This window comes from Undibacterium sp. Jales W-56 (genome assembly GCF_025548535.1).
In the GTDB taxonomy this organism is placed as follows: Bacteria; Pseudomonadota; Gammaproteobacteria; order Burkholderiales; family Burkholderiaceae_D; genus Undibacterium.
In genome coordinates this window covers 403700-461370 of sequence record NZ_JAJLQW010000003.1, presented here as the reverse complement: position 1 = coordinate 461370, position 57671 = coordinate 403700, and the positions used below count along the sequence as shown (strand labels likewise).

56 protein-coding genes (2 of these 56 running past the window's edge) are annotated in these 57671 nt (G+C 54.7%); 28 read left to right on the top strand and 28 right to left on the bottom strand.

Annotated elements, in window-relative coordinates; translation table 11 throughout:
* The 6 genes from LPB67_RS11245 to LPB67_RS11220 all read right to left on the bottom strand — a co-directional run.
* On the bottom strand, nt 1-1189 hold the 5' portion of the coding sequence (locus LPB67_RS11245; RefSeq protein ID WP_262837273.1) for an ABC transporter substrate-binding protein. 23 nt of this gene lie to the left of the window's left edge; only the first 1189 of its 1212 coding nucleotides appear in the window; it begins with the start codon at nt 1187-1189; its stop codon lies off the left edge, out of view.
* A gap of 102 nt (nt 1190-1291) precedes the next feature.
* Nucleotides 1292-2083: an ABC transporter ATP-binding protein gene (locus tag LPB67_RS11240; RefSeq protein ID WP_262837272.1), complete on the bottom strand. Its 792-nt coding sequence runs from the start codon at nt 2081-2083 to the stop codon at nt 1292-1294.
* Nucleotides 2080-2853, bottom strand: a complete 774-nt coding sequence (locus LPB67_RS11235) for an ABC transporter ATP-binding protein (RefSeq protein ID WP_262837271.1) — start codon at nt 2851-2853, stop codon at nt 2080-2082. The genes LPB67_RS11240 and LPB67_RS11235 overlap by 4 nt, the downstream gene beginning before the upstream one ends.
* 269 nt (nt 2854-3122) lie before the next feature.
* A complete protein-coding gene (locus LPB67_RS11230; protein ID WP_262837270.1) occupies nt 3123-4748 on the bottom strand; it encodes a GMC family oxidoreductase in 1626 nt (541 codons plus the stop codon).
* A gap of 6 nt (nt 4749-4754) precedes the next feature.
* A complete protein-coding gene (locus LPB67_RS11225; protein ID WP_262837269.1) occupies nt 4755-5822 on the bottom strand; it encodes an NAD(P)H-dependent flavin oxidoreductase in 1068 nt (355 codons plus the stop codon).
* Between the two features lie 131 nt (nt 5823-5953).
* Nucleotides 5954-7468, bottom strand: a complete 1515-nt coding sequence (locus tag LPB67_RS11220) for a CoA-acylating methylmalonate-semialdehyde dehydrogenase (RefSeq protein WP_262837268.1) — start codon at nt 7466-7468, stop codon at nt 5954-5956.
* A 150-nt stretch (nt 7469-7618) separates the two neighbouring features.
* Here LPB67_RS11220 and LPB67_RS11215 point away from each other — a divergent pair, with 150 nt between their 5' ends.
* From LPB67_RS11215 to LPB67_RS11200, 4 genes are all read left to right on the top strand, one after another.
* Entirely contained in the window at nt 7619-8509 is an 891-nt protein-coding gene (locus LPB67_RS11215) for a LysR family transcriptional regulator (RefSeq protein ID WP_262837267.1), read from the top strand.
* 182 nt (nt 8510-8691) lie between these two features.
* Nucleotides 8692-8958 (top strand): hypothetical protein, encoded by a 267-nt coding sequence (locus LPB67_RS11210; RefSeq protein ID WP_262837266.1) that lies wholly within the window; start codon nt 8692-8694, stop codon nt 8956-8958.
* Between the two features lie 43 nt (nt 8959-9001).
* Nucleotides 9002-9451, top strand: coding sequence for an FKBP-type peptidyl-prolyl cis-trans isomerase (locus tag LPB67_RS11205; protein ID WP_262837265.1), 450 nt, complete (start codon nt 9002-9004; stop codon nt 9449-9451).
* Between the two features lie 25 nt (nt 9452-9476).
* Nucleotides 9477-9992: a M48 family metallopeptidase gene (locus LPB67_RS11200; protein ID WP_262837264.1), complete on the top strand. Its 516-nt coding sequence runs from the start codon at nt 9477-9479 to the stop codon at nt 9990-9992.
* A gap of 17 nt (nt 9993-10009) precedes the next feature.
* On the opposite strand, the gene LPB67_RS11195 is transcribed toward LPB67_RS11200, so the two are convergent.
* Nucleotides 10010-10270, bottom strand: a complete 261-nt coding sequence (locus LPB67_RS11195; protein ID WP_262837263.1) for a hypothetical protein — start codon at nt 10268-10270, stop codon at nt 10010-10012.
* Between the two features lie 249 nt (nt 10271-10519).
* On the opposite strand from LPB67_RS11195, the gene glpK reads away from it, so the two are divergent.
* On the top strand, nt 10520-11989 hold the full coding sequence (gene glpK / locus LPB67_RS11190) for a glycerol kinase GlpK (RefSeq protein ID WP_262837262.1): 1470 nt from the start codon (nt 10520-10522) through the stop codon (nt 11987-11989).
* Between the two features lie 49 nt (nt 11990-12038).
* On the opposite strand, the gene LPB67_RS11185 is transcribed toward glpK, so the two are convergent.
* Nucleotides 12039-12713 carry a glycine zipper 2TM domain-containing protein gene (locus tag LPB67_RS11185; RefSeq protein ID WP_262837261.1) on the bottom strand — a complete coding sequence of 225 codons (675 nt, stop codon included), beginning with the start codon at nt 12711-12713 and terminating at the stop codon, nt 12039-12041.
* Between the two features lie 198 nt (nt 12714-12911).
* Between LPB67_RS11185 and LPB67_RS11180 the strand changes: the two genes are divergently transcribed.
* Complete coding sequence (locus LPB67_RS11180) at nt 12912-13436, top strand: SRPBCC family protein (RefSeq protein ID WP_262837260.1); 525 nt, start codon at nt 12912-12914, stop codon at nt 13434-13436.
* 296 nt (nt 13437-13732) lie between these two features.
* Nucleotides 13733-14845: a GNAT family N-acetyltransferase gene (locus tag LPB67_RS11175; protein ID WP_262837258.1), complete on the top strand. Its 1113-nt coding sequence runs from the start codon at nt 13733-13735 to the stop codon at nt 14843-14845.
* 3 nt (nt 14846-14848) lie between these two features.
* On the opposite strand, the gene LPB67_RS11170 is transcribed toward LPB67_RS11175, so the two are convergent.
* Nucleotides 14849-15391 carry a DUF2867 domain-containing protein gene (locus LPB67_RS11170; protein ID WP_262837257.1) on the bottom strand — a complete coding sequence of 181 codons (543 nt, stop codon included), beginning with the start codon at nt 15389-15391 and terminating at the stop codon, nt 14849-14851.
* A gap of 110 nt (nt 15392-15501) precedes the next feature.
* On the opposite strand from LPB67_RS11170, the gene LPB67_RS11165 reads away from it, so the two are divergent.
* Nucleotides 15502-16716 carry a DUF3419 family protein gene (locus tag LPB67_RS11165; RefSeq protein ID WP_262837256.1) on the top strand — a complete coding sequence of 405 codons (1215 nt, stop codon included), beginning with the start codon at nt 15502-15504 and terminating at the stop codon, nt 16714-16716.
* Nucleotides 16717-16859: 143 nt separating this feature from the next.
* Nucleotides 16860-17978 (top strand): GNAT family N-acetyltransferase, encoded by a 1119-nt coding sequence (locus tag LPB67_RS11160; RefSeq protein WP_262837255.1) that lies wholly within the window; start codon nt 16860-16862, stop codon nt 17976-17978.
* 1102 nt (nt 17979-19080) lie between these two features.
* On the opposite strand, the gene putA is transcribed toward LPB67_RS11160, so the two are convergent.
* Nucleotides 19081-22722, bottom strand: a complete 3642-nt coding sequence (gene putA / locus LPB67_RS11155) for a trifunctional transcriptional regulator/proline dehydrogenase/L-glutamate gamma-semialdehyde dehydrogenase (RefSeq protein WP_262837254.1) — start codon at nt 22720-22722, stop codon at nt 19081-19083.
* 161 nt (nt 22723-22883) lie between these two features.
* Here putA and LPB67_RS11150 point away from each other — a divergent pair, with 161 nt between their 5' ends.
* The 4 genes from LPB67_RS11150 to LPB67_RS11135 all read left to right on the top strand — a co-directional run bounded on the left by LPB67_RS11150 (nt 22884) and on the right by LPB67_RS11135 (nt 27302).
* Nucleotides 22884-23342 (top strand): Lrp/AsnC ligand binding domain-containing protein, encoded by a 459-nt coding sequence (locus LPB67_RS11150; RefSeq protein ID WP_262837253.1) that lies wholly within the window; start codon nt 22884-22886, stop codon nt 23340-23342.
* Nucleotides 23343-23559: 217 nt separating this feature from the next.
* A complete protein-coding gene (locus LPB67_RS11145; RefSeq protein WP_262837251.1) occupies nt 23560-25008 on the top strand; it encodes an alkaline phosphatase in 1449 nt (482 codons plus the stop codon).
* Nucleotides 25009-25041: 33 nt separating this feature from the next.
* The gene (locus LPB67_RS11140; RefSeq protein ID WP_262837250.1) at nt 25042-26457 is read left to right on the top strand and encodes an alkaline phosphatase; all 1416 of its coding nucleotides are present in this window, start codon (nt 25042-25044) and stop codon (nt 26455-26457) included.
* A 95-nt stretch (nt 26458-26552) separates the two neighbouring features.
* Nucleotides 26553-27302 carry a hypothetical protein gene (locus LPB67_RS11135; RefSeq protein ID WP_262837249.1) on the top strand — a complete coding sequence of 250 codons (750 nt, stop codon included), beginning with the start codon at nt 26553-26555 and terminating at the stop codon, nt 27300-27302.
* Nucleotides 27303-27332: 30 nt separating this feature from the next.
* Here LPB67_RS11135 and LPB67_RS11130 read toward each other — a convergent pair whose 3' ends face one another.
* On the bottom strand, nt 27333-28169 hold the full coding sequence (locus LPB67_RS11130) for a branched-chain amino acid aminotransferase (protein ID WP_262837248.1): 837 nt from the start codon (nt 28167-28169) through the stop codon (nt 27333-27335).
* A 68-nt stretch (nt 28170-28237) separates the two neighbouring features.
* On the opposite strand from LPB67_RS11130, the gene LPB67_RS11125 reads away from it, so the two are divergent.
* Nucleotides 28238-28471: a hypothetical protein gene (locus LPB67_RS11125; protein ID WP_262837247.1), complete on the top strand. Its 234-nt coding sequence runs from the start codon at nt 28238-28240 to the stop codon at nt 28469-28471.
* A 12-nt stretch (nt 28472-28483) separates the two neighbouring features.
* Complete coding sequence (locus tag LPB67_RS11120) at nt 28484-29056, top strand: SAM-dependent methyltransferase (RefSeq protein WP_262837246.1); 573 nt, start codon at nt 28484-28486, stop codon at nt 29054-29056.
* Nucleotides 29057-29138: 82 nt separating this feature from the next.
* Here LPB67_RS11120 and LPB67_RS11115 read toward each other — a convergent pair whose 3' ends face one another.
* Both LPB67_RS11115 and LPB67_RS11110 read right to left on the bottom strand, forming a co-directional pair.
* On the bottom strand, nt 29139-29708 hold the full coding sequence (locus LPB67_RS11115; protein ID WP_262837245.1) for an outer membrane beta-barrel protein: 570 nt from the start codon (nt 29706-29708) through the stop codon (nt 29139-29141).
* Between the two features lie 168 nt (nt 29709-29876).
* Entirely contained in the window at nt 29877-30878 is a 1002-nt protein-coding gene (locus tag LPB67_RS11110; RefSeq protein WP_262837244.1) for a GlxA family transcriptional regulator, read from the bottom strand.
* Nucleotides 30879-30977: 99 nt separating this feature from the next.
* Here LPB67_RS11110 and LPB67_RS11105 point away from each other — a divergent pair, with 99 nt between their 5' ends.
* From LPB67_RS11105 to LPB67_RS11090, 4 genes are all read left to right on the top strand, one after another.
* Entirely contained in the window at nt 30978-31226 is a 249-nt protein-coding gene (locus LPB67_RS11105; RefSeq protein ID WP_262837243.1) for a tautomerase family protein, read from the top strand.
* A gap of 38 nt (nt 31227-31264) precedes the next feature.
* Complete coding sequence (locus tag LPB67_RS11100) at nt 31265-31696, top strand: MAPEG family protein (RefSeq protein WP_262837242.1); 432 nt, start codon at nt 31265-31267, stop codon at nt 31694-31696.
* 101 nt (nt 31697-31797) lie between these two features.
* Nucleotides 31798-32193 (top strand): 4-carboxymuconolactone decarboxylase, encoded by a 396-nt coding sequence (gene pcaC, locus LPB67_RS11095; protein WP_262837241.1) that lies wholly within the window; start codon nt 31798-31800, stop codon nt 32191-32193.
* Entirely contained in the window at nt 32190-32330 is a 141-nt protein-coding gene (locus LPB67_RS11090; protein WP_262837240.1) for a hypothetical protein, read from the top strand. The genes pcaC and LPB67_RS11090 overlap by 4 nt, the downstream gene beginning before the upstream one ends.
* A gap of 159 nt (nt 32331-32489) precedes the next feature.
* On the opposite strand, the gene LPB67_RS11085 is transcribed toward LPB67_RS11090, so the two are convergent.
* Genes LPB67_RS11085 through LPB67_RS11070 form a run of 4 tightly spaced genes read right to left on the bottom strand, consistent with a single transcriptional unit; the run spans nt 32490 to nt 35283 of the window.
* Nucleotides 32490-32939: a PEP-CTERM sorting domain-containing protein gene (locus LPB67_RS11085; protein WP_262837239.1), complete on the bottom strand. Its 450-nt coding sequence runs from the start codon at nt 32937-32939 to the stop codon at nt 32490-32492.
* Nucleotides 32940-32999: 60 nt separating this feature from the next.
* Entirely contained in the window at nt 33000-33710 is a 711-nt protein-coding gene (locus tag LPB67_RS11080; protein WP_262837238.1) for a riboflavin synthase subunit alpha, read from the bottom strand.
* 55 nt (nt 33711-33765) lie between these two features.
* The gene (locus tag LPB67_RS11075) at nt 33766-34278 is read right to left on the bottom strand and encodes a DinB family protein (RefSeq protein WP_262837237.1); all 513 of its coding nucleotides are present in this window, start codon (nt 34276-34278) and stop codon (nt 33766-33768) included.
* A gap of 30 nt (nt 34279-34308) precedes the next feature.
* Entirely contained in the window at nt 34309-35283 is a 975-nt protein-coding gene (locus tag LPB67_RS11070) for a LysR family transcriptional regulator (RefSeq protein WP_262837236.1), read from the bottom strand.
* A 158-nt stretch (nt 35284-35441) separates the two neighbouring features.
* On the opposite strand from LPB67_RS11070, the gene LPB67_RS11065 reads away from it, so the two are divergent.
* From LPB67_RS11065 to LPB67_RS11045, 5 genes are all read left to right on the top strand, one after another.
* Nucleotides 35442-35759 carry a hypothetical protein gene (locus LPB67_RS11065; RefSeq protein WP_262837235.1) on the top strand — a complete coding sequence of 106 codons (318 nt, stop codon included), beginning with the start codon at nt 35442-35444 and terminating at the stop codon, nt 35757-35759.
* 66 nt (nt 35760-35825) lie between these two features.
* A complete protein-coding gene (locus LPB67_RS11060; protein WP_262837234.1) occupies nt 35826-36239 on the top strand; it encodes a DUF2798 domain-containing protein in 414 nt (137 codons plus the stop codon).
* Nucleotides 36240-36638: 399 nt separating this feature from the next.
* Nucleotides 36639-37244, top strand: a complete 606-nt coding sequence (locus LPB67_RS11055) for a TetR/AcrR family transcriptional regulator (protein WP_262837233.1) — start codon at nt 36639-36641, stop codon at nt 37242-37244.
* Between the two features lie 114 nt (nt 37245-37358).
* On the top strand, nt 37359-38360 hold the full coding sequence (locus LPB67_RS11050) for an NADP-dependent oxidoreductase (protein ID WP_262837232.1): 1002 nt from the start codon (nt 37359-37361) through the stop codon (nt 38358-38360).
* A gap of 100 nt (nt 38361-38460) precedes the next feature.
* Entirely contained in the window at nt 38461-39165 is a 705-nt protein-coding gene (locus LPB67_RS11045) for an SDR family oxidoreductase (protein WP_262837231.1), read from the top strand.
* Nucleotides 39166-39345: 180 nt separating this feature from the next.
* On the opposite strand, the gene LPB67_RS11040 is transcribed toward LPB67_RS11045, so the two are convergent.
* On the bottom strand, nt 39346-41211 hold the full coding sequence (locus LPB67_RS11040) for a phosphoenolpyruvate carboxykinase (GTP) (protein WP_262837230.1): 1866 nt from the start codon (nt 41209-41211) through the stop codon (nt 39346-39348).
* A gap of 409 nt (nt 41212-41620) precedes the next feature.
* Here LPB67_RS11040 and LPB67_RS11035 point away from each other — a divergent pair, with 409 nt between their 5' ends.
* A complete protein-coding gene (locus LPB67_RS11035) occupies nt 41621-42601 on the top strand; it encodes a D-2-hydroxyacid dehydrogenase family protein (protein ID WP_262837229.1) in 981 nt (326 codons plus the stop codon).
* Between the two features lie 6 nt (nt 42602-42607).
* Here LPB67_RS11035 and LPB67_RS11030 read toward each other — a convergent pair whose 3' ends face one another.
* The 4 genes from LPB67_RS11030 to LPB67_RS11015 all read right to left on the bottom strand — a co-directional run bounded on the left by LPB67_RS11030 (nt 42608) and on the right by LPB67_RS11015 (nt 46442).
* Complete coding sequence (locus tag LPB67_RS11030) at nt 42608-43426, bottom strand: substrate-binding periplasmic protein (RefSeq protein ID WP_262837228.1); 819 nt, start codon at nt 43424-43426, stop codon at nt 42608-42610.
* A 181-nt stretch (nt 43427-43607) separates the two neighbouring features.
* A complete protein-coding gene (locus LPB67_RS11025; protein WP_262837227.1) occupies nt 43608-44051 on the bottom strand; it encodes a GNAT family N-acetyltransferase in 444 nt (147 codons plus the stop codon).
* Between the two features lie 98 nt (nt 44052-44149).
* Nucleotides 44150-45571 (bottom strand): M28 family metallopeptidase, encoded by a 1422-nt coding sequence (locus tag LPB67_RS11020; protein ID WP_262837226.1) that lies wholly within the window; start codon nt 45569-45571, stop codon nt 44150-44152.
* Between the two features lie 94 nt (nt 45572-45665).
* Entirely contained in the window at nt 45666-46442 is a 777-nt protein-coding gene (locus LPB67_RS11015) for an L-asparaginase (RefSeq protein WP_262837225.1), read from the bottom strand.
* 164 nt (nt 46443-46606) lie between these two features.
* On the opposite strand from LPB67_RS11015, the gene LPB67_RS11010 reads away from it, so the two are divergent.
* Genes LPB67_RS11010 through LPB67_RS11000 form a run of 3 tightly spaced genes read left to right on the top strand, consistent with a single transcriptional unit; the run spans nt 46607 to nt 49018 of the window.
* Complete coding sequence (locus LPB67_RS11010) at nt 46607-47098, top strand: asparaginase (protein ID WP_262837224.1); 492 nt, start codon at nt 46607-46609, stop codon at nt 47096-47098.
* A gap of 39 nt (nt 47099-47137) precedes the next feature.
* Nucleotides 47138-47677, top strand: a complete 540-nt coding sequence (locus LPB67_RS11005) for a hypothetical protein (RefSeq protein ID WP_262837223.1) — start codon at nt 47138-47140, stop codon at nt 47675-47677.
* A gap of 6 nt (nt 47678-47683) precedes the next feature.
* Nucleotides 47684-49018, top strand: coding sequence for a GNAT family N-acetyltransferase (locus tag LPB67_RS11000; RefSeq protein WP_262837222.1), 1335 nt, complete (start codon nt 47684-47686; stop codon nt 49016-49018).
* On the opposite strand, the gene LPB67_RS10995 is transcribed toward LPB67_RS11000, so the two are convergent.
* The 6 genes from LPB67_RS10995 to LPB67_RS10970 form a co-directional block, all read right to left on the bottom strand.
* A complete protein-coding gene (locus tag LPB67_RS10995; RefSeq protein WP_262837428.1) occupies nt 49015-50067 on the bottom strand; it encodes an HDOD domain-containing protein in 1053 nt (350 codons plus the stop codon). The two genes, LPB67_RS11000 and LPB67_RS10995, sit on opposite strands and share 4 nt — an antisense overlap.
* 16 nt (nt 50068-50083) lie before the next feature.
* On the bottom strand, nt 50084-53053 hold the full coding sequence (locus tag LPB67_RS10990; protein WP_262837221.1) for an EAL domain-containing protein: 2970 nt from the start codon (nt 53051-53053) through the stop codon (nt 50084-50086).
* A 79-nt stretch (nt 53054-53132) separates the two neighbouring features.
* On the bottom strand, nt 53133-54179 hold the full coding sequence (locus LPB67_RS10985; RefSeq protein ID WP_262837220.1) for an AbrB family transcriptional regulator: 1047 nt from the start codon (nt 54177-54179) through the stop codon (nt 53133-53135).
* 335 nt (nt 54180-54514) lie between these two features.
* Nucleotides 54515-55585 (bottom strand): ABC transporter ATP-binding protein, encoded by a 1071-nt coding sequence (locus tag LPB67_RS10980; protein ID WP_262837219.1) that lies wholly within the window; start codon nt 55583-55585, stop codon nt 54515-54517.
* A gap of 59 nt (nt 55586-55644) precedes the next feature.
* Nucleotides 55645-57423: an ABC transporter permease gene (locus LPB67_RS10975; RefSeq protein ID WP_262837218.1), complete on the bottom strand. Its 1779-nt coding sequence runs from the start codon at nt 57421-57423 to the stop codon at nt 55645-55647.
* Nucleotides 57424-57603: 180 nt separating this feature from the next.
* Nucleotides 57604-57671 carry the end of an ABC transporter substrate-binding protein gene (locus LPB67_RS10970; protein WP_410482731.1) on the bottom strand. Its footprint extends 982 nt past the window's final position, so 68 of the gene's 1050 nt are visible here — the last part of the coding sequence; its start codon lies beyond the right edge, outside the window; the stop codon is at nt 57604-57606.

Below are 57671 nucleotides of genomic sequence, written 5' to 3'. Positions count from 1 at the left end.
TTTCCGCTTTGGTCGTGAATGCCTGATCGCCGGGAATCGTCTGTACCACTTTGTAATAATCCCATGGGTACTTGGATTCAGCCTGGGTTTTGACCTGCATCAGGTACATGTCATGGATCATGCTGCCGTCGCCACGGATCATGCCGTTCTTGGCGTACATGTCGTTGATCTTCATGCTGCGCAATTTCGCCAATACTTTGTCGGTATCATCGCTGCCGGCCGCTTTGACCGCGTTCAGGTATTGCAAGGTGGCGGAGTAATCGGCTGCCTGCAGACTCGATGGCATCTTTTTCATTTTGCCGAAATAACGACGCGACCAGGCGCGGGTTTCTTCGTTCGCATCCCAGTACCAGCTATCGGTCAGGTACATGCCCTGGGTCAGGTTCAGGGTCAATGAATGCACATCGTTGATAAACATCAGCAGACCGGCCAGCTTCATGGTTTTGGTCACGCCGAATTCATTCGCGGCCTTGATCGCATTGATGGTGTCGCCACCGGCATTCGCCAGACCCAGAATCTGGGCTTTGGATGCTTGTGCCTGCAACAGGAAAGAAGAGAAATCCGATGCCGACAATGGATGACGCACAGCACCTGCCACCGTGCCGCCGGCGGCTTTGACCACTGCCGTAGTATCGCCTTCCAGCGACGCGCCGAACGCATAATCGGCGGTCAGGAAATACCAGCTTTTGCCGCCCTGTTTGACCACCGCAGAACCTGTGCCTTTGGCCAGCGCCACTGTGTCGTACGCATAGTGAATCGTGTAGGGTGTGCATTCTTCATTAGTCAAACGCGCCGTTCCGGCACCGATGGAAATGAAGGGCTTTTTCTTTTCCAGGGCGACCTTGGACATCGCCAGACCGGTACCGGAATTGGTACCGCCGATCAGCATGTCGACGCCGTCGCGGTCGAACCATTCGCGCGCTCTGCTGGCGGCGATATCGGCTTTGTTTTGATGATCGGCGGTCACCAGTTCGATTTTTTTGCCCAGGACCGTGCCGCCGAAATCGGCGATCGCCATCTTGATCGCTTCCGCCCCGCCCTGACCGTCGATATCGGAATACAGGCCAGAAACGTCCGTGATAAAACCGATCTTCACGACATCGCCGGATACCTGTGCCGAGGCTGAACCGGACAAAGCTGCCAAGGCGGCAGATACGGCCAGTGCTGCTACTTTGTATTGTGTTTTCATGCGTCTTCTCCAATCATTTTTTTCATATGAATAAAAGGAACTCTGCGGTAAGCCGACCATTGAGGTCCAAAGTTTCCTGCACTGCTTTACACGTAACGACTTTCAGACACCTAATAATTCATTCAATACCGACATCTTGTCCTGCAACTCTGCTGCCGCAAAGGTCTCGACAATTTGTCCATGCTCCATCACATAAAAGCGGTCCGCCAGCGGCGCGGCGAAGCGGAAATTCTGTTCCACCATGATGATGGTGTAGCCCTTGGCCTTGAGCGTGGTAATCATGCGCGCCAGCGCCTGCACGATCACCGGTGCCAGGCCTTCGGAAATTTCATCCAGCAGCAGCAGGCGGGCGCCGGTACGCAGGATGCGGGCTACTGCCAGCATCTGCTGCTCACCGCCGGACAAGCGGGTGCCCTGGCTGTTCTTGCGCTCGGCCAGGTTCGGGAACATCGCGTAGATTTCGTCGATCGACATGCCCTGATCCTTGCTAGATACCGACGGCGGCAGCATCAGGTTTTCTTCGGTCGATAAGGATGAAAAAATCCCGCGCTCTTCGGGGCAATAACCGACACCCAGATGGGCCACCTTGTAGGTCGGCAGGCCGATGGCTTCGACGCCATTGATCTTGATCGAGCCTTTGCGTGCCCCGGTCAGCCCCATGATGGCGCGCATCGTGGTGGTGCGGCCGGCGCCATTGCGACCCAGCAGGGTCACGACTTCGCCGGGATTCACCACCAGATTCACATCATGCAAAATATGCGACTCGCCGTACCAGGCTTGCAGATTCGTGATCTGTAGCGCTGGCGCGGTGGTGGTGGCGGTTGCTCGATTAGTGGCTTGATTACTTGCTTGACTAGTGGCTGACGCCGTTGCGTACACGTTTGCGGAACTCATGCATGCGCTCCTTCGAGTTCGCCGGCGGTGCTGCCCATATACGCTTCCATGACTTTCGGATTTTTAGAAACTTCTTCGTAGCGACCTTCGGCCAGCATGGCACCGCGCTGCAAGACCGAAATCTTGTCGCAGATGCCAGACACCACGCTCATATTATGTTCGACCATCAGAATAGTGCGCCCTGCCGACACTTTCTTGATCAGCTCGGTCACGCGGTGCACATCTTCATGTCCCATTCCCTGGGTCGGTTCATCGAGCAGCATCATTTCAGGCTCCATCGCCAGGGTGGTGGCGATCTCCAGCGCGCGTTTGCGTCCATACGGCAAATCAACCGTGATGGTGTCGGCAAATTCGGTCAGATCGACCTGCGCCAGCAGCGCCATGGCCTGGTCGTTTAAACGCCCAAGGCTGGCACCGTTTTTCCAGAAATGGAAGGAAGTACCGAGCTGGCGTTGCAGACCAATACGCACATTTTCCATCACGCTCAGGTGCGGGAACACTGCCGAAATCTGGAACGAGCGAATGATGCCCTGACGCGCAATCTGCGCCGGTTTGGCCGCCGTGATGTCGCGACCGTTAAACAGGATCTGCCCTGAGGTCGGCACCAGGAATTTAGTGAGTAAATTGAAGCAGGTAGTTTTACCGGCACCGTTAGGGCCGATCAATGCATGAATATGTCCGCGCTGCACTTGCAGGTTAACATCGCTCACCGCGGTAAAGCCCTTGAACTCTTTGGTCAAATGCTTCGTCTCTAGGATGACATCGGTCATCTGGTCTCCTTATTGCCTGCGTAGTTTCATTACGAACTGCACTATGACAACCCTGTTGGATTTTATATTTTTAATTACCAAAAGGGACTTTTTATTCTATTTTTAGCGATTTTTATCGCCTTTTTATATTACACATCGCCGTAAGTTTTCAACAATACGGTATAACTACTGTAAGTAGTAACCACAGGATTTTGCCGCATGATCACGGAGTATTAAAACATATTATCTTCTCCGATGAGGTGTAAATGACGCCGTCCTCAAGGCTATATTTAACGCCGCGCCGCCAGCAACATCTGCGCGGCTTTTTCTGCAATCATCAGGGTCGGTGAATTGGTATTGCCGGAGGTGATGGTCGGCATGATCGAGGCATCCGCCACCCGCAAACCGCGTATCCCAATCACCCGCAATGCGCTATCGACCACGGCCAGCTTATCGGTCGTCGCACCCATCTTGCAAGTCCCGACCGGATGAAAAATCGTGGTACCGATATCGCCGGCAGCACGGGCTAATTCTTCCTCGGTGCGGAACTGCGCGCCCGGCTTCATTTCTTCGGGCGCATATTTTTGCAGCGCCGGTGCGGCGACGATCTTGCGCGTCAGGGTCAGCGAATCGGCGGCGATCTTTCTGTCCTCAGCCGTGCTCAGATAATTCGGCGTGATCTTGGGTGCTGCCAGCGGATCCCTGCTGGCAATCCGCACATGGCCGCGCGAGGTCGGACGCAAGTTGCAGACGCTGGCGGTAAACGCCGGAAAAGGATGCAGAGGATCGCCAAACTTCTCCAGCGACAGCGGCTGCACATGGTATTGCAGGTTAGGCGTGGCCTGACTCGCATCGGAACGGGTGAAGGCACCCAGCTGCGACGGCGCCATCGACATCGGACCGCTCTGTTTCAGCAGATATTCGAGGCCGATACGGGCTTTGCCCAGCCAATTATTCGCCATCATGTTCAGGGTCCTGGCGCCGCTGATTTTAAACGCAGAACGGATTTGCAAATGGTCCTGCAGGTTCTCGCCGACACCCCGCAAGTCGTGCAGCACCGGCACACCGAGCTGATGCAAATGCGCGCCATTGCCGATGCCCGATTGCTGCAGGATCGCCGGAGAGCCGATTGCACCGGCGGCCAATACGATTTCCCCTGCCGATTCTGCCGACCATTCCTTGCCGCCGCCAGTGAATTCTACGCCCGTACAGACCTTGCCTTGCTCACTGTCCGTGAATTGCAGACGCTTGACCTGGCAACCTGTCATGATGGTCAGGTTGCTGCGTCCGGCTGCCGGCCTTAAAAACGCCTTCGAGGCATTCCAGCGTATGCCGCGTTTTTGGTTCACATCAAAGTAACCGCAACCCTCATTGTCGCCGCGATTGAAATCATCGGTCTTGGGGATGCCGACCTGGGATGCCGCTTCGCGAAAAGCATCCAGGATTTCCCACGACAACCTTTGCTGTTCGACCCGCCATTCGCCGCCTGTCCCATGCATCGCACTCGCACCGCCGTAATGGTCTTCGCTCTTTTTAAACAGCGGCAAGACCTGGTCCCAGCGCCAGCTGGCGTCGCCGCTCTGCTCGGCCCACTGCCGGTAATCCTGTTCCTGACCGCGCATATAAATCATGCCGTTGATCGAGGAACAGCCGCCCAGCACTTTACCGCGCGGATAGATCAGGCTGCGACCGTTCAGGCCAGGCTCGTTTTCGGTGCGAAACATCCAGTCGGTGCGCGGATTATTGATGCAGTACAGATAGCCGACCGGGATATGAATCCAGACATAATCATCCTTGCCGCCTGCCTCCAGCAGCAAGACTTCGTGCTGGGGATTTTGCGATAAACGATTCGCCAGCACGCAGCCCGCGGTGCCTGCGCCGATGATGATGTAGTCGTATTTGCCTGCTGATTGCATAGTGTTTTAGTGTGATTGGTGTTGCTGTAATTCAGCGACCAGCGTTGCGATTAAAGCCGCGGCCGTCATCTGGCGCACCCGGTGTGCGCCTTGCCCGGCCCACATCGACATCAATTCGGTGTCGTTGGTCTTGGCGGCATGCGCGCGCAGGCTGCCGGTCAGGGCGTTTTGTATCGGATAAGCTGGGACTTGTCCGGCGACCGCCTGCATCGTTTGCATAAAGCGATTGCGCACGCCGCGCGCGATGCGGCCGGAGAAGGCGCGGGTCTGCATGGTTGCATCCTGGGCGTCCGGTTCGTCCTGGCTGGCCAGTTCCAGCAATTTCGCTTTGTACGCAGGATGGATCGCCGCCTCATCGGTGGTCAAAAATGCGGTGCCCATCTGCACCATCTGCGCACCGGCTTGCAAGACTTGCGCGATATCGCGGCCATGCATGATGCCGCCCGCCGCGATCAGGGGCAGCCGGCTATGCGGCTGCACTTGCCGCAATAAATCCATGATGCCCAGGGTGGCATCTTCCTGCCGGCCGATGAAGGTGCCGCGATGTCCGCCGGCTTCGACCCCTTGCAAACAGATCGCATCGGCCCCCATGGCTTGCCAGACCTGCGCCTCCGCCAGGTTGGTGGCGGTGCCGACCACCAGGATGCCGGCCTCATGCAGACGCTGGATCTGGCTCGCATGCAAGATGTCGAAAGTAAAACTGGCGACTGCCGGACGCGCGATCAGCAGGGCATCGAGCTGCGCATCGAAATCCTCGCACCAGCGCGTCGGTGTCGGCAAGCCATCCCACCCCAGCGACTGCCAGACCGGCTGCAATAATTGTTTGGCCGATTCCAGCACCGCATCATCAATCTGCGGACGCGTCTGGACGAATAGATTGATCGCAAACGGCTTGTCGGTCAGGCGACGGATATGCTCGGCCTGTTCGATGATCGCCAGCGGCGTCAGCAAAGGCGCCGCGAGCGAACCCAGCGCACCGGCATTCGACACCGCCGCCACCAGTTCGGGCGTGGTGGCGCCACCCGCCATCGGCGCCTGGATAATCGGGTGGGAACAAAGCTGCGTGATCTTCATGGGAGTTGGCTCCAGGTTGCGTGCCCCGCACGATTTAACATACTAAGGGAGAGTATTGGCATCAATCGACCCATCCCGCATATAAACAAAGCGGGATAAAGTTTTATTTACCTATACTCCCCTAAAATAACTTATTTCGCAACCGGCATGGTGAACTCGGCACCCTTGCCTATGCTGTCCGGCCAGCGCTGCATGATCGATTTGTAGCGGGTATAAAAACGGATGCCTTCTTCGCCATACGCATGCTGGTCGCCGAACAGCGAGCGCTTCCAGCCGCCGAAAGAATGCCAGGCCATCGGCACCGGAATCGGCACGTTGATGCCGACCATGCCGACCTGGATCCGGCGTGAGAATTCACGCGCGGTATTACCATCCGAGGTGAACAGCGAGACGCCGTTGCCGAATTCATGCCGGTTGATCAGCTCGACCGCACTGGCAAAATCCGGCACCCGCACCACGCACAACACCGGGCCGAAAATTTCTTCGCGGTGGATTTTCATGCCCTCTCTGACATGATCAAACAGCGTGCCGCCGAGGAAGAATCCGCCCTCGTGTCCCGGCACGTTCAGGCCGCGGCCATCGACCAACATCGTCGCGCCTTCGGCGATCCCGTCGGCGATATAGGCTTCGATTTTCGCCTTGTGGACTGCGGTCACTACCGGGCCCATTTCGGCATCGGCTTCCATGCCGTTTTTGATGATCAAGGCTTTCACACGGGGCACCAAAGCCTCGACCAGTTTATCCGCCACATTGCCCACCGCCACCGCCACCGAGATCGCCATGCAGCGCTCGCCCGCCGAGCCGTAGGCCGCGCCCATCAAGGCATCCACGGCTTGATCGAGATTCGCGTCCGGCATCACCACCAGATGATTTTTCGCCCCGCCCAACGCTTGCACGCGCTTGCCCATGCGGGTGCCTTCGCTATAAATGTACTCGGCAATCGGGGTCGAGCCGACGAAAGAAATCGCCGACACATCGGGATGCTGCAGCAAGCCGTCGACCGCCAGCTTATCGCCCTGCAAGACGTTGAATACGCCGTCCGGCAAACCCGCCTGCTTGAGCAAATCGGCAATCAGCAAAGAACACGATGGATCGCGTTCCGACGGCTTCAGGATAAAGGTATTGCCGGTCGCAATCGCCAGCGGCGCCATCCACATCGGCACCATGAAGGGGAAATTAAACGGCGTAATCCCGGCAGTCACGCCGAGCGGCTGGCGCAGGTTGTAATTGTCGATGCCGCCGCCGATATTGTCGGAGAACTGCGTCTTCAGCAATTGCGGCATGCCGCAGGCGAATTCCACGATCTCGATCCCGCGCGTGACTTCACCCATCGCATCTGACAAAACCTTGCCGTGTTCCTGCGTGATCAGGGTGGCGATCTGCTTATGATGCTGGTCGAGCAGCTCTTTGAACTTGAACATCACCCGCGCACGCTTGAGTGGCGCAGTCTCTGCCCAGGCCGGTGCGGCGGCTTTGGCGGCAGCCACGGCGGCGTTCACATCATCCATGCTTGCCAATACGACTCTGCCGCTCACCGCGCCGGTCGCCGGATTAAACACATCTTGCTGACGCTCACCCGAGGAGGCGTGGCGCTTGCCATTGATGACATGCTGGAGCAAGGCAGGAGAGGAAGAAGTCGAGGACATAAGCAAACCTTTTGGGTAATTTTTAAATGTTCATAGAGACTAAACCAGTGTGCATGCTAAATCCAATGAGTTATTATCAAACCAAATATAAGAAATACTTATAAAGCCCCAGGAAAAAATTCTGGGTTGAGAGGTTTTAATCAAATTCAAATGGACATCACTCAACTCAAAGCCTTCGTCACCGTCGCCAGGGAAGGCAACCTGACACGCGCCGCCGAGCGCCTGCATGTGACGCAGCCGGCGGTCAGCCTGCAAATCAAATCCCTGCAACACAGCCTGGGCCTGCAACTGCTTAACCGTTCTGCCGGCGGCATGACGCTCAGCAATGATGGCGCCAAACTCTTGCCGCATGCCGAACGGGTGCTGGCCAGCATGGCCGATTTTCAGCAAGCCGCCGCCAGCCTGCATTCGACCCTGTCCGGCGAACTGGCGATTGGCACCATCCTCGATCCCGAGTTCACAAGACTCGGGGTGTTTTTAAAGCGTCTGGTGGAAACCTATCCGCAACTCTCGACCAAGCTGCAGCACGGCATGTCGGGTTCGGTCCTGCAGCAAATCCGGGCCGGCACTATCGACGTCGGTTTTTATCTCGGCCAGCCGCCCACTGACGGCAAAACCCAGTATCACACCCTGACACTGACCCGTTTCACCTACCGGGTAGTCGCACCCAGCGGCTGGAAAAACCGGGTCGCCGGCAAGGATTGGGCGGCGCTGGCGCAACTGCCGTGGATCTGGACGCCGCCCGAATCGACCCATAACCGCCTGTTGAGCAAGGTCTTTGCCGAACACCAGGTCACGCCGAATAAGGTCGCGCTGGTCGATCAGGAACCATCGATGCTGGATCTGGTGAAATCCGGGGTCGGCCTGAGTTTGCTGCGCGATGCGATTGCCATACGCGAAGCCCATGCGCACGGACTGGTGATTGCCGATGCGGTCAGCCTGTCGACCGAACTAAGTTTTATCTGTTTAGAAAAACGCCAGCATGAAGCCACCATCGCCGCGGTGTTTGCCTTGCTGAAACTGTGCTGGGGTCTGGAATAGCGCAGCGCCATCGCTGCCCGTGCGAACACAGACAAGGCCGCGTTTCTGCCCTATAATCCTTCACCGATTTGGCGCTCTGGGAGCTGCTGGGCAGGCTTGCCCGATCAATGCAATCGACTGAATCAAGAACTGGAACGAGGTGCCGGTATGGGAAAAATGATGCACGACGACGGAGTCCAATAATGGCCAGCCTACGCTCGACTCGCGCCAGCACGGCGGTCATGCGACTCAAGGACCGAAGCAATAACTTGCCGTATTCCCTGGTCAACACGGCCGATGGACGCTTCTATCTGGTGCTGACGAATGCCGCCGGCGACAACGATAAACTCAATGAACCGCTGGAACTCGATGCCTTCGTTGCCTTCGTCAATAGCATCGGCAAGCAGGCACCGAAAAAAGCCAGCAAACTCGATATCGCCTTCGAAGCAAAATTACGCAACAAACTATAAGAGTACCGGCAGCACTTTTTTACTTTACCTAAGGAATCGCCTAATGAACCGCCATTTCATCGCCAGCCTGGCATTCGGTTTTGCCAGCATCATCGCCCTCGGCCCGGTCAGCGCGCAAACGGCACCCGCCGCCGATGCCGCACCGAAAAAACTGGAATTGCAAAAGATCGACAGCAAGCTCGGCAGCGGCAAAGAAGCTGTCGCAGGCAGCACTGTCACGGTACATTACAGCGGCTGGTTATTCGATCCTAAAAGCGATAAGCAACACGGCATGATGTTCGACAGCTCAGCCGGCGATAAGCCATTTACCTTCCTGCTCGGTACCGGTCGCGTCATCAAAGGCTGGGATCAGGGTGTTGCCGGCATGAAGGTCGGCGGCAAGCGCACCCTCATTATTCCGCAAGAGCTGGGCTATGGCGCCCGCGGCGCCGGCGGTCGCATTCCACCGTATGCGAATTTGATTTTTGACGTCGAATTGCTGGACGTTAAATAAGCCCAAAAAGAAATCGGGCCAGCGAATGCAAAAACGGGAACTCAATTATCTGACCGCCTATCCTGCTGCGATCCAGCAGCAGGTACAGGACCTGATCGCGCATGAACAGCTAGCCGGTTTGCTGCGCAAAAAATATGCGAACGCACATCAAGTCCGCACCGACAAGGCGCTGTACCAGTATGTCCAGGATCTGAAAAATACCCATTTACGCAATGGCGACCAGATCAGCAAGGTCCATTTTGACAGCAAGATCAAAGTCATCCAGCACGCGCTGGGACAGCACACCTTCATCTCCAGAGTGCAGGGCAATAAGCTCAAATCCAAGCACGAGATCCGCGTCGCCACCCTGTTTAAACAAGTGCCGGAAGAATTTCTGAAAATGATCGTGGTGCATGAACTCGCGCACCTGAAAGAGAAAGAGCACAACAAAGCGTTTTATCAGCTTTGCAGTTATATGGAACCGCAATACCATCAATACGAACTCGATTTGCGGCTGTATCTGACGCAATGCGAACTGAGTAACGAGCCGGTCTGGACTTAACGAGGATTTGCTAATCGCTAGCGCTGCTTTTGCCAGATGATTTCGTTCGAATAAATCGCATAGAAAAAGCCGCAGATCGCTGCCACCGTCACGCTGGTGCCGGCGAAAAACCAGAAGCTCAATCCAGCCGGAAATACCGCCTGATACCAGCCGATGAGGCTCATCGCCATCATCCCGCCGTAAGAAAAATTCAGCATGCGCTGTTTTTTCTGTGATACCCCGACCGCCAGACAGCCGAGCACCATCACAGACAAGGTAAAACTGATCGCTTCTAACATGATCCCCCTCCTTTCTTTCACTGTCATGTTTACTGTAATTAAGCAGGCATAAAACAAACCTACAGCACTGTTTGTTAAAACTCTTGATAATTCACTATAACAAACTTGCTTGTTTTTACTAGTTTTTTTACTATGCTTTGTGTTGTTATCCGATAACAACCGATTCTGCGGTGCAGCATGTGAAGCGCTTCATAAGACTTACACTAGGGCGCATTCATACAACCAATTCACAACGGCAAACGACTCGACATGACCTATCTGCTCGCTCTCGACCAAGGTACTTCCAGCTCGCGCAGCATCTTGTTTGATCGCGGCGGCAATATCGTCGCGAGCGCGCAGCAGGAGTTCCGGCAGTTGTTCCCGCAACCCGGCTGGGTCGAGCATGATGCACTGGAGATCTGGCAAAGCCAGCTGGCGACCTGCCAAGAAGTGCTCCAGAAAAGCGCTATCAGCGCCAGCCAGATTGCCGGACTCGGCATCGCCAATCAGCGCGAAACCAGCATCCTGTGGCACCGCCGGACCGGCATCCCTGTTGCGAATGCCATCGTCTGGCAAGATCGCCGCACCGCCGCTTATTGCGATGAGTTGCGCAGCCAGGGTTGGGCCGAACGTATCCAGCAAAAAACCGGCCTGATCCTCGATCCGTATTTTTCGGCAACCAAGATCAAATGGCTACTCGATCATGTACCGGATGCGCGTCAGCAGGCCGAACGCGGCGAACTCGCATTCGGCACCGTCGATACCTGGCTGGCCTGGCAACTCAGCGAAGGGCAATTGCATGTCAGCGACGTCAGCAATGCCGCCCGCACCATGCTGTGGAATATCCATACCGGCTGCTGGGATGAAGAATTGCTCGCCTGTTTTGACATTCCGCGCGCGATCTTGCCGCAGGTTCATGCCTCCAGCCATCGCTACGGCCAGGCGACGATTTTTGACCCGGCGATACCGATTGCCGGTATGGCCGGCGACCAGCAAGCGGCGTTATTTGGCCAGGCCTGCTTTAAACCCGGCATGGCCAAAAATACCTATGGCACGGGCTGTTTTATGTTGCTGCATACCGGCGCCGTCTGCGCCACCTCGCATAATGGCCTGATCAGTACTGCGGCCTGCCAGACCGATGAGCGGCGCCAATACGCGCTGGAAGGCAGCGTGTTTATCGGCGGTGCCGTGGTGCAATGGCTGCGCGACGGCTTGAAAGCGATAGCGCATTCGACCGACGTCGAGGACCTGGCAACCACGGTGCCGGATTCCGGCGGCGTCGTGTTCGTGCCGTCGTTCACCGGCTTGGGTGCGCCGTACTGGGTGCCGTCGGCCAAGGGCGCGATCCTCGGCCTGACCCGCGGCACCACGGTCGCGCATATCGCCCGGGCAGCGCTGGAATCGATCGCGTTCCAGAGCACCGCATTGCTGCAGGCGATGACCAAAGATGCGGTTGCACCGATCAGCGAATTACGGGTCGACGGCGGTGCCGCAGCGAATAATCTGCTGCTGCAATTTCAGGCGAATTTATTGGGAATACCGGTAATTCGACCCAAGGTCACCGAGACTACCGCGCTGGGTGCCGCGTATCTGGCCGGTCTTGGCGTGGGCGTGTATGACAGCGTGGAAGAATGCGCGGCGCAGTGGCAAACCGAACGTACTTTTTTACCGGTCATGGGCCGCGAACAGGCCGCTGACTTGATGCAGCAGTGGGAGCTTGCAGTGGGGCGGGTGCGCTAATTTTTAGCGCACCCCGGACCGATGTCAATCAGCCAATGCACATCGGCAATTAACCTAAAGATTCCAGCGTGCCATTGACCGCTTTGACACGGTCGCCGACCCGCCAGCCGTTTTGCGGATAGGTATGCAAGCTGCCGTCATCCATGCGGACTTTGACCTGGTACACGGTATTGGTATTGGAGCGTTTTTCAACTTCATTACCCGCATAACCACCGCCTACCGCACCGGCCACGGTCGCCAGGGTACGGCCATTACCGTTGCCGACCTGATTGCCTAAAATACCGCCCAAAACCGCACCTGCGGCAACGCCCAGACCGCTAGGCTTGGCTTGTTGCTGAATCGCCTGTATCGATTCAACCCGGCCGCAATTCGCACATAACGGGGCCGGATTAGCGCCATTGCCGGCGAGCTGATTCGAGTTTGCCACATGGTGGGTGCTGCTTGCGCTGTGGCGCGGCGCATCGACCGGATAGGGTGAACGCTCCACGACTCCGGCGCGTCGGCCATCCTCAGTTGCCATCTGGGATGGGGGATTGCCAGGATTACCGTTATTCTGTGTCATGGCAGTACCCGCTGCCAAGGATTCCTGAGGGTTGCTATGACCTTGTGAAGTTGGGATCACGCCGGTGATCGCAGCCACGCCGACCAGAGAAACCAGCATGACCGAGACCGCAGCGCCAGCGACCAGGGGATGAATACGGCGAGTAGATTGATTGTTTTCCATGCTTGACCTTTTGTAGTTTTAATGGATTTTAGTATAGAAGCGCGGTTCTGCAAAAAAAAGGCGCTAAGTGTGTCATCTGTAATCGTTTGTAAAACTGCATGACACTTGTTATTTAGACTAAATATGCGCAGAATGAATTCGTTTTAGCTTTCTCCTGTTTTACCTTCCAGCGTCAATAATTCCACCAGAGAGATTACGATGAAAATATTAAAACGCGTTTTGGGTAGCTTGCTGGCACTGATTGTGATTATCCTGGCGATTGCCTTTGCGCTGCCAAACGAGTACGCCGTATCGCGCAGCATGGTGATGAAGGCGCCCGCCGAAAAAATCTATCCACTGATCGTCACGACCAAAGAATGGCAAAAATGGTCGGTCTGGAATCAACGCGATCCTGCCATGCAAATGACGTTCACCGGTCCTGAAGCGGGCAAAGACGCGGCCTGGGACTGGCAAAGTAAAACCCAGGGTAATGGCGGCATGAAATTCACCAATGTCGTGGCGAATCAGCAAATCGATTACGAGCTGCACTTTGAAGGCATGGCCAAGCCGTCGACCGGCAGTTTTACTTTTGAACCGCAAGGCAGTGCGACCAAAATTACCTGGACCATGAAAGGCACTAGCGAAGGCAGCGTATCGACCAAATTATTCGCGCCTTTTATGGACAAACTTGTGGGGCCGGATTTTGAGGCTGGATTAAATAACCTGAAGAAACTGGTTGAATAGGCTGGCAAGTTTTGTTGCAAACAGCGGATGGTTTCAGGGGCATATAAACATACTGGATACCAGTATAATTAAAAATCCGCCATAGAATAGCGGGAATAAGCCTGTTTTTATAAAAATATGGGGGAGTATTTTTACTCCCGTTTTTTTGTTTGCACTCACGACCTTGTCATGGTTCGCCAGCCAAGTTTTGCCGCCAAGCCGATCGTGCGTCCGGTTAAGTCGTCGCTTCCGTTCTGCTTCAGGAGCTGGCGCAAGTCTGGCTGCGCTGTCATCGTATGTCTCTTTTTATTTTTTAAATGCAAAAACTGCTGCTCACGACAGACGCTGAATTTGATGGCTTAGCACCGTCCTGGCGCGCACTTGAGCAGCAGCTTACGCAGGTATTGCCGTTTCAGACCTATGACTGGAACCGCTGCTGGTGGCGCACCTTTGCGGTACGCTCGCTGCTGCGCCGCGATCAGCTAGCGATTATCGCCTTGTACGATCAGGACCGGCTGGTGGCGCTCGCACCGCTGCTGATCTCGCGTATCGGTATTGCGGGCGTCACGCTGTATCGCTATATCCGGCCGTTCGGGTCCGACCCCAACCTGACTGAAATCCGTATTCCGCTGGCGCTGCCCGGCTACCAGGCAGCGCTGATGCAAGCCGTGCTGGATCTGCAGCAACAGCATTCCACAGGCATGAGCGAATGCCAGTTGATCGCGGATCAGGCACAAGCCGAAGCCGCCTTGGCACAGCGACCGTTTTTACAGGCGCTCGATCAGCGTACTATTCCGAATTTCATCTTGCCGCTGGCCGGCGACTGGGAGCATTTTCGGATTGGCTTGAAACGCAATATCAAGGAGTCGATACGCCGTTGCTATAACTCGCTGGCGCGCGCGCAATTGTCGCCCCGTCTGCAAGTGCTGCAAGGTCGCATCGCGATCAGCGCGCAACTCGATTTGTTTTATACGCTGCATGGCGTCAGGGCCGCAGCCGAAACGACGGTAAAACATCCCGATTATTTTTTACATCCACAACACAAGCAGTTTATCGGCGCTTTGCTGGACAGCCCTTTCGCCGAGCGCATGCAATTATTTTGCCTGCATGTAGGCCAGAACATTGTCGCCGTGCGTCTGGGCTTTTTGATGGGGGATGAGCTGTATCTGTATTACTCCGGCTACGATCTGGCATTTGCCAAATACAGTGTGATGACGACGCTGCTGGTCGAAGTGATTCGCTGGTCGATGGAGCAAAAGCTGCAGCGTATCAATTTGTCGGTCGGCGAAGATGTCTCGAAAACCCGCTGGGGTCCCGAGCTGACCGAGTATGTAGAAATCCAGTTTGTCAAAGACGGCTGGTGGCGCAACCGCGTCATCAAAACCATCATCGATTTTCGCAAACGGCGTCAGTCCTTGATTGCAGACTAGGGCCTAGTTGCCGCGATCGGTCGCGCGGTTAAATCTGCGCGATCGGGTGTCTGCATTGGTCCATTTTTTGAGCAGCGCCGGGACGATTTTTTTATGCGCCGGTACCACAAAAAACAAATACATCTTGCCGGTCAGATTATGGATATGCGCCACGGTTGATACCACCGCCGTACCGTTCTCGTCCGACTTGAATACCGAGACCCTGACATCCAGATGCCGGTCGCAATCGCCCAGGATAACTTCTTGTTCAGACATCGCCAGGATAGAGAACATACCGAGTTTGTCGCCTACCTTGTAGATCTTGCGACGCCGCTCTATGCCGCGGAAGTTACCCAGGTTCTTCGAGCCGGACAGCCGCAACATTTTATTCCGCAGGGTAATTAAAACATCGATCCACGCCGGCGTTTTGGCGATCAGATCCAGATACAAGTCGAGTGCTGACTTTTTGTAGGCCCCTACGCTCATCGCAAACGCATGCTGAAAATCGGAATCAATTGCATAGTCCGCAATATTACTCGCCTCTGGCACGGTGGTTTGACTAATCATGCTAATCCTGCTGTTTGCCTAACATTTCATCAAATCTTCATCAAGTTGTCACTGGCCTGTCACCTTAATTACCTACAGTTCTCCGAATACTATCCATATGCGGAGATGGCATGAACACCAAGACCCTGATCGATACTGCAATTATCAACTCTACCACGTCGGGTAGCAAAGGTTTAGCTGATCGTTTGTTCACACATTGGTTTAGCCGTCTGGTGTATGCGCAGATCTGGGAAGATCCGAAATCGGATCTTGATGCATTGCAACTCAAGCCCGGCGCCAATATCCTGACCATCTCCTCCGGCGGCTGCAATGCGCTCGCGTATCTGTCCGCCAATCCGGCCGCGGTGCATGCCGTCGATTTAAATGCCGCCCATCTGGCAATGCTGGAGATGAAGAAAAAAGCCATCAAGCATTTACCCGATTATGATTCGGTGCTGACGTATTTAGGCAACGCGGCGCATAGCGATAACCTGAAACGCTATCAGCGCCACATCCGCCCGCATTTAAGCGAAGAAGCCAGTACTTTCTGGGAAAGCCGCTCATTGCTCGGTCAACCGCGCTATCGTTATTTCAGCAAAAACGCGTATCAATACGGTCTGTTGGGCGACTTCATCGGTTTCGCCCATATGTTCGTTCGCATGATGGGCGGCAACATGAAAAAACTCCTGGAAGCACGTACCCCCGAGGAACAAAGCCGCCTGTTCGATCGCTATCTGGCGCCGGTATTCGATACCGCGATCTTCCGCTTCATTGCCCGCCAGCCGGTTGCCTTGTACAGCCTGGGGATTCCGCCATCGCAATTCGCCGCGCTGAAACACGATGCCAAACAAGGTTTGCATCTGTTATTCAAGGAAAGGATGCGCCACCTGGCCTGCGATTTTCCGATTGAAGAAAATTGCTTCGCCCAGCAAGCGTTCGGCCGCCGCCACGACACCAGTAAACAAGCGGCTTTGCCCATGTATTTGCAAAAACAGTATTTCACCAGTCTGCGCCTGAATATTGACCGGGTTCACGCCCATCACATCACGCTGACCGAGTTTTTGCGCAAGCAGGCAAATGCCTCGATGGATGCGTATCTGTTCCTGGATGCGCAAGACTGGATGGATCAGCAGCAATTAACGGAGCTGTGGGAAGAAGTCACCCGTACTGCAGCAGCGGGGGCCAAGGTTGTGTTCCGTACCGGTGGCGAAGAGTCGCCGCTGGAAGGCAAGTTACCGGCCCATCTGATCTCCGCATGGCAGACCGATGTTGCGCACAATCGTGCCTTGTATGCGACTGATCGCTCGGCAATTTATGGCGGTATGCATTTATACAAAAAAGTTTGAAGAGAACTTACGCAAAAACCGCACTCCCTGCAGAGATGCCGAGAACACGCAGTAGTCATTCTCTTCCCTTACATTCTTCCTGCCTCTGCGGCGAAGATTTTGTTGTTGTGCGTTGCGCTAAATAACATCTAAAACTCTTTACTTTGACACTCCCACCCCATATCCGCGCCGACGCACTGTGGTTGCTGGCGGCCAAAGCCCGCGGTGGTGCGCATTGGCTAAGCAATGTTGATTGCCGGATTGAATGCGTCAGCATTGCCGACAGCACTCAACCGGTCAGTTTATTGGACGCTAGCCATCGCCACACCAGTTATGTGGCAAGTCCTCGTTCAGCCTGGCTGCGCTATGCCCAGGATGAAGTCATCCGCCATGCCCCGCTGCATACGCAAAGTCTGAGCGGCATTGGCAGCACCCTGGTTTTAAGTCCGCTGGCTGCCATGATCAGTGCCTGCGGTATCGATCGCGCGGCGATTGTCGGCAATCACCTGATGTCCACCAATCTCTATCCTGACTGGCAAGCGAACGACATCAAGGATCTGACCGGAAATTTACGCGAGCTGTACCCGGACCGTCCTTTCATGATGCGTAATATTTGTCCCGCAATCACGCCGCAACTGAGCAGCGCTTTGCAAGGGCAGGCATGGAAATTGATCCCGGCGCGCATGATTTACACCTGCGATCCGGCGGATGACAGCGTGTGGAAACATAATCACATCAAAAAAGATGCCAGATTATTAGCCGACCCCAGCATACAAATTATCCCGCCTGAGCAAGTAAGGACTAGCGATCTGGCTAGGATGCGGGCCTTGTTCCGGCAATTATTTATCGAGAAACATTCGAGGCTGAACCCGGATTTCACCCCGGCTTTTTTTGAACTGTGCCTGGAAACCGGATTTCTCGATCTGTACGGCCTGCGCTGGCAAGAGCGTTTGGTCGGGGTCATCGGTATCTATCAGCATCCGGAAGCAGGCTGGCTCACCACACCCCTGATCGGCTATGACACCAGCCTGCCGCAAGAGCTGGGTATTTACCGCCGGCTCATGGCGCTGCTATTGCAACAAGCCAGAGAAAGACAGGCAAAACTCCACTACAGCTCCGGCGCCAGCCAATTCAAGCGCGCCCGCGGCGGCCAGGCACATCTCGAATACACCGCCGTATTTACCGGCCATTTACCCAAATACCGGCAACTTGCGCTGCAAGTGTTTGCAAAGACGCTGCAAAAACTGGCGCCCGCAATCCTGAGCAAAGCAGACCAGCGTTAAATTGATTGTAACTTGCCAAGCCAGCAAATTTCTCACTGTGGATAAGTCACTGCATATCCACAGGACAGTCTGTGCAAAACTGCTTAGTTCTGCGTGAGCGCATTATTTATCCCAAATCTATTCTTTTCCAGTACAGGGCTTATCAGGGTATTTATCTTTTCTGTAAAAGATTGATTCTGTTGATAAAAACCGACTTATCCACAGAAAACGCCTGACGTTAACTATTACTACTATGTATATATACCTTAAGGTAAACAACAAAGGCTTTCGTACTTTCTGTTTTTAAAAGGCCAAACCCTCAAACTATTTAAAATCCAGCAGCTACTCAAGCGCCTGCCTAAATGTGATTACTCGCAAAAATTTTAATCATTAAATCAAAAAAGCTTCGCATAAAAACTCAGGGCAAATACAAAGCCTGGTTTTATGCTGAACCAGCTGATTGCGAGAACCCGAGTGCGGGTCTGTAAGTAAAACCAATGGGGGAGGATCAAGAACAGGCGAAAACAGCGTACCGAGAGTCCTGAGCGACTTTTTAGGAAAGTCTTGGATTAAGAAACCGCATGCCGGATGCGGCTTTCAGAGGCATTTCGTGCTAGCAGGCGCATCCGGCTTGCGGTTTCATTTACATATACAACTTCTTGTAGCCAGTTATTACTCTATCTCTGGGTGTCTCGACGGTAAGAGGTTTTGCTTTTTGCGTAAATCCTCTTGATAATAAAATCGGTTGTGGATAAGTCTAAGGATATCCACTGCACAGCATGTGTGAAACGCCGATTTATTCAAGGACTGAAAAAATTATCCAATAACTGTCCTGTGGTAATACCAGACTTTTTTATCTGCTTATCTTTTTTCCAGTGCATTGATTCTGTTGATAAAAGCCGGCTTATCCACAGAAAGCGCCTGACGTTAACTATTACTACTATGTATATATATATACCTTTATTGTTTTAAACAAAGAAAAGCCATGGCGCAAAAATTTTGCCTAAGTCCTGATATCAATCAAACTGCGATTCAAATGAAAAAAGGTGAAAATGCCAATCCGCATTTTCACCTTTTGATATCTATTTTGAATCAACAAAAATAGGGCTGCATCAGCAGCAGATCAACTCTGTAAGGTCATCAGGCTTGCATTACCGCCAGCTGCCGTGGTGTTGACACATAAAGCGCGCTCGGCTACCAGGCGCCATAACGGCGCTTCGGTCTCTTCATGCACCTCGATTACAGACACGATAGCGCCGCTCAGGGCTGCAAACGCGGGTTTGTAGTCCCTCAGCAGTTCACCTTCAATCAAAGCGAACTGGAGCTCTTCCTGGCCTACCTCTGCCTGCATGATCAAATCACGTACCGCTGCCGGTAAGCCGGATGGCAGGATTGCCATGGTTTGCTTTGGCAAGACAGGGGTATTGCCGGTTGCCAGCAAGGCGGCGATTTGATTCAACAGGCAATTCACGCTGCTTGCTGCGCAAAATACTTTACCGCGCGGGGCGAATGACAAAGTGTTGCGCTCGCCGGTCGGTCCTGGCAATACCAGAGTCATTTTGTAAGGGCTGGCATGGGCGTAGTGATCCGCCAGTTCAGCGATTTTTTCATGGCCGTGGGTTTTGGCCCAGACTAACAAGGCTTCCAGCGCGGGTGGCGATTGCCGTTCATATACGGTATGACCGCCGAGACTGCCGGAAGGATTTTTTTGCAGACGCTTCAGATACAGAGGGCCGCCTGCTTTCGGACCGGTACCGGATTTGCCTTCGCCGCCAAACGGCTGTACGCCGACCACCGCACCGACAATATTGCGGTTCACATAGATATTGCCGACATGCGCGCGTGACGTGATGAAGTCGATGGTTTCATCGATACGGGAATGAATCCCCAGCGTCAGTCCGAATCCTGTCGCATTGATGCTGTCTATCAGTTGCGGCAAATGGTCGCGCTGATAGCGCAAGATATGCAGTACCGGACCGAATACTTCTTTCGTCAGCTCGGACAAGGAGTGAATCTCGACCACGGTCGGAGCGATGAAGGTCCCCTTATTGCAGGCTTCCGCGAGTTGCAGCGAATAGCTGGCGCTGGCTTTTTGTTTGATCTGGTCGATATGCGTTTGCAGGACTTTTTGCGCATCGGCGTCAATCACCGGGCCGATATCAATCGCGAGCTGATCAGGCTTACCGATACGCAGTTCCTGCATCGCGCCTTTCAGCATCTCTATGGTTTTGTCGGCGATATCTTCTTGCAGGCAGAGTACCCGCAAGGCCGAGCAACGCTGGCCTGCGCTGTCGAAGGCCGACGACAGCACGTCATTCACGACTTGTTCCGGCAAGGCGCTGCTGTCAACGATCATGGCATTCTGGCCGCCGGTTTCTGCGATCAATGGAATGTCGATATGCTCTGCCAGCGAGCGCTTGCTCAAGGTGCGATTGATGATTTGCGCGACTTCGGTAGAGCCGGTAAAAATGATGCCTTTCACCCGGCTGTCGGCAACCAGTTGCGCACCGACCACTTCACCCGTCCCCGGCAAGAATTGCAAAGCGCCGCGCGGCACACCGGCCTCATGCAAAAGCTGGATTGCACGGTAGGCGATGATAGGCGTTTGTTCCGCAGGTTTTGCCAGCACCACGTTACCGGCAGCCAAGGCAGCGCTGACTTCACCGATAAAAATCGCCAGCGGAAAATTCCATGGACTGATACAAACCACAGGACCGAGTGCCAGGGTATTCGGCAAATGTTCAACTTGCGCAGCGTAGTAGCGCAGGAAGTCGACCGCTTCGCGCACCTCTGCCAGGGCATTCGGTAAAGATTTGCCGGCTTCGCGAATCGCCAATGCCATGAAATCCAGGGTTTGCGCTTCGAGCAAATCCGCGGCTTTTTTCAGGATTGCTGCACGTTCCGATGGTGCCGTGGTTTGCCAGTCGATCGCATAAGCTTCTGCCTGTGCCAAGGCGGTTTGCACATCTTGCGCGTCGGCTTCAATCACGCTACCGACGATATCCTGATGATCGGCGGGATTGCGCACGGCTCGCGCATTGCTGGCAGATACCTGAGCTTGCAGCAAGGGTCGCGCCTGAATTTGTTGCTGGCCTGCTTCGACAAAATGCCGGCTGATTTTTTGCAGTTCAATCTCATTGCTGAAATCCAGGCCGGAAGAATTTTTGCGTTCTAAACCAAACAAATCTTTAGGCAAGCTAATGCCGGGATGCGGCACGCCGCCAAGTTGTCTTGCGACTTCAACCGGATCTGCGATCAGGGAATCAATCGATACGGATTCATCGACGATCTGATTCACGAACGACGAATTCGCACCATTTTCCAGTAAGCGGCGCACCAGATAGGCCAGCAAAGTCTGATGCGAACCGACCGGGGCATAAATGCGGCAAGGCTTATTCAGCTTGTCTTTGCCGACCACCTGGTCGTACAAGGTTTCGCCCATGCCGTGCAGGCATTGGAATTCATAATCGGTGATGCCGGCTTTTTGCGCCCAGGTATAAATGGCCGACAGCGTCAAGGCATTATGGGTGGCGAATTGCGGATAAATTACATCGGTCGCAGCCAGTAACTTTTGCGCGCAGAACAGATACGACAGATCGGTGTACACCTTGCGGGTATACACCGGGAAGCCGCTCATGCCGTCGACCTGGGCGCGCTTGATTTCGGCATCCCAATACGCGCCTTTGACCAGGCGCACCATGAATTTACGACCGCTGCGATGCGCCAGGTCAACCAGATAATCGATCACATACGGACAGCGTTTTTGATAGCCCTGCACCACAAAGCCGATCCCATCAAAACCTGCCAATTCAGGATCGAATGCCAGCGCTTCCATTAAATCCAGGGACAGTTCGAGACGATCGGTTTCTTCCGCGTCGATATTCAGGCCGATGTTGTAGTGCTTGGCGAGCAGCACCAGATTTTTGAGAATCGGTAACAGTTCATTCAAGGTACGGGATTTTTGCGCCCGTGAATAACGTGGGTGCAAAGCCGACAACTTGACCGAAATACCCGGACCGTCCTTGATCCCGCGTCCGTTCGATGCCTTGCCGATGGCGTGGATCGCGGTTTCGTAGGATTTCAGATAGAACTCGGCATCATGCGCAGTCAATGCCGCTTCGCCCAGCATGTCGTAGGAATAGCGGTAGCCGCGCTTTTCGTTATCCTGGCTGTTCTTGATCGCTTCTTGGATGGTTTGACCGGTCACGAATTGATTGCCCAGCATACGCATTGCCAGATCGACGCCTTTACGTATCAGCGGTTCGCCGCCTTTGGCGATCAGGCGGGTCAACGCAGAACCCAGACCTTGTTCACTATTGGTGCTGACCAATTTACCGGTGACCAGCAAGCCCCAGGTGGCGGCATTCACAAACAGGGACGGTGATTCACCCAGGTGTTTCGCCCAATCGCCTTTGCTGATTTTGTCAGCGATCAGGCGATCTGCGGTTTGATGGTCGGGAATACGCAGCAAGGCTTCGGCCAGGCACATCAGGGCCACACCCTCTTCGGACGATAAAGAAAATTCATGCATCAGCGCATCGACCCCCGACGCGCGGGTGCGCTGTTGTCGCACCGAACTCACAAGTTGATGCGCTAATTGATGGACCGTCGGTTGTGAGTCAGAATGTGGATTAATATGTGCGAGTAGCCATTGCACGGCATCAACCTCATCGCGGCGGTAGACTTCGGTAATCGCCGTTCTCAACGCGGTTTGTTCGGGGAGAATTTCAGCTTGCAGGTGTTGGAAAGGTGTCTGGGCAGGCATAGGAGTCTGAGTGGGAGCCATATAATTATTATCAAAACAAATTTGATTTGATTGTATAGATGAACGAAGATGATTAATTCTGGAAATATCAAGGTATATCGGAATTTTCTATTTTATGAGAAAATTACACCGAATTTTATTAACCACTACTCTGACTTCTTATGCTCGACAAAATCAGTAAAAGAATTCTGGCCGAATTACAAAATGATGGCCGCATCAGTAACGTAGAACTAGCGACCCGGGTCAACCTGTCCCCCGCCGCTTGTCTCGAGCGTGTACGTAAATTGCAAGAGTCCGGCTACATCCTGGGCTACACCGCGCAACTGAACCCGCATTTGCTGGATGTTGCGCTGCTGGTGTTCATCGAAGTGGTGCTCGACAGGACGACGCCCGACGTGTTCGATGCCTTCAAGCGCGGCGTACAGGCGATCCCTGAAGTGCTCGAATGCCATATGGTTGCCGGCGGTTTTGATTACCTGGTCAAGGCCCGCGTCAAGGACATGAACGCTTATCGCGACTTCCTCGGCAAATCCCTGCTGCAATTGAACGGGGTGCGCGAGACGCATACTTATGCCGTGATGGAAGAAGTCAAAAATACCACGAATCTGCCTATCCGCTAATATTCGCTAATGACGGTCTTGCCGGTCGTGGGTCATGTGATGAAAAAGAACTCCTGACGCTTGTTCAGTGAGTTCTTTTTATTTGAGCCCGGTTTTTGTTGATACAACTTCGCGATCGGGAGCCAAGCAGGTGTCATAAAAATTTAATCAACCCGTCACGAACCCGTCACACAGTGTTGTTACAGTCTCGGTTTTTCATACTAGCCGGATAGACGACATGACACGCAGACCTTTCTACGCCGCTGGACTCAGCGTTGCAATCAGCACTTTGATCGCCGCCTGTAGCAGCACGACTCCCGTTACAGATTCCGTCGCAGACGCGCCTAAAAATGTCATCTTCTTCCTCGGCGATGGCATGGGCATGACGACCATGACGGCAGCGCGTATCTACGCCGTCGGTGAAGACGGCGAGTTGACGATGGATACCTTGCCTGAGACGGCCTTCGTCAAGACTTTTTCCAACGACGCTCAAGTTACCGATAGCGCCCCGTCGATGTCCGCCTACATGACAGGCGTGAAGATGAATAATGAAGTGCTGTCGATGTCGCCTGACACGCTGGCAATCGATCCGCTGGCTGACGCCAACGGCAATAAACTGGCGAGCAACTGCGGTGCCAAGAACGGCACGCCGGCAACGACCTTGCTGGAACTCGCCAAGGCTAAAGGTTTATCTGCCGGTGTCGTCACGACCACGCGCGTAACCCATGCGACACCCGCCGCCACCTACGCGCATATCTGCCATCGCGATCTGGAGAACGATATCGCAGCGGCGGCAGTGCCAGGCGGCGCCGGTTACAACAGCGCCTTAGGCAGCACCGGCCTGGATGTATTGCTGGGTGGCGGACGTCAATTTTTCACCCAGTTTAAGGATGGTGGCAAACGTTCCGACGGGCGTGACCTGATCGCTGAAATGAAGGCGAAAAACTATGCTTACGCCAGCAACAGCACAGAGTTCAACGCAATTGACGGCACCAAGACCGATCGACTGCTCGGCCTGTTCACGTCTAGCCATATGAGCTACGACCTCGACCGCGATCCGGCCAAAGAACCTAGCCTGGCCGAGATGACGACCAAGGCCATGGATGTGTTGGCAAAAAATTCCAAAGGCTATTTCCTGATGGTCGAAGGCGGTCGTATCGATCACGCGCTGCATGAAACCACCGCGAAAAAAGCCTTGCAGGACACCGTCGCTTTCGACAACGCGATTAAAGCCGCAATCGCCAAAGCCAAGCTTGCCGACCCTGATCTGAAAAACACCCTGATCGTGGTTACCGCCGACCATGACCACACGCTGGTGCTGAACGGTTACGCCAAACGTACCGGCAAAACAGCCGCCGGCAATCCTGGCGTACTCGGCGTGGTGAAAAACTATGTGACCGGGGTACCGGACAAGGATCTGGATGGCGCACCTTACTCCATCATCGGCTTCGGCAATGGTGAAAACCGCACGCAGGGTAGCCGTTCCACGATGGCCAGTCTGGATGAAACCGTGACCAGCGCGAATACCTATCATCAGGAAGCCGTGGTCCGGGTGGCCGCCGGTAGCGAAACCCACGGCGGCACCGACGTCTTCCTCGGCGCGATCGGCAAAGGTGCGGACACCTTCCTCGGCACGATCGATAACACCAAGGTTTTCAGCCTGGTGAAAACTGCCTCTGGTCTGTAACCGGTCCGTACATATTAAGAATTGGAAAACATCATGAAACACACACTCAAGTTCTCCTTGCTGGGACTGGCTTTAGCTTCCGCATTCGCCAACCCATCTGCGTATGCCGCAGGTGAAGCCAAGAACATTATTTTCTTCCTCGGCGATGGCATGGGTCCATCCACCGTCACGGCTTCGCGCATCTACAAATACGGTGAAGACGGCAGTCTGAACATGGATAAGCTGGAACGCACAGCGCGCATCAAAACGTATTCGAATGATGCGCAAACCACCGACAGCGCACCGTCGATGGCCGCGTATATGACCGGCGTCAAGATGAATAACGAAGTGATCTCCATGTCGCCGGAAACCGTAGCGACCTCGCCGTCCAAAGATGCGAATGGCAATCTAGGCATCAACAACTGCGCGGCAAGCGGTAATGGCGTAGCGGTGCCGACCATCCTGGAACTGGCGAAAGCCAAAGGCAAGGCGGTCGGTTCCATCACGACGACCGAATTGACGCATGCCACGCCGGCCGCGACCTACGCCCACATTTGCAATCGCAATGCGCAATACACGATTGCAACGCAAGCGGTCCCGGGCGGCGCCGGCTACAACGCCGCGCTCGGCGATGGCGTGGATGTCTTGATGGGCGGCGGCCGCAACCATTTCACCCCATTCGATGCAAGCACCAATCCTAAGGGCCGCGCCGACGGACGCAATCTGTTGAACGAACTCGCTGCCAAAGGCTATACCGTGGCAGCGACTAAAGCGGATATGGCGGCGGCCCCGAATAATAAAAAATTCATCGGTCTGTACAGCAGCAAGAGCCACCTCGAGTACGAACTCGATCGCGCTGCCACGCCACCGGTCGGCGAAGGTGCAACACAACCGAGCCTGGCCGAAATGACTACCAAGGCGATGGATCTGTTGTCGCAAAACGCCAACGGCTATTTCCTGATGGTGGAAGGCGGCCGTATCGATCACGCCCTGCACGGCACCAACGCCAAGCGCGCGCTGGTCGATACGATTGCATTTGACGATGCAATCAAAGCGGCGCTGGACAAAGCCAAATTGACCGATCCGACTTTGGCGAATACCCTGATCGTCGTTACCGCGGATCATGACCATACGCTGGCATTCAACGGCTACGGCAAACGCGGCAATCCGATTCTGGATATCAATCGCAACTATAAAAACGGTAATCCAACGCTCGATGCGGACGGCAATACCTACACGACCCTGGTATTTGGCAACGGTCCAAATCGTCCCGACCTGCGTACCAATCTGGACAGCACAAGCGTGTTGGCCGACAACTACCTGCAAGAAAGCGGTGTGCGTTTAGCCAGTGAAACGCATGGCGGCGGCGACGTAAAACTGTTCGCCACCGGTGCCGGTGCCAAGATATTTAAAGGCACATTGGATAACACCAAGGTCTTCGGTTTACTGAAGTCGGCGTTTGGCTTCTAAGTTGGATTAAGTCACGCGAAGTTGTACCAAGTTGCACGGGTAGCGTGAATAACAAGGTGAGCCACAGGCTCACCTTTGCTTTTGGAAAGATAAGTATGAAACCGGTTTCGAATTTATTGGCCGTGCTGTTGACCAGCGCCATGGCATTCCCGGCGCAGGCGGCGCCAGCTGTACCAGTTGCACCTGGAAATAATCCACCTGATCTCGACCTCAACATTCAGTATTACAGCAAAGTATTGACTGCCGAAGGCGTGACGCGCGAAGCGCGCTATGAAGAAAAAATGCTGCGTCGTCCGGGCCATGTCTGGGTCACCCGCGTGTTGCCGAAAAATGCCGTGGAAGCGCATGACGACGACAGCAAAATCGTGAGCAAAAACAAAGCCGCGTTGCCAGTCAATGCGACAGAACACAAGCACTTTAACCATGTCGTGATTCCGCGTCACGTGATCCTCGAGAACAACAAGGCCAGGGTCGAATACGTTGATGCGCATAGCAAGGATATCGTCGCGATTCCTCCATCGGAATACGAAAATGTGAATTTCGACGGCTCTTGGGATAACGCGTTTTATTTACTGGATCCAAAGTTAGTGAAGACGATGCCGTATTCCGCGCAAGTCTCCCCTGTGCCTGGTGCCCGCTGGCGTGAACGCGAGAAGAACGGCGTTTATCAACGGGTTTTATGGGATGAGCAAAAGCAGATTCCCCTGGTCATAGAAAGCGGCGACAAGGCCGCGACTTTTTATCGTCGTGTGGATGTCAAGCCACTCGCCGGCTTGACGCGCGAATTGCCCTGGTTGAATTTGAAGGGATATGCGCAAAAAGAGTATTCGGATTTTCTGGATTAAGCCGGCCCTAAGCCTTACATCGCTCAACTCTTACTCTGCCTGCATCCACTGGAAATACAAATCCTTGGCGCGCGTGGCAATCGGGCCTATCGCTAGCTCGCGGTCTTCATAACGGATGCACGGCGTGACTTTGCCATAATTGCCGGTGTTGAAAATCTCGGTCGCGTTGCCTAATTCTGCGGGTGTCACGCTGCGTTCTGTCACCGTAATCCCATCGGCCGTCAACAGCTCAATCACGCGGGCACGGGTGATGCCGGACAAGAAGCTGCCGTTGGGCACCGGTGTCACGACCTCGCCGGATGCGGACACGAAAAAAATATTGGCAGTCGCAAACTCGGCGACATTGCCCTGACTGTCGCACACCACGGCGTTATCAAAGCCGCGCTCCTTGGCTTCGCGCAATGCCTTGGTCGAATTGGGATACAGGCAGGATGCTTTCGCATCGGTTGGCGCCATACTCGGATCAGGACGGCGCAATACCGACAGGCAGGCCGAGAAGCCAGAGAACGGCGGCAAAGGCGCATCAAATAAGGTCAGCGCAAAACTCGATTGATCGGGATCCGGGATCAGCAAACCGTCGGTGCCGAATACCAGCGGACGGATGTACAGCTCAGCATCCGCGGGAAATTGCCTGATCCCCTCGCGGCATAAGGCTTCTATCTCATCGACGGTATACGGACATTGCAGACCCAGGCGCTGTGCCGATTGCACTACGCGCGCCAGATGCAAGCGCAGATCCGGCGTCTTGCCGCGGATGGCGCGGGCACCGTCAAACACGCTGGAACCCAGCCAGACCGCATGATCCATCGCGCCAAACAAGGGCGTATTCCCTTCGCTCCAACTGCCTTTGAAATAGGTGAGGTACATCGATCTGTCCTTTATGCTCTGAGGTTGATAATTTGGCTGCACGAGTCGTATGCCTGATTTACTTTAGCATGAGAGCATGGCGATTTATAGCGGATAAAGAAATTTTGCAGATCCAATTAGAATTTACCGATATCGTATCCGCACTATCCATGCGCCTTTCTGAGCAAAAGTCTTCGATAAACCGCATGGATAGTGCGGATACGATTTCAGGAATGCGGCGTCAGTCGGCCAATCGCTTGCACAAAGCGCCGCACTCTGCGGGCATTGGTGTATATTCCGCTGCCACACCATTTTTACCCTGACAGGACAAGTTCATGCTGATCATCACCATTAAACAAGGCAAGGAAAAAAGTCTGCTGCAAGGCGAACCCTGGATCTATGTCTCCATGGTAGCGCGTGTCGATGGCAAATATGATGAAAAGATGAAGTCAGGCACTACCGCTTTAGTGCGCTCGTCATCGGGACAGTTTCTGGCGCGCGCCAGCTGGAGTCCAAAATCGCAAATACAGGCCAGAGTCTGGAGCTTCGATGAAAAACAAGCGATTGACCATGCATTTATCAAGCGCCGGGTGCAGACGGCGCTCGCCAAACAACCTATGCCGATCAAGCCGGATGGCAGGCAACGCCGCCTGATCAATGCCGAGCAAGACGGCTTGCCCGGTTTGCTGGTCGATCATTACGGCGCCGCACCCGGCTATCTGGTCTGCCAGTTTCAGGCCGCAGGTGTGGATGCCTGGAAAGTCACGATCGTCCAGACCCTGATCGCGCTGACCGGCTGCCCGAATGTGTTTGAGTATGCCGATGAACTGGTGCGCAAGGGCGAGGGTTTGCCGGTAACAGGCGGGGTATTGGCGGGCGAAGAGCCGCCGCAGGCATACCAGCCTTAGGGTTCAAAATGAGTCAAAAATAAAAAAGGCATGCCTGAGCATGCCTTGCTTCCCATCATCGATTGCCTGAGGCAATCAACAATTAGAATGTGTATTGAACGCCAAACGAGAGGTTGGAGATCGTCGTTTTTGCATTATCAAAGTCGGCAACTTTAGCATCGCGACGTTCGTATTCAGCGCGCACACTCACATTGTCCGCAACTTGGTAGGTAGCGCCAAGGCCGGCCACGGCTTGAGTGGAATTTTTGGATGTGGAACCGCTCATGTTACCGACGTAGCCGGTGGTTTCGCCTTTGACGTAAGCAACGCCCAATTTTGCAAAACCTACCCAGCCGTTCATTGGCGTGCTTTTCAATACGCCCACAATATCAACGCCACTTGCTTTGAATTCGCCCCTGATGTTGCCAGCGCTTGCTGTCGCTTTACCCAAAGAGAAATAGCCTGCTTCGGCAGCCAGATTTTGTGTGAAGTTATAGCCACCCACTAATTTGAATGCCGTATCGGATGTGCTGCAAGTTGCCGCGCCTGAACAATCAACATTCCATTTAGCCTGACCAACGGTAGCTGCAACATAGGTTTGTGCAGAAGCACCGGCGCTCACAGCGATGCCAGCGACCATCAGAGCAGCAACAAGGATATTTTTCTTGGACATTAGAATCTCAAATCAATTAAAAAGTAAAAAAATATACCTGCATCAAGCAGGTACATCGTGATTCGACAGAATTACATCAAATTTCATGTCAATTTACTATTTTACCTGTTTGTATTGTCTTTGTCGAAACTATTTCCAGATGAAAACCGTTAAACCGGCTTACCCATGCTAGCTGCGCAAACCAAAGCGCTGCCGGTATTCCCTGGGTGTTACCTGCGTCCATTGTTTGAATACCTTGCTCAGGCTCGATACATCCTGGTAGCCGCAGCGTCCGGCCAGTTCTTCCAGCGACAGTCTGGTGGTTTCCAGCAAGGCTTTGGCGCGTTCTATCCGCAATTGCTGGACATATTGGGCCGGACTCAGATGCAAGGTCTCTTGAAAGCGCCGCAACAGGGTGCGCTGGCTGGTGTGGCAGTGCCCGGCCAGCTCGGCCATTGCCCACGGCTGGTCGAGTCGCTTATTCAGCCAGCGACGTGCCCGCTCGACGATCGCATGCCCCTGATTTTGTATCATGGCGCTGGCAATATACGGCGCCTGGCTATTGCGGTTGGCATCGACGACCAGCATCTTGGCGCACAGTTGCCGCAAGCTTTCGCCACAAAAATGCGCGACCAGCCACAAGGCCAGATCGATATACGAGGTCAGCCCGCCGGAGGACACCAGATGGCCATCCTGCACGATCAGTTCTTCGGCTTCCAGCATCACTTGCGGATACTGCTGCCGAAAATAGCCGGCTAGCCACCAGCTGGTGGTGGCGCGCTTGCCATCCAGCACCCCGATGTTTGCCAGCAGGCAGGTCGCGGAACAACTCGCGATCAGCAAGCGATCCCCGGACAGGTAGTCACGCAGCGCCGCCTGCTCCGCTTGCAGCAAAGCCAGGCGCCCGGTGATGTCGTAGGCGCTTTGGTGATCGATCCCGGGCAGCATCAGCGCATCGAGGTGTTGTCCGACCAGCGGCTGTGTTGCAAAACTTAATCCGTTGATGCTCGCGGCGCTCTGCTCTCGTGCGCTAAGCCAGAGCGTTTCCAGCGAGAGTTGCTGCGCCGCCGGGCGCAACCCGAGCAGCGTATTGGCAATCGAGAACACGTCGCGCGGCACCACCGTGCCGCTGAGCAAGCAGCCGGGATAAACCAGTATGCCTATCCGTATGGTTTTTTTGGGAGGATTCATTTGGCGAATTAAACCATAAATATGTCATTTCAGCCAATGGTAGTCCTCAGTCCGCTTGCCGATAATGGGAACTCCATACACCCACAGCAGGAGTTTGCCATGCCTTACGTCAACGTCACCACCATCCGTGGTTTGCTCAGTCCCGGGCAAAAACAAATTTTGATTAACAAGTTGAGCGATGTGCTGGTTGAAGTGGAAGGCGCAGGCAACCCTGATTTCAGGAAAATGGTCTGGATCAGCATCGAAGAGCGTGCCCCGGAGTCATTCGGTCTGGGCGAATTGCGTCCTTCCAGCGCATCGATTGCACAGTTTGTTGCCGTGCGCGATGCCGCAGTCAACACCAGATAAGCCGGACTATTTCTTCGATTTTTTCACAGGAGCCACTGATGTCCCACTATCCCGCTTTGCATGTTTTTGTGTTCAGTTTGCTGGCCTTATTTGCCAAAACAAGTTTGACCAGCGTGATTCAAATCCTCAGCCGTTTTCGCAGCAGGCGGTTTTTATTGCCGGAAGACGCGGCTTTGGCCAGAGCTGCGCCGGTAGCAAGCGAGTCGCCTTTTGTACAGCGCTGCGCGAACGTCTGGCGTAACGATGTCGAGAATTTGCCTTTGTTTTTAATGCTGGCGCTGACCTATGTCTTGCTGGGCGCGGAGCCGGAACCGGCATCCAAATTATTTGCGACTTATGTGCTGATACGCTATGCGCACACCATCGTGTATCTGCGCGGCTTGCAGCCCTGGCGGGCGATGTTGTATCTGTCCGGCATGGCAGTATGCTGGACATTGGTTGTCGCAATTGTGCTCAGAATCGGTGTTTAATTCAGCCTTTAATTCATCGCCTTAAAAGCGTCGACCTTGACCCCGGCCACCCCGCTGGCTACCATGCATGATGGAAAATCAATACCGGTCAGGGATGCAGCATGGATCAACAGTTTGAAGACGGTTTGCGGATGCGCAAACAAGTGATGGGCGACGCCTTTGTCGAGAAGGCATTTGTCAATGTCGACGCGTTCACCGCGCCGCTGCAAGAGTTCGTCACCCGCAACGCCTGGGGTACGGTCTGGTGCCGCGATGGACTCGATTTAAAGACCCGCAGCCTGATCACACTCTCCATGCTGACGGCCCTTGGCCGCGCGCATGAGATTCGCGGCCATGTCCGCGGTGCCGTCAATAACGGCGCAACCATGCAAGACATCCAGGAAGTCCTGCTGCACGCCAGCGTGTATTGCGGCATGCCGCTGGCGATCGATGCCTTCCGTTCAGCGCAAGAAGTATTAGCAGAAATGGGCTTGATAATCGCGGAGAACCAGGCATGAGCGACAGCAAGACAAAAGCCATCTCTGGAAGAAGAACAATTGATGGTAACGGAGGGCAGCCTGACTTTGCATTTTTAACCATACCGATACGGTTTGCCGTTATCTGGTCATCGGCGAGCGCAATCTGCACGATGTGATTGTGTATCTGGACAGCAACCGCGTCAGCGTACGCTTGACCGGCGAAGGTTATAACAAGGCTGCGGTGATGGCGTATTGGGAAGGGGAGAAAGAGTAGAGATCAGAAATAAAAAACGCCCAGACTGGCTAGGCGTTTTTTTGAACTCTTCAATTCTTGATTATTGCTTACGGCGACGAATTGCAGCAAGACCAATCAAACCTAATCCTAACAAGCCAATGCTGGCCGGTTCAGGAACATTGTTGGTCGTTGCATTTTTTACGTACAGTAATTCGTTGACCAACAAACGGTTTGCATCCGCATTGGGAGAATGGAAATTTGTGGTTGTCTGCCCGCCAAATGCCGCAAAACCACTACCGTACTGGAGGCCGCCAAAAATAATGCCGCCGGTGCCAGACACTAAGTTGCTCAGACCAGCGCCGCTGACTGAAGAATGGGAAAAATAAGTACCAGTATAGGCGCTGGCAATACCGCCGGCAGTCAAGCCGTCGGCGATACCCAGTGCCGTTACCGTTGCTGTTGAACAGGCGTTGGCATAACCGTTCCAATTCATCGTCATGCCAAAACCAAGGCTGGCACTAGCCGGACCGGTGTTTGGCGCATCGTTCAAAAATAAACGACCGCCGCCGCTGACATAACTTTCTAATACTGCCGTGTTGGCAGCAATAAATTAATTAACTTGTTTCACATCAACGGACTTCGCTAAATCTTCCACCGCCACACCCTGCTGCTTCAATAAAGCTTCCAGCGCCGGCAACAGCGGCCCCAAGGTTTCTGCCAGCATCATGCGCACGGTATCGACCACCACCTGGGTGGCGCGCTCTATCTCGATGTTCAAGGCCGCCCCGGCTTTTTTCTCGGCGAACACTGTCATGCGCAGGGTTTCGGGGATCAGCCAGACTTCGAACCAGCCTTGTTCTCGATTGACTTCGGCGACGGTCAGGCTGGCGCCGTTGACGGCGATATAGCCTTTGGCGAAGATGTAGCGCAGCCATTCTGGCGGAACGGCGATACGGATGACGTAATTGTTTTCGAGTTCGCGGATGGCGGCGATGCTGGCGGTGAAATCGATGTGGCCGGACAAGGGGTGACCACCGATTTCTGCGCCATCTCTGGCAGCTCTTTCTACATTGACTCGACTATCTTGCTGATAAGCGCCGAGCGTGGTGATCGCCAGACTTTGCTGCATGACGTCGAACTCGGCGCTGTGATCGTCGGGCAGCGCTGTGACTGTCAGGCAGACGCCATCGACCGCGACGCTGGCACCGATTTCCAGATCCTGGCAAAAACCGGGCGGGAAATCGAGTTTAAAAGTACGCAAGCCGGGTTTGTCGGAGAGAGTCGCAATGCGTGCGATGCCTTGTACGATGCCAGTGAACATAATTTTTAATGAGAAAATTGAAAAAACGTATTTATGGATGACATTGCGCGGCCGGTTACGTCCCTTTTGAGCGGCGTTCGGGTTCTGACGCATGCAAGAATTTTGTGTACAGGTCGCGCGGCGGCGCAATTGAGAGTTGTGCCAGAATACGTCCGACTGCGCCACGATGATATGTTCCATGCGCAATCACGTGCATCAGCATTTCTTCCCCTGACATCCGACCGCTATCACCGTCGGTGAATGTGAACGAGATGCGCTCCTCCAGTGCTTGCGCATTGGTATTCGCCAGAAAATGACTGAATTGCGCGTCCATTGCTGTTACTGCCTGAAGTAACTCATTGAGTAGCGGCGTTTCCGGGGTATTGGTCGCCGTGTAGGCGTGCCGCTCTTGCCTTAGGTTGGCGAAAAAAATACAGTCCACCACATACATGTGATTCAGCAGGCGGATTGCTGCATGTCGTTCGGCTGGATGAGCGGACTCATCCACAGTGGCAACAGAGCCAAACAATTCCTGATTAGCCCAGGCTTTGTAGTCGAATAAGGATTTCAAAAGCGTCGCGCTACTCATATTTTCCTTTTCTTAATTATCTACTGGGACTCAGGTATCTAGCTGGACATCGTGTCCCACGCTGGTAATCAGATTTGATTGTGTCATTGTGATCAGATTATCGCGCAACCATTTGTGTGCCGGATTGCGGCCATCGCGTTCGTGCCACAACATATCAATGTGTACGTCAGGTAAATCAAATGGCAGTTCTTTCCAGATCAGCGCATCGGTCATGCCGGTCGACTCAATCAGATGACGCGGCAATACGGTCAGCAGATCCGAATTAGCGACTACTTTACCACCGGTAAAGAATTGATTCACCGTCAGCAAGATACGGCGCTCACGGCCCATATGTGCCAGGGCCTCATCCACCAGACCATGGGCGCGGCCGGAAAAGCTGACCAGCAAATGATTCGCGCTGCAATAGTCGTCCAGGGCCAGATCCTTGTCGGCCAGCGGATGTCCCTTGCGCATCACGCAGACATAGTGGCCGGAATACAGACGCTCATGGCGGATCGGACTGCTGGACGCATTTTGTCCGCCAGCGAGCTGCGCCACCACGCCGGGAAAAAAGCCGACTGCAATATCGATGTCGCCGCGTATCAGCATGGGACGAGGCTCGCGGGTGGTCAGCGGCACCATGCGGGCGTTCAGTCCCGGCGCATCGCTCTCGATGGCGCGCACCAGGGTCGGCATCCAGAGCGCTGCAGTTGCGTCGGCCATTGCCATGCGGAAAGTTGCTTGCGCTTTGGAGACATCAAAACTGGTTGGGGCAATCGCGGCTTCCAGGTTCGATAAGGCGAGCCGGATTGCCGGCCACAGGGTTTCGGCACGGGGTGTCGGCTTGACGCCATAGGCGGTGCGTATCAGCAGTTCGTCGCCAAGCGAATGACGCAGGCGTTTCAACGCATTCGACACCGCAGGCTGGGTCATTGCCAGCTTATCGGCGGCCCGCGTCAGGTTTTGTTCAATCATCACGGCATCAAAAACCCGTAATAAATTCAAATCAAGTGTCAGAAAATTCATGGTCAGTGCTCCGGCAAACTGAATCGGTCGGTAAAGCTAATCTTTGCACAATTATTCACAAACTGCATAGTGGATATGGAAAATCAAAATTAGATTTATATATTGCAGTGCAATATAGTGTAATCATCGCAAAAATACACAGACAAGTGGAGAATATTATGACTTTCCTCAATATCGCTTTCCCAGCTACCAGTGCCATCCCTGTTGCAGAAATGGCCATCAGCAGCGTGATCGCTGCCGCACGTCCTTTGTTGGGCGTAGGTATCCTGGCAACTATGCTGGTGGTGTTCAAGCCTATGATCACCGGCATGCTGCGCGCTGCCCTGGTCGTCATGAAGCCGAGAATGACCCGTGAACAAAAAAACGCCAGCCGCAATTTACGCAATATCCTGACGATCCGTCGTATTGCCAGCGACCTGGATGCGACCTCGCCAAACATGGCAGCGGAACTGCGCGCTTTAGCTGCACGCGCTTAATACGTTCTCAGTTGCCATAAACAATAGGCAATAAGTTGCAACAAGGTATTTAAAACGGGAGCAATCATGGAATCTGCCTACACCTCGGATGCCTTGCCGGATTATCGCAAAAATCGGCCCGTACGCGCAGTCGCCGGATCCAAGAGCCTGGCATCGATGCTGCCAACCATAGTGACCACAGGTGTGATCACCCTGGTGGCTACGGCCGTGATGCGCTTGCTGTGGCTGGGTTTTAACAATGATTTCTTTGGTGCCTGGATGGAAGCATGGCTGACCACCTGGCCTATCGCCTTCCCGATTGCCTATATGCTTAAACCAGTCGTATATCGTCTGAGTCATGGCGTCAGCCGGGACGCTGCGACTGCGGCACCGGCTGGTAAAGTCAAAGGTTTATCGCTCGGCGACGTGACTGCGGCTTCTGTACATGCGACGCGGACAGCACCACTGAAATTGCTACAGAGTCCGTATATTCACCGTTAATCCCGAACGCAAGTAATCCTGCTCCCGGCAGGATCAAGCCGCACATCAGGTGCGGCTTTTTTATTTCAACATGACGTTAGCACCGAATTTGGCTGAGGCTCGCCACAGCGAGTTTCCTTAGGGAACAAGCGGGTTGCTAAGTCCGCAGTCGATGCGGCACAACCCCAGGCGCAGCCTGTCGAGTTGCCCGATGATGCGTCAAGCGCGTACCATCAGGTCATGGTCGCTCGTTCTTCATCGTGTTTTTACGCATCTACCTAAAGCTGGATGCGTTTTTCTGCGTTTCTGTGGATTCGTTGACTTCCCTCTGTACGCTTTTACGATCTTCCGCAAATCCTTATCAGAGGTGGGCTGCGTAATATCAGCCCCTAATTGTTGCGCCTTGGGTTTAACTATGGCATGATGTTCGTCATGCGAAAATCACCAACCAATATCCGAACCGCTGCCAAAGAAGCCTCGCACGAACGCATCGTCGATGTCGCTGCTCGCGCTATCCGACGTAGCGGCTATGACGGCACGGGTGTCGCCGACATCATGAAAGAAGCCGGCCTGACGCATGGTGCCTTTTATGCCCATTTCTCCTCCCGCGAAGCCATGCTGGTTGAGGCAGTAGAGCGCGCTGGGGCGCAAGCCAACGCTGTGGCAGCAAGTGTCGTCGCGGCCGTTCCGCCGGCGCAGTCTTTGCAAGCTTTGCTGTGTGCGTATCTCTCAAAAGAGCATCTTGATGGTATCGAAACCGGATGCCCGATCTCAGCTCTAGGTTCCGAAATGCCGCGCCAATCGCCGGAGGTGCGCCGTGCAGCCACGCGCCGCATCAAAGAGATGATTGACCTTATCGCACGTCAGATGCCGGACTGGGGGCAGCCCAGCGCGCACGAACGTGCGCTGGTGACCGTGGCCACGATGGTTGGCACATTGATGCTGGCCCGTGCGGTCGATGATAATGCGTTGTCTGACGCGCTATGCAACGCGACATTGAAGAGCCTGGACCAGGTTGACGGTTAAATCATGTACCTATTCTTTTTCGCTTGCTTAAAAATATGATGATCATCATACCAAATTATTTAATCAGCTAGTCCTTAAGTTTTAACCCCACACTTTTTGAAAAGAGCAAATACCATGAAAGCATACATCCTTGATGGTTATGGAAAAAAAGCGCAGTTACGGGCAGGCGAAGTGCCGGAGCCAGAGTTGCGCGAGGACGAGGTATTGGTCCAGGTTCATGCTAGCGGCGTGAACCTTTTGGATTCCAAGATCCGCGACGGCGAGTTCAAACTGATACTGCCATATCGTCTACCCTTAGTCCTCGGCCACGACGTCGCCGGGATAGTGACTAAGCTTGGATCACGCGTGCGGCAATTCAAAGTTGGCGATGAGGTCTACGCCAGGCCAGATGATTTCCGCATCGGCACGTTTGCGGAATTCGTTGCGGTCAAAGAAGATTCGCTGGCGCTAAAGCCCAATAACATCAGCATGGAAGAAGCCGCATCCCTCCCTCTGGTTGGCTTGACGGCTTGGCAGGCGCTGGTCGAAAAGGCAGGACTGAAAAAAGGGCAGAAGGTTTTCATCCAAGCAGGCTCCGGTGGTGTCGGCACATTTGCCATTCAATTGGCCAAGCATCTAGGAGCAACTGTGGCAACCACCACCAGCACAGCAAATATTGCTTTGGTGAAGAGCCTCGGTGCAGATATCGTCATCGACTACAAGAAAGAGGATTTCGAAACAATCCTGAGCGGCTACGACGTAGTGTTAAATAGCCAGGATGCCAAGACGCTAGAGAAGTCCTTGAATGTGCTGAAACCCGGTGGAAAACTCATCTCCATCTCAGGACCGCCTGATCCCGAATTTGCGTATGAAATCAAGGCTCCGTGGTTGGTGAAACAAGTCATACGCCTTCTGAGTTTTGGCACCAGAAGAAAAGCCAAACGCCTTAACGTTAGATACTCGTTCCTCTTCATGAAAGCCAGCGGTAGCCAATTGCGCCAGATCACAGCTCTGATCGAATCTGGTGCCATACGCCCGGTAGTCGATAAGGTCTTTCCATTCGCCTCAACTAACGACGCGTTGGCTTACGTCGAAAGCGGGCGCGCTAAAGGAAAGGTCGTTATCAAACTTCTATGAATCATCACTTGAATCATCGCCATAAACACAATCGGTAATTGCACGTCCATTCATATGACGATCATCATATTTTGATCGCTATTTAACCCAGGAGTCTCAAATGAAAATTGAAAATGCTGTCGTCCTCATCACTGGTGCCAACCGCGGAATCGGCTTGGCGTTTGCCCGCGCATTGCTCGCTCGTGGTGCCCGCAAGGTCTACGCCGCCGCGCGTAACCCTGCTACGGTTACTTTGCCAGGTGTTCAGGCTTTGCAGCTTGACGTGACTAAGCCCGAGGAGATCGCCGCCGCCGTTAAGCTGGCTGCAGATGTGAACATTGTGATTAATAACGCGGGCATTGCCGAGCCCGGCGGGTTTCTGGCACTGGGCAGCGAAGCAGTTGCGCGGCGCATTTTTGAGACCAATTTTTTTGGCATGCTGAACATCAGCAAGGCTTTTGCGCCAGTGCTGAAAACCAATGGCGGGGGTGCGCTGCTGAATGTGTTGTCGGTCGCGGCGTGGCTCAACGGCGCTGAATTGGCCGCCTATTCGGCCAGCAAATCGGCCGCGTGGTCGCTGACCAACGCACTGCGTCACGAGCTGGCGGGGCAGAAGACACAGGTACTCGGCTTGCACATGGCCTATGTCGACACCGATCTCACCCGGGGTTTCGATGTCCAGAAGAGCAGTGCTGAAGAGATCGTCCAGCGCGCGCTTGATGGACTTGAGGCGGGCGTCGATGAAGTGTTGGCCGATGCGCTGACCCAGCAGGTCAGGCAAGGATTGGCGGCGCCGCGCCCGGTCTATCTTCCCCAAGCCAACTGAGCCCACAACATCTGCTAAGCAAGCGACTCCCCCAACTGGTTTTGCACTATGCAAGCCGGTCAGCGTCGCAAAAAACGCAAAAATTACAAGCATGGGGATCACAGTTTTCCGTTCTGCAAATAAAAAAGCGCGACTCGATCGTCGCGCTTTTTAGTAAGGCAAACAGCCTGAATCGCCAAATTAAGTCGACAGACGCTGCGCCAAAGCCGCTTTAGTCGCAGCCAGTTCCGCCGGCAAATGGTAATTCAGCTTGTCGAACAATTCCGTGTGCAGAGCCAGCTCGGCTTGCCACGCGGCTTTGTCGATCGAGGTGATGGTATCGAACTGGGCTGGCGTGAAATCGAGGCCGTCCCACGTCAGATCCTTGAAAGTCGGCGTGATACCGAAAATATTTTCGACGCCATTGGCCTTGCCTTCGATCCGTTCCAGCATCCATTTCAAGACGCGCATATTGTCGCCGAAACCGGGCCAGACGAATTTGCCGTTGGCATCGGTACGGAACCAGTTCACGCAGAAAATCGCCGGTGGTCTGGCACCGGTCGCCGCGATTTTTTTACCCATATCCAGCCAGTGCTGGAAATAGTCGCTCATGTTGTAGCCCATGAAAGGCAGCATCGCGAACGGATCGCGCCGCACCACGCCCTGTTGGCCCACGGCGGCGGCGGTGGTTTCCGAGCCCATGGTGGCGGCCATGTACACGCCTTCGACCCAGTTGCGCGCTTCGGTCACCAGCGGCACGGTAGTCGAACGGCGACCGCCGAAAATGAAGGCGGAGATCGGCACCCCGGCCGGATCATCCCAGGCGGCATCGATCACCGGATTCTGGGTGGCGGCGACGGTAAAGCGGGCATTCGGATGCGCTGCCTTACGTCCGGTTTCCCTGGCGATTTCCGGAGTCCAGTCCTGGCCTTGCCAGTCGATGACATGCGCCGGCGCTTCTTTCGTCATGCCTTCCCACCAGACATCGCCATCGTCAGTCAACGCGACATTCGTGAAGATGGTGTTATGCGTCAGCGAGGACATGCAGTTGGAATTGGTCGAGGTGTTGGTACCCGGCGCCACACCGAAGTAACCGGCTTCCGGATTGATCGCATATAAGCGACCGTCGGCACCCGGCTTGATCCAGGCGATATCGTCGCCGATGGTGGTGACTTTCCAGCCTTTGATGGCCGGGATCAGCATCGCGAAGTTGGTCTTGCCGCAGGCTGACGGAAACGCCGCTGCCACATAATGCTTTTTGCCAGGTTGACCATTTACTGCGGGAGACTCAACACCCAGAATCAGCATGTGTTCAGCCAGCCAGCCTTGATCGCGGCCCATGGTCGATGCGATGCGCAAGGCGAAGCATTTTTTGCCGAGCAAAGCATTGCCGCCGTAACCGGAACCGTAGGACCAGATTTCACGGGTCTCTGGATAATGCACGATGTATTTTGTCGCGTTGCAAGGCCATGCGACATCGGCCTGACCCTCTGCGAGCGGCGCACCAACCGTGTGTACGCAAGGAACGAAATCGCCATCGGTACCGAGCACATCGAACACCGCTTTGCCCATGCGGGTCATGATGCGCATGTTCACGGCGACGTAAGGCGAGTCGGACAATTCGACGCCGATGTGGGCAATCGGCGAGCCCAGCGGACCCATCGAGAACGGCACCACGTACATGGTACGGCCATGCATGCAGCCGTCGAACAAGGGATTCAGGGTGGTACGCATCTCGGCTGGCGCCATCCAGTTATTGGTCGGGCCGGCATCTTCCTGCCTGGCGGAACAGATGTAAGTACGGTCCTCGACGCGCGCCACGTCGGACGGGTCGGAGCAAGCCAGATAGCTGTTCGGACGCTTGGCTTCGTTGAGTTTTTTCATGGTGCCGGCGGCCACCATCTGGGCGCACAGGCGGTCGTATTCTTCTTCGGAACCGTCGCACCAGTAGATGCTGTCCGGTTTGGTCAGTGCCGCCATGTCGGCGACCCAGTTGATGAGCTTTTGCTGCTTGACGTAAGCGGGGACATTCAATGTCGCCACGCCACGCATGATAGGTTGATTCACGATACTACCTCCAATGCCATTTAATAGAAATCTGTGTAGCGGCACGGCAGGATCGTCGTTAGGGGTGTCGGGCGGTGCGAGCAACGGCCTAAAGCGGGCTCAAGCACAACGCGGACAGGCTCGATGACGGCGGTTCTGTCGGATGAAGAATTGGTCTGGCGGATCGTTTTTGACGCCGGACCTACTCTTACGAAAGCAACAATGTAATATTGCATTCAGACTTACGCCCGGCATGATATTGCAGGCGGAAGAATCAAAAAGCTACGTGGGCAGTAATTGTACACTCGCAACCCGTTCAGAGCGAATTTTGCTTCAAAAATGTTATTAGTGATACATGCTATTTGAAAGCGAAATGCAAGCTAAGGCTGAACTAATGAAAAAAAATAAACCGAAACCCCAAGGAATTCACATGAAAATAGCGATCCTCGACGATTATCAGGATGCCGTGCGACAACTCGCCTGCTTCGATTTATTGCAAGGCCACGAGGTCAAAGTCTTTAATAATACGGCCGTCGGGCTGGGGCAATTGGCGATCCGGCTGGCTCCTTTCGATGTTTTGGTCTTGATTCGCGAGCGCAGCAGTTTCCCGCGTGCCTTGCTGAGCAAATTGCCGAATCTTAAATTGATTTCACAAACCGGCAAACTGGCCGGTCACGTCGATGTCGCCGCTGCCACCGAATACGGCATCAAGATCGCCGAGGGCCTTGGCGATCCGACCGCACCGGCCGAACTGACCTGGGCGCTGATCATGGCGGCCTCGCGCAAGATCCCGCTGTACGCCGGCAATTTGCAGCAAGGTTTATGGCAAACCGCCTCGATCCATCCCGCTGCAAATTCGCTGGGACGCGTCTTAAAACGCCGCACCCTGGGCATCTGGGGTTACGGCAAGATCGGCAAAATGATCGCCGCCTATGGCAAGGCATTCGGCATGCATGTGCTGATCTGGGGGCGGGAAGCCAGTCGCGCGCAGGCGCTACAAGATGGTTATCAGGCTGCCAATTCAAAAGAAGCGTTTTTTGCTGCTTGCGACATTCTCAGCTTGCATCTGCGCCTGAACGATGCAACGCGCGGCAGCGTGACCGCGGACGATCTGGCGCGCATGAAACCGGATGCCTTGTTCGTCAATACCAGCCGTGCCGAGCTGGTCGTGAGCGGTGCGCTGGAAGCGGCTCTGGGTGCGCCTGAACCGCGTCCGGGCTGTGCCGCACTCGATGTGTTTGAAAGCGAACCTGTCGCCGCCCAACATCCGCTGCTGCGGATGGAGAATGTACTGGCAACGCCGCATCTCGGCTATGTCGAGCGCGACAGTTATGAGTTGTACTTCCGTGCCGCGTTTCAGAACGTGCTGGATTTTGCGAACGGCACGCCATGCAATCTGGTCAATCCCTGACAGGTCCTAGGGCGCGCTTGACGTGCCCAGCCGCACCACTTCCATCGGCGGGGTCTCGCCTGGCAGCCATTTTTTATAGATTTTTGCGTAGCCGCCGCTTTTCTTCAGCCAGCGGAATGCCTCTTCCCAGGCCTTGATCGTGCTGGCGGGCGTCTTGCGGGAAAAAGCCAGATACAACTCCAGACTGTCCAGCACCATGACTTGCTCTACCTCGTCGGGCGCATGGCCAATTTCCTTGATGATCGAAGGCACCACCAGGCTGCCTTCTACCCATAGATCGAAGCGGCCGCGCAGCAGCATGGTGGCGATGGTCTGCGGCTTGGATGCCTCGCTGATATTGGTATATCCCTTCTTGCGCGCGGTATCGGCAAAGATGCTGGAATGATAGGCGCCAACCGGTAGTTTTCGCATCCCCTCGCCCATTGCCAGCAAGCGGGCGGCATTGCCTTTGCGGGTGTACAACGCGGTGTTCGAGATCACGACGGGACCGAGCAGCACCACCAGTTTTTCGCGTTCTTCCGAACGTCCCATCGTGAAGAGCATGACATTCGGCTCTTCCAGAACCGCGTTATATCCCCGGGCCCAGGGCACCACCTGAACGACATTCGTGCTCCCCAGTCGTTCTTGCAAAGCCTGGACGACCTCCACAGCCATACCCTCGGCTTTTTTATCGGCGTTGGCGTAGGAGATCGGCGGCCAGTCTTCGGTGTAGATGTCCAGGTTCTGAGCACTGACAAGGACATGCTGGCAAAGCAGGCCGAGCAGCAGCCAGCAGGAGGGGGCGCTAAGCGCGCGCAAGCGACGAAAAAGCGATATCTGGTTCATGATGGATCACGCCACTTTCAAGTAGAGATGATGGTCAGTAAAACGGATGCTTGTTTCTAAAACGCCCAACGGTACTCATCGTGCAAATCAGGTGATTGACGGTGTTGCGAATGCGCTATGACGGATCATGCGCCGATTGCCGGCACTAAGCCAGTCCTGGTATGAAAAAATTCAGTAGGTTTTACAACTCGAGTGACAAAATAGACCTAGGCCAGGCAACCTTCGCAGAAGGAGCTTGAGTACCGATGACCCTTGCGCCCAAGCCTAAGTAGAAATTTTTTGCCGGAGGATGAGATACGATTTTGACCGCGCCAACTTTAAAGGATGTAGCTAATGTTCTCATATGATCAAATAGATGTGCACCGACACCCCGCCCCTGCGCTTCGTCGCGGACAAACATGAGATCGAGTTCGGCTTGATTCGGAGTAATGACCAAAGAATAGAAGCCTAAGACGGTCTCGCCTTCTTCGGCGATATATACATTGTCAGAAGTAATTTGCTCAGGTGATACAGTGTAGCCATCAAGGATTGCTGAATAAGAGCCTTGATATGCAGCAGAGGCATGCATGAGTTCAGTGAGAGTATTGCAATCACCTGTTTTGGCGCGACGAATGCTGATGCTCATTTTTCAATCTTACGTAAATAGATTAGCGCTGATGATGACAAAATCTGATAAAGCATGCGCAACGCCCAGATTTTTACACACATTATCCATCGGCATATTCAGCGCAAGGGCAGCGGATACGTAGCGACGCTGACGTTGCCGTTTTTATCCACGGCTTGCAGCGCAAAAAAGACATTGTCCTTGGAGACATTTTTTACCGTGTAGCTTGTGACATTGCCGACCTCCAGGCTGTGTTGCCAGGTCGCCGCCGTGGTATCGCGCCAGACGATGCGGTAACCCGCCAGATTGGCTTCGGCATTCGCCTGCCAGACCAGGCTGGTGCTGTTTTCGAGTTGGGCGGTCTGTATTTTGACTTGCGCTGGCGCGGCAGGGGCGCTTGCCAGCGAGGCCAGCGCTGCGGCGTTAATCCGCGCCACCTGGGCGGTGTAATTGACATCTACAAATTCCGGCAAATCGCCGAGCTTCACATCGTTTTCCGTGCGCACATTCTGGTGCTGGTGATTGAAATCTTCATTCGGTTCAGTGAAGCGTAAAGCCGCATAGCCTTGCTCCAGAAACGGGATATGGTCGCCGCCGCGCAGGTAACGGTCGCGCCGGTTGACGATGGTGACCTTGAAGTTCGGCACATAGGCTTCGCCAACCTGTTTAACATAGCGCGCCAGTTGTCGCGACGGGGAATCGTTCTCGCCGCCGGTGCTGATCAGGGTGCGCAAGGCTTCCGGCATCTCGGCCAGGGCAGGTATGCCTTCGGCGAACAAGCGCACTTGCGTGTTATCGATATGACCGTCATCAGCGCGTGAACTGCCGATGATGTCGTTGGTGAACATGCCGGCGATATGCATCTTGTTGGCACGCGCTGTCCTGGCGAAATGCGCCGCGCCAAACAAACCCTGCTCTTCGCCCGCGACCGCCATAAAAATCAGGTTTGCATTGAGCGGGTATTGCGCCTGCGCCATCACGCAGGCCATTTCCATCACGGCAGCGGTGCCGGAGGCATCGTCATTGGCACCGGGGGCGGACGACGTCGCATCCATCACATCGCTTGCGCGCGAATCGTAATGACCGCTGACCACGTAATAACGCTCACTGGGCACGGCACTTTTCAGCTCGGCGACCACATTCACGATCTCGGTAGGCCGGGTCAGGCGGCGGCTCACGGGTTCGGTGTAACTGTCAAACCGGACGGCGAGTCTGGCGACCCCTTGCACCGTACCGCAACGCTCCAGTTCGGCTTTGATCCAGCGTCTTGCGGCACCGATGCCGCGGGTTTCGGAGGCGGTATCCGACATGGTATGACGGGTGTCGAAGCTGACCAGCTTGTTGATGTAGGTTTCGATACGCGCCGCAGAAATTTCCTTGACGATTTGTTCAATCGCAGGCTGGCGCTGGATCGCTTTGACCGGTGGCCAGTTTTCGGCAGGGCTTTCCACGCTTTGGGCATGAACCTGCAGCGTGGCGCTCAGGCACAGGCTTGTTGCCAGCAAACAGGCGTAACAATGATTCTTCAAGGTTTTCTTCATAATTTTAATATACCCTACCTAAGTATATTTTAATCACCGCATTAAAATAGCCGGAATCAAGCCTGTTTGTATAAAAAATCGGGGGAGTATCTGTTTAAGGCGATAAAGACAGATTCAGTCCCGCAGGCAGCACGTCATGCCGCACCACCGGATAGCGGGACAGTTGAGCGGACCAGGCAGCCGGTCCCCAGATGCGCTCCCATCCCGGCGGCCACGCCAATGGCTGGCCTGCATAAGCCGGCGTACGCAGGCGCACGGCAAAGACCGGTAAGCTGGCGGGCAACGGCGCATCCGGCGTATCGGCCCCCAGGCTGTAGGCATAATGCGGCAGCAAGGCATCGCAGACCTGGGCGAACCATTGCGTATGATCTTCGTCATGTCCCAGGGCTTGCGCCAGACCGGCCGGGTCGAATTTCGCCAGCGCCGCGATCAGCTCAGCCGTACTGGCACCCGGCGCATCGCCCCAACCCATCACCGGATTGAAATTGTAATCGGCCCCCGAGCCATACCAGCCTTCGCGCCACGGTCTTTGCATCCAGTGCCGCGGTCCGCTGAACAATTGCCAGCGCCAGTGCAGGCCCGACGGTTTGGGCCAGCTATACAGATACAGTTTTTGATAACCGGCGCTATGCAATTCGCGCACCATCGCCATCAGGCGCGCATGCGGCATGCGTTCCGGCGGCTGGCGGCGGAACAGGATCGCCTCGCCATCGGCATGCTGAATCTCATCGGTCGATAAATTCAGATCCAGCGTGCGCGATTCATTGCCAAAACGCGCAGCCACCCAGCCCGTCAGCAGATTAACGGCGGTCAAGACGCCATAGCCGCGATGACGGTGAAAGATAACGGTGCCGGGAGCGATCGGTTTCATGAGGCTGCAAAGGATGAAAATTAAACGGTCATAACGATATCAAGCGCTTAGTCTAATCCAAATCCAAGTCGCCGATAATAAAGTTCACGGCTACAATACAGATATCGTACGCTGATCGTCGCTTGATTGGCACCATCGTTGACCACACTTTTTTTTATTCCATCATGACACTACGCATCATCGCCACCGGCGGCACTTTCGATAAACATTACGATGAACTGGCGGGCAAACTCGGCTTTGCCGAAAGCCATTTGCCCGAAGTGCTGAAGCGCGCCCGCATCACCGTGCCCGTGGCTTTGGAAGCCGAGTATTTGATGGATTCGCTCGACATGCTGGACGCGGATCGCCAGCGTATTCTGGCGTCCTGCCAGCAAGCCGCCGAGCGCGCCATCGTGATCATTCACGGCACCGACACCATGCGCGAAACCGCCGAGGTACTGGGTGCGGCCGGGCTGGACAAGGCGATCGTCTTCACCGGTGCGATGATCCCCTACGAGATCGCGAATTCCGACGCTTTGTTCAATCTCGGTTTCGCTTGCGGCGTTGCCCAGTTGTTGCCCGCCGGCGTGTACGTTGCCATGAACGGCCAGGTGTTCAACTGGAATAATGTGCAAAAGAATCGCACGGCCGGTGTGTTCGTCAGCAACCCGGTCTGATCCGGCTGAAACAAACTACTGACGCTCATTTCAATCGCCATGAAACTACTGCTCGCCTCGCTATTGCTAACCTGCGCTGCGCTGGTGCAGGCGGCCGAAGTTCGTTTCGGTCAACTGTATTTTTTTCAATCGGAACAGGCGCTGCAAGCTAAGCAAATCAAGCCCGATGAAATGGCCCGTTACTCGAATAAAGTACAGGCCTGGGTCTGGAAGGCATTGAAAAAAGCCCAGGTCGAAACCAGCAGCGGTTATCTGGTCATGGCGGTACGCGACGACGGCAAAACGGCCGCCTGGCTGGATATGGATCCGGCAGTCAGCGACTATGTCGAACAGGAAGTGATCGACGCCGCCAAAAAAATCCAGGCGTTTTCGATTGCACGCGGCACCGGCACCGTGGTGTTTGCCATCAAGATGACGCTGGAGTCGCCGAAATGGTATGACCTCAACTTCAACAGAGTAGCGCCGCAACAGACCATCCGTAACAAGCCCACCCCCAAAGCCTGGGATCAGGCAATCAAAAAAATCGGCAATACCGATAACATCGAAGACATCGTCAATGCCGCCTGGCCAAAAGAGTGACGCAGCATGTTGGAATTGATTGCCGCCAGCGCAAACGACTTCGAAGAATTGCTCGCCTTGCGCATCCGCGCGATGCAACCGAGTCTGGAACGTCTGGGCCGCTTTGACCCGCAACGCGCCCGCGAGCGGCTGCGGGCAAGCTACGATCCCGCTGTAACACGGCATATCATGTGCGGTGGACGACGCATCGGTTTTGTCGCACTGAAACCCTGCGAAGGCGGTATCTTGCTCGATCATCTGTACCTTGATCCGGCTTTCCACGGGCAAGGTTTTGGCAGTCAGGTACTACAGCAAATTTTCAAAGAAACCGATCAGCAAGGCGCGATATTGCACGTCGGTGCCCTGCGCGCCAGCCGGGCCAATCGGTTTTATCGCAAACACGGTTTTATCTATAGCCATGAGACCGAATGGGACATCTGCTACCGGCGCCCACCGGCTATTTTACGGAATGAAACGATGCAAACAGGCATACTGCAAACACTACCGGCGCATGCGTCTTACCTGACCTTCAATGCGAAAGCGAATACTGATGCGCCGGCTTTACGCAGTGCATTAACTGCACTGGCAAAACTCGTGGACGGCGAAAAAATCGTCCTCGGCATCGGCGCCAATCTGGCCAGCAAACTCGGTGCCCAGGTCAATGGTCTACGCAACTTCGACGGCATCGCCGACAGTCGGGTCCGACTGCCAGCCACACCGGCGGATCTCTGGTGCTGGTTGCGCGCCGATGAGCGCGGTGCCCTGGTCCATCATGCACAGCAGATCCAGACGGCATTGCAAGAGGCCTTCGAATTGCAGCATCAGCTAGACGCCTTCAAATACGATACCGGGCGCGACCTGACCGGCTATGAAGACGGCACGGAAAATCCGCAAGATGAAGCCGCCTTCGCCGCCGCCATCGTGCAGGCGCAAGGCCCGGGATTAGACGGCAGCAGCATGGTCGCAGTGCAGCAATGGCGGCATCAGTTCGAAAAATTTGACGCCATGTCCAGTACCGATCAGGACAACGCGATCGGTCGCCGCAAAAGCGATAATGAAGAACTCGAAGACGCACCGGAATCCGCCCACGTCAAACGCACAGCGCAAGAAGATTTCACGCCCGAAGCCTTTTCGCTGCGCCGTTCCATGCCATGGACAGAACAAGGCAAAGCGGGTTTGCACTTTGTCTCATTCGGCAATTCGTTCTACGCGTTTGAAGCGCAACTGCGCCGCATGTCCGGTGCCGAGGACGGCATCGTCGATGCCTTGTTTAAATTCAGCCATCCGGTAAGCGGCAGTTATTTCTGGTGCCCGCCGATGAAGGATGGCCAGATTGATCTGTGCTTGTTGCATATCGATTAAAAATCAATGGGCGCATAGGCAGCACTGCGTTTTTTCAAAGCCCGCAAACAACGCCTGGCACTGACCGATAAACTGTCGTTGACCCGTGCATCATCGTCTTTCAGGAGGCCGGATTTTTGCAGCAGGCAGATCTGGCTGAGTTGGTCGGCATCGCGTAACACTGGCCCAAGACCGTTGCGTTGTTGCTCACCGGAGTCTGTGTGCTGATCGCTAATCGCGGCGATGACGGATTCTGGAAACCCCCAGTATTGCCCTATCATGCCGGACAAGCTGTGTGCTTGGTTTAGCAGCCTGTGGTGGAATTGCGCATCGTTCGGCAGCGTTTGCTGGCGACCCGAGCGGTCGGCGACGCGCAGTGCGACGATCAGGCCGACGTTTTGCAATAGCCCCGCCAGAAAAGCCGGAAAAGGATCCTGGCCGTGTTCTATCGCAAACAGGCGGGCGGCGTTCGCGCACAGTTCGGATTGTTCCCAGATCACCGGTGCCAACAGTTTGGTCAGCGTTCCGGTCTGCACCTGAATGACGGGGCGGAATGAGACCTTGGCTAACAACATGCGCAGGCCGTTCTGACCCAGCAGCATGACGGCGCTTTCCAGATTATTGATTTTGCTGGCCGGATTGTAGTAGGAGCTGTTGACCTCTTGCAGGACTTCGGCAACCAGCATGATGTCTTTGGCGATGGTATCGGCCAGATATTTGCCGGAGGTATTTTCGTCGCGCAGACTTTTAAACAGTTCCGGCAATACGGCGGGAACCCGCGGGATCAAATCCTGGCCGGCAAATTTACTACGCCCCAGCTCCTGCAGGTGTTCCAGCAATTCTTCTTGCTGAAAGCGTATTTTTAGCACACTGAGGTTGGCCGACGGGCCACGGATGCCGGAGGCGACAGGTAAGTCAAACAGCAGCCAGCGCAGATACAGCGCCTGCCAGTCTTGTTCAGATACCGGCGCTGCTTCAGGCACAGGCGGATTGACGGCGCGCGGGACTTTGGTGGAGGCGGCGGGCGCCTCTTTGCCAAATAACTTCTTGATCCAGTTGGTCAGACTCACCAAGATGCCGTCCTCTCTATTCCATGTTGTCCGGGCGATTCAGCAGTTTCAGAAAACCTTCCATCGGCACCGGTTTGGAGAACAGGTAACCCTGGAAGGCATAGCAATTGTGCTCGATCAGGAAGCTGCGCTGGGCCTGGGTTTCTACGCCTTCGGCAATCACGCTCAATCCTAAATTGGTGGCGAGCGAGATGATGGCGCGCACGATCGTCGCGTCATTTTCATCATCGTTTAAATCGCGTACAAACGACTGATCGATCTTGAGCTGATTCAGCGGTAAGCGCTGCAGATAAGCGAGCGACGAATAGCCGGTACCAAAGTCATCCATAGAAAACGAGATGCCGAGCTTTTTAAGCTGGTGCATTTTTTCGGTGGTGGCATCGACGTTATCGAGCACGGTACTTTCGGTCAGTTCGATTTTCAGGCGGGTGGGATCGATGCCGTGCCTTTGCACGATTTCACTAAAGGATTCTACAAAATCGACCTGCTTGAATTGTTTCGCGCTGACGTTGACTGCCAGGCTCAGGTCGCGCGTATCCGCATTTTCTTCCCATTGTTTTAACTGGGCACAGGCGGTTTCCAGCACCCATAGACCAATCGGAATGATCAGGCCGGTTTCTTCTGCCATGGGAATAAAGTCGGCCGGTGAGATGAAGCCGCGATCAGGATGGATCCAGCGCAGCAGCGCTTCGGCACCGATCAGCTTGTCATCCGCATTCACCTGCACCTGGTAATACAATTGAAATTGATTATTGCTCAGGGCCAGACGCAGATTCGATTCCAGCATCATGCGCACCACCAGCACCGCCTGCATCGCCGGATCGAAGAAGCGCACTGCATTGCGTCCGGAAGTTTTCGCTTCGTACATGGCGGTATCGGCGCGCTTGAACAGGTCTTTGACGGTGATGTCGTTGCCCTGGAACAGGCAGACCCCGATACTGCTGGAGCCATGATGTTCAAAGTCCATGATCCGATAGGGCTGGTTCAGCAACTGGCGAATTTTTTCGGCAATGCGATCCGTTTGCTGGATCGCCTCATCGCGTACACTGCTGAGTTCTTCCAGCACCACCACAAACTCATCGCCGCCCAGGCGCGCCACCGTGTCGCTCTCGCGCATGCAGGTTTGCAGGCGACTGGCAGTTTCAACCAGCAGGATGTCGCCGGCATCGTGACCGCGCGTGTCATTCAGGGTTTTAAAATTATCCAGATCGATAAACAGAATCGCATTATGCGTGTCGCTACGGTTGCTGCGTGAGATCAGATGCTGCAGCCGGTCCATCAGCAGACGCCGGTTCGGTAATTGCGTCAGCGGATCGTAAAAAGCCAGATTCCGGATTTCGGCTTCGTAGTTTTTGTGGCGGCTGATGTCGGTAAAAGAGCCGATGTAATTGCTGACGTCGCCACGGCTATCGGTAATTGCAGTGAGCGTGATCATTTGCGGATAGATTTCGCCATTCTTGCGTTTATTCCACAGCTCGCCTTGCCAGAAATGATCTTGCGCCAGTGAGCGCTCGATGCTGTCATAGAAAGCATCATCCTGTTGCCTGGTATGGTAGTGGGTCAGGATCTGGTCGATTAATTCATTGCTATCGTAACCCGTGATATGGGTGAAGGCATGATTGACGCGCAGGATGGTCCAGTCGGCATCGGTCACGAAAATACCTTCTTGTGATTCAAAGGTAAAAGCCGCGATGCGCAAGTCTTTTTCGGCCTGTTTGCGTTCGGTGATGTCGGTCACAAAGCAATGCCACAGCACCGCGCCGTCGGGTTCCGGTTCCGGTAAGCCGTCGATATACAACCAGCGGATCGACCCATCCAGACGATGAAAACGGAATTCGCTCTGCCATGCAGATTGCGTCCTGGTAGCCTCACGGATGGCATTCGTACCGCTCTCCATATCGCGCTGGTCGATGCGCTCAAACAGGAACAAGGCATCCTGCGCGACTTGTTCCTGTGTGACTTCAAAGATAGTCATGATCGCATCCGTGGCATACGGAATACAGGCACTGCGATCGGGCCGGATCCGGTATTGCATGACCAGACCGGGCAAGCGGGAAGCGACTTTGTTGATGCGGTCAAACGCTTCCTTGACCTTGTGCGTGGCTCTGGCGCTTTCGGCTTGCAAGGAGGTGATCAACAATGCCACCACGACCATGGTGATCATGTATATCCACAAGATCAGCAGATTACCCTGCAGTTCAGCCTGGGTAAAAGGGCCGCGACCGGTCGAGGTGGCCCAGGCCGCAAACGTAGCCGATGCCAGCGCGGCCAGCGAGGCGCCAGTCACGCCGAAGCGCAGCGCCGGCCAGACAATCGCGGCAACCGGGACAAAGGTTAGCTGCAACTGATGGTAAGGCATCAAAAAGATAGACCAGTTGATCGCGCATAGAATGAGGATGAACGCCAGCGCTTCTTTGCCGCGCTCGTGCAATAAGGCGATTGAGTGCATGGATACGGAAAGCAATAAGGGCGCAATCAGCAAAGTACCGACCACATCGCCGGTCCACCAGGTCAGCCATATGCTTGGTATGTCCTCAACTAAACCGTGCAGCCAGAGCGTAAGACTGCCGCCGGTTGCGGAAATCATCATGCCGGTCATGGCAGCGAGCGTGAACCAGACCGCGTCCTTGCGACGTACAAATTGGCGGTTGAATTTCAAATGATGCAAGATCAGCGCGCACAGCAAGGGGCCCAGGGTATTCCCTATCGACAGGCTGAGTGCGACGGCGCTACTGTAACCTGCGCTGAGTTCCAGGCAGACAGAAGCGAGATAGATCGCGAACAACATCCGGTTGCCATAACGGATCAGGCCGGCGACAGCGATACCCGCCGGTAACCACAACAGGCTGATATTCGGATTGACATAGTGAATCAGCAAGCCAAGCCGTCCTGCGACAAAATAGCTGACAACCAATAACAAAAAACGCGCCATGAACACATGGCGTTTTTGGTGAGCCGTCTGTTGAAAATCTGAGGTTTTTATCATGAAATGAGCTGGCTGTATGCGATACGAATGCCTACTCATTATGCGACATAGTCAGCTCAAACGACCAGATTTCGGCATTTCACCGGCGTCTGCCGGAGCGGAAGCTGGCCCAGCGTTGCGCCAATACAAACAAGGGACCTATGCCTAATACCAGAACCACCATCCGCGTGACATGAAAGGCCGTCACAATCGGCACACCCAGCTGTAAGGTTTTAGCCGTCAGTGACATTTCAGCAATGCCACCGGGTGCGGTCGCCAGGATCGCCGTCGCTGTATGCATGCCCGACCAGGCGGCCAATGCCATGCCGCTGGTCGCCGCCAGCACTATGGCCAGAACGCTGCATGCAGCGACGCTGGCAAGATAACGCGGGGCCGTTTTTAAAAAGCCGGGACTGAAGCGGTTGCCGAGCGAAACGCCGATCAATAGCTGTCCCGTATTGATGACGGCTTGCGGCAGAGTGGACAGATTGATCTCTGCATAAGTGAATCCGGTCGCGACCAGCAAAGGGCCGATCACCCAGGCATTCGGCACATCGAGTCTGCGCATCAGTAAAGCAGCGCAGACCGTCGCAGCGGTCAGTATCAGCAGACCACCGAGCATCACCGTTTTGGCGCCCTGCACATACGGATCTTGCCCGTGCACATCCCATAAGCGCAAGCCAAACGGAATCACCAGCACCACCAGCATGATCCGCAGGCTGTGCGCCGCAGCGACTTTGTCCACCAGGGCGCCGTGGCGTTCGCCCTGATTCGCCATCTCCGATGCGCCGCCCACGGCCATCGCAAAAAAGCAGGTGCAAGGGTCGACGCCGCTGAGCCGGTGCAGCAGCCAGCCGGACAGCGCCCCAGTCATGATTGCCGCCAAAACGGCGAGCAAAATAGACGGTGCAAATGAAGCAACGATATGCATCACCGCTGGCGTGAAATACAGGCCGAGCGCAGTACCGATCACCCACTGCCCGGCCTCGCGCGCTTGTTGCGGGCTGCGCAAATCTGCACCAGCCATGCGGGCCATCGCGGTGGCCAGCAGCGGACCTATCATCCACGGTAAAGGTGTGGTTAACCAGACGCAGATCAGGGCGGCGGTAAGGCCCAGGAGTAGGGTTTTGCTGAAGGCTAGTAGCATTACGTGCAGATCTTTAAACAACGTAGTACGTTTTTGAGATTGCCGGCCGGTGGTAGACCGGCGGCTACTCACTTTTCTTGCTTCGCCAAGAAAAGTAAGCAAAAGAAGGCGACCGCACAGTCGCTGCCCCTGCGGGGTTCCCGTTTATGCAGGTCAAAAAATGGGAAGTGTCCACAACTCGCTACGCTCAGACATGGACACTTCTTTTTCCATTTTCTGCTCTGCACAAACGGCAGCGCCACAGCGGATTAAGGTCAACAGCAACTTCAAAACCAGCAACGTTTGCAGTGCTTTGGTCAGCCTGAGGGTTCAGATTATTGAGGTGAAGCAAAAACTCAATACACCCACAACTTATCCGCATCCAACTGCAACCAATACTCACCCTGTTCCAGCTTATACGGCGAATACGCCCGCAAACTACCTTCGCTGCCAGCGTGACCGAACAGGCACTCCCAGCGATCGCCGAGATACATGCAGGTGGTCAGCGGCAGCTTGATCGCATTGTCGGTCTGGGTAGTCGACAGACGTACTTTTTCCAGACGGATGATCGCTGTTGCCGCGTCGCCGACGTTCTTGCCGCGCAGGCTGGCTTTGAGTCTGCTGCCGTTCACATCCAGCGTGACGAATTTGCCGTCGCGGCTGAGGATCTTGCCGCGCAGCTTGTTGTTGCTGCCCATGAATTCGGCCGTAAACAAGGTGTCCGGCGTTTCGTACATGCTTTGCGGGGTGCCTTGCTGCTCGATCACGCCGTTGTTGAGCAACAGGATGCGGTCGGAGATCGCCATCGCTTCGCCTTGGTCATGCGTGACCATCAGTGCCGACAGGTTCAGGCGTACGATCAGTTCGCGTAAAAAAGCACGCGCTTCTTCGCGCAGTTTGGCATCCAGATTCGACAGCGGTTCATCGAGCAAAATCACCGGCGGGTTGTATACCAGTGCACGGGCAATCGCGACGCGTTGCTGCTGGCCGCCGGACAATTGATGCGGAAAGCGTTCGCCGAGATGACCCAGACCGAGCTGCGACAGCACATCCTTGACCTTGGCGGCGATATCGCCGGCATTCATTTTGCGCAGTTTCAGTCCGTAGCCAACGTTGTCGGTCACGGTCTTGTGCGGCCACAGCGCATACGATTGAAAGACCAGTCCCAGATTGCGCTGCTCGGCCGGCATTTCCCAATTTTTACTGCCGTCAAATACATTGCGGTCGCCGATATGGATAGTGCCGGTTTTTGGCGATTCCAAGCCGGCCACGGCGCGCAGCAAAGTCGTTTTTCCGCTGCCTGACGGACCCAGCAGTGCCACGACTTCACCGCGCTTCAATTCCATCGATACACCCTTGAGAATCGGGTTCGCAGTCGCGCCTGAGCCGTATTCCAGGGTTAATTCTTTTACGCTTAATTCGGACATAGTGTTCTCTCAGTAATCTCAGTATTTTTCTAAATAATTTTTACTATCGGTTGTCGGGATCAGTGACTTAGCTTCACGCCAAAGCGCAGCGCCAGACCCAGACCGAGCGCCACCAGCGCAATATTGATGAACGACAAAGCCGCCACCAGATCAACCGAACCGCCGGCCCACAGTGACACGATCAGGGCACCGATCACCTCGGTCCCCGGCGAGAGCAAATACACACCGGTCGAATATTCCCGTTCAAAAATCAAAAACACCATCAGCCATGCGCCCAGCAGGCCGAACTTGACCAGCGGCAGCGTAACGTCGCGGGTGACCTGACCGCGATTCGCGCCGACCGCACGCGCCGCTTCTTCCAGCTCAGGACCAACTTGCAGCAAGGCCGTGGAGATCAGGCGCAGACCATATGCCAGCCAGACCACGGAGTAAGCCAGCCAGACCGAAAAGATGGTCGAGCGCACGGCACGTAATTGCGGAATCAGGTTTTCAATCAGCCAGGTAGCGACAGCATTGTCGACATGCTGCAAACCGCCTTCCAGCCACGACGGTACAAATAAAAATACCCAGAGGAAGGACAGGCCGGCCAGCAAGCCGGGAATCGCCCGCGGAACCAGCACGCTGTAATCGAGCAGGCGGGTAACGCCATCGGGTTTGCGGTGCATCGCCAGAGCAATCGCCGCGTAGCAAATCACCGCCAGAGCACCGCCGATGATGCCGATCAATACCGTGTTCAGGATGCCGCGCATCAGTGACGGCTGTTCTAGAATATCGCGGAAATGCTGGAGCGTAATCACGTCGGCAAGTTTGACTCCTTCGCCCCAATACGACACGAATGCCCGCAACACGATGCCGGATAAAGGAATCACCACGGTGAAGATCAGCCATGCTGCCAATACCGCAAATGCCAGCCACTTCCATTTACCCAGAGGCAAGGGTTTTTGACGCGAACCTTTGCCCTTAATCGACACATATTTGTTCGCTGACTTCAACATCCAGCGCTGCACCATGACCAGCGGCATGGTGACCGCAACCAGGCAGACTGCGGCGGCGGCCATCAGGTGATACGACGGCGTGCCGAGCTTGTTGGTCAGTTTATACAGGTAAGTGGCCAGCACCAGATGGCCTTCAGGATCGCCGAGCACCAGCACCAGGCCGAACACTTCAAAACCAAGGAAAAATACCAGTACGGCAGCGAACGCCAGCGCCGGCATGATCATCGGCAAGGACACATGCAAGGCGACCTGAAACGGCGAGGCACCGGCAACCCGCGCCGCTTCTTCGACATCCGAGCCCAGGCTCTTCAGCGCTGCCGACGAATACAAATATACATGCGGCACATGGGTCAGCCCCGCGATGATGACGATGCTGATAAACGAATAGATATTCCAGGGTTCGGTGCCGGTCAATTGCCTGATCCACAGGGTATAAAATCCCACCGGACCCATCGATACCACATAGCCAAACGCCATCACCATCGGCGACACAAAAATCGGTACCAGCAGCAAAGGCTCGATCCAGCCGCGACCCGGCAAATCGGTACGTATCATCAGAAAAGCCAGCAAGCCGCCCAGCGGTACCGCGATCGCAGCCAGGCCCGTCGCCAGGATCAGGCCGTTCCAGAATGCATCGCGGAAATCGGGATCATCGAAAATAAAACGATACGAATCGAGTCCCAGGGTTTTGACCGGCGCGAAGAAAGGCGCCGATAAAAAACTCTGAAACAAGATCAAAGACAATGGCGTAAAAATTGCCAGCAAAGTCAGCACGACTACCACGCCGCGTGGCCAGTTAAATTGCGACCACTTACCGTGGCGGGGGAGGGACAGGGTTTGCATAAATTACCTTATGGATGACAGGTATCCTGCGCATCACACCGGCACCGGATACGCCATGCTCAAAGGCGAGAATGTCACTTTGAGCAGGCTGGCCGGTGAGGAGAAATACGGTAGAGATGCACAGTGGCGCTGATCTATGACAAGCGGACAGATCAGCGCCGCTGTGAGGATGAAACAGGATTATTTTTTGCCTGCAGTTTCTTTCCATTGCTTCAGGAAAGCCAGTCGTTTGGCCTGATCCAGATATT

Bases quoted from the DNA above. Each gene is read 5' to 3' on its own strand.
- LPB67_RS11210 (WP_262837266.1), top strand. From the start codon at position 8,692: ATGGCCAGCCTACGCTCGACTCGCGCCAGCACGGCGGTCATGCGACTC.
- LPB67_RS11075 (WP_262837237.1), bottom strand. From the start codon at position 34,278: ATGAGTAGCGCGACGCTTTTGAAATCCTTATTCGACTACAAAGCCTGG.
- LPB67_RS11135 (WP_262837249.1), top strand. From the start codon at position 26,553: ATGAAACCGGTTTCGAATTTATTGGCCGTGCTGTTGACCAGCGCCATG.
- LPB67_RS11185 (WP_262837261.1), bottom strand. From the start codon at position 12,713: ATGGAAAACAATCAATCTACTCGCCGTATTCATCCCCTGGTCGCTGGC.
- LPB67_RS11220 (WP_262837268.1), bottom strand. From the start codon at position 7,468: ATGTCCTCGACTTCTTCCTCTCCTGCCTTGCTCCAGCATGTCATCAAT.
- LPB67_RS11090 (WP_262837240.1), top strand. From the start codon at position 32,190: ATGAGCGACAGCAAGACAAAAGCCATCTCTGGAAGAAGAACAATTGAT.
- LPB67_RS11060 (WP_262837234.1), top strand. From the start codon at position 35,826: ATGGAATCTGCCTACACCTCGGATGCCTTGCCGGATTATCGCAAAAAT.
- LPB67_RS11045 (WP_262837231.1), top strand. From the start codon at position 38,461: ATGAAAATTGAAAATGCTGTCGTCCTCATCACTGGTGCCAACCGCGGA.
- LPB67_RS11080 (WP_262837238.1), bottom strand. From the start codon at position 33,710: ATGTTCACTGGCATCGTACAAGGCATCGCACGCATTGCGACTCTCTCC.
- LPB67_RS11170 (WP_262837257.1), bottom strand. From the start codon at position 15,391: ATGATTAGTCAAACCACCGTGCCAGAGGCGAGTAATATTGCGGACTAT.
- LPB67_RS11125 (WP_262837247.1), top strand. From the start codon at position 28,238: ATGAGAGCATGGCGATTTATAGCGGATAAAGAAATTTTGCAGATCCAA.
- LPB67_RS11050 (WP_262837232.1), top strand. From the start codon at position 37,359: ATGAAAGCATACATCCTTGATGGTTATGGAAAAAAAGCGCAGTTACGG.
- LPB67_RS11120 (WP_262837246.1), top strand. From the start codon at position 28,484: ATGCTGATCATCACCATTAAACAAGGCAAGGAAAAAAGTCTGCTGCAA.
- LPB67_RS11100 (WP_262837242.1), top strand. From the start codon at position 31,265: ATGTCCCACTATCCCGCTTTGCATGTTTTTGTGTTCAGTTTGCTGGCC.
- LPB67_RS11205 (WP_262837265.1), top strand. From the start codon at position 9,002: ATGAACCGCCATTTCATCGCCAGCCTGGCATTCGGTTTTGCCAGCATC.
- LPB67_RS11020 (WP_262837226.1), bottom strand. From the start codon at position 45,571: ATGAAGAAAACCTTGAAGAATCATTGTTACGCCTGTTTGCTGGCAACA.
- putA (WP_262837254.1), bottom strand. From the start codon at position 22,722: ATGCCTGCCCAGACACCTTTCCAACACCTGCAAGCTGAAATTCTCCCC.
- LPB67_RS11150 (WP_262837253.1), top strand. From the start codon at position 22,884: ATGCTCGACAAAATCAGTAAAAGAATTCTGGCCGAATTACAAAATGAT.
- glpK (WP_262837262.1), top strand. From the start codon at position 10,520: ATGACCTATCTGCTCGCTCTCGACCAAGGTACTTCCAGCTCGCGCAGC.
- LPB67_RS10980 (WP_262837219.1), bottom strand. From the start codon at position 55,585: ATGTCCGAATTAAGCGTAAAAGAATTAACCCTGGAATACGGCTCAGGC.
- LPB67_RS11005 (WP_262837223.1), top strand. From the start codon at position 47,138: ATGAAACTACTGCTCGCCTCGCTATTGCTAACCTGCGCTGCGCTGGTG.
- LPB67_RS11140 (WP_262837250.1), top strand. From the start codon at position 25,042: ATGAAACACACACTCAAGTTCTCCTTGCTGGGACTGGCTTTAGCTTCC.
- LPB67_RS11165 (WP_262837256.1), top strand. From the start codon at position 15,502: ATGAACACCAAGACCCTGATCGATACTGCAATTATCAACTCTACCACG.
- LPB67_RS11145 (WP_262837251.1), top strand. From the start codon at position 23,560: ATGACACGCAGACCTTTCTACGCCGCTGGACTCAGCGTTGCAATCAGC.
- LPB67_RS11110 (WP_262837244.1), bottom strand. From the start codon at position 30,878: ATGAATCCTCCCAAAAAAACCATACGGATAGGCATACTGGTTTATCCC.
- LPB67_RS11175 (WP_262837258.1), top strand. From the start codon at position 13,733: ATGCAAAAACTGCTGCTCACGACAGACGCTGAATTTGATGGCTTAGCA.
- LPB67_RS11015 (WP_262837225.1), bottom strand. From the start codon at position 46,442: ATGAAACCGATCGCTCCCGGCACCGTTATCTTTCACCGTCATCGCGGC.
- LPB67_RS11000 (WP_262837222.1), top strand. From the start codon at position 47,684: ATGTTGGAATTGATTGCCGCCAGCGCAAACGACTTCGAAGAATTGCTC.
- LPB67_RS11180 (WP_262837260.1), top strand. From the start codon at position 12,912: ATGAAAATATTAAAACGCGTTTTGGGTAGCTTGCTGGCACTGATTGTG.
- LPB67_RS11055 (WP_262837233.1), top strand. From the start codon at position 36,639: ATGATGTTCGTCATGCGAAAATCACCAACCAATATCCGAACCGCTGCC.
- LPB67_RS11105 (WP_262837243.1), top strand. From the start codon at position 30,978: ATGCCTTACGTCAACGTCACCACCATCCGTGGTTTGCTCAGTCCCGGG.
- LPB67_RS11070 (WP_262837236.1), bottom strand. From the start codon at position 35,283: ATGAATTTTCTGACACTTGATTTGAATTTATTACGGGTTTTTGATGCC.
- LPB67_RS11225 (WP_262837269.1), bottom strand. From the start codon at position 5,822: ATGAAGATCACGCAGCTTTGTTCCCACCCGATTATCCAGGCGCCGATG.
- LPB67_RS11195 (WP_262837263.1), bottom strand. From the start codon at position 10,270: ATGTTAGAAGCGATCAGTTTTACCTTGTCTGTGATGGTGCTCGGCTGT.
- LPB67_RS10985 (WP_262837220.1), bottom strand. From the start codon at position 54,179: ATGCTACTAGCCTTCAGCAAAACCCTACTCCTGGGCCTTACCGCCGCC.
- LPB67_RS11230 (WP_262837270.1), bottom strand. From the start codon at position 4,748: ATGCAATCAGCAGGCAAATACGACTACATCATCATCGGCGCAGGCACC.
- LPB67_RS11240 (WP_262837272.1), bottom strand. From the start codon at position 2,083: ATGAGTTCCGCAAACGTGTACGCAACGGCGTCAGCCACTAGTCAAGCA.
- LPB67_RS10990 (WP_262837221.1), bottom strand. From the start codon at position 53,053: ATGATAAAAACCTCAGATTTTCAACAGACGGCTCACCAAAAACGCCAT.
- LPB67_RS11200 (WP_262837264.1), top strand. From the start codon at position 9,477: ATGCAAAAACGGGAACTCAATTATCTGACCGCCTATCCTGCTGCGATC.
- LPB67_RS11010 (WP_262837224.1), top strand. From the start codon at position 46,607: ATGACACTACGCATCATCGCCACCGGCGGCACTTTCGATAAACATTAC.
- LPB67_RS11030 (WP_262837228.1), bottom strand. From the start codon at position 43,426: ATGAACCAGATATCGCTTTTTCGTCGCTTGCGCGCGCTTAGCGCCCCC.
- LPB67_RS11035 (WP_262837229.1), top strand. From the start codon at position 41,621: ATGAAAATAGCGATCCTCGACGATTATCAGGATGCCGTGCGACAACTC.
- LPB67_RS11025 (WP_262837227.1), bottom strand. From the start codon at position 44,051: ATGAGCATCAGCATTCGTCGCGCCAAAACAGGTGATTGCAATACTCTC.
- LPB67_RS11215 (WP_262837267.1), top strand. From the start codon at position 7,619: ATGGACATCACTCAACTCAAAGCCTTCGTCACCGTCGCCAGGGAAGGC.
- LPB67_RS10975 (WP_262837218.1), bottom strand. From the start codon at position 57,423: ATGCAAACCCTGTCCCTCCCCCGCCACGGTAAGTGGTCGCAATTTAAC.
- pcaC (WP_262837241.1), top strand. From the start codon at position 31,798: ATGGATCAACAGTTTGAAGACGGTTTGCGGATGCGCAAACAAGTGATG.
- LPB67_RS11130 (WP_262837248.1), bottom strand. From the start codon at position 28,169: ATGTACCTCACCTATTTCAAAGGCAGTTGGAGCGAAGGGAATACGCCC.
- LPB67_RS11235 (WP_262837271.1), bottom strand. From the start codon at position 2,853: ATGACCGATGTCATCCTAGAGACGAAGCATTTGACCAAAGAGTTCAAG.
- LPB67_RS11115 (WP_262837245.1), bottom strand. From the start codon at position 29,708: ATGTCCAAGAAAAATATCCTTGTTGCTGCTCTGATGGTCGCTGGCATC.
- LPB67_RS11065 (WP_262837235.1), top strand. From the start codon at position 35,442: ATGACTTTCCTCAATATCGCTTTCCCAGCTACCAGTGCCATCCCTGTT.